The sequence below is a fragment of the Streptomyces sp. NPDC030809 genome (assembly GCF_055572195.1).
The window spans coordinates 58,331-116,001 of record NZ_JBVIDV010000013.1; the positions used below are offsets into that span (position 1 = coordinate 58,331).

Annotated in this window: 38 protein-coding genes (1 of these 38 cut by a window edge); 21 read left to right on the plus strand and 17 right to left on the minus strand. The window is 73.8% G+C overall.

What is annotated here, in order from left to right; translation table 11 throughout:
- Window positions 1-120: 120 nt before the first annotated feature.
- From ACZ407_RS18635 to ACZ407_RS18670, 8 genes are all read right to left on the minus strand, one after another.
- Window positions 121-3,963 carry a non-ribosomal peptide synthetase gene (locus ACZ407_RS18635; protein WP_468129427.1) on the minus strand — a complete coding sequence of 1,281 codons (3,843 nt, stop codon included), beginning with the start codon at window positions 3,961-3,963 and terminating at the stop codon, window positions 121-123.
- Window positions 3,964-3,967: 4 nt separating this feature from the next.
- On the minus strand, window positions 3,968-11,740 hold the full coding sequence (locus tag ACZ407_RS18640) for an amino acid adenylation domain-containing protein (protein WP_468129429.1): 7,773 nt from the start codon (window positions 11,738-11,740) through the stop codon (window positions 3,968-3,970).
- 14 nt (window positions 11,741-11,754) lie between these two features.
- Complete coding sequence (locus ACZ407_RS18645) at window positions 11,755-19,530, minus strand: amino acid adenylation domain-containing protein (RefSeq protein WP_468129431.1); 7,776 nt, start codon at window positions 19,528-19,530, stop codon at window positions 11,755-11,757.
- Window positions 19,531-19,579: 49 nt separating this feature from the next.
- Window positions 19,580-20,767, minus strand: coding sequence for an NAD(P)/FAD-dependent oxidoreductase (locus tag ACZ407_RS18650; RefSeq protein ID WP_468129433.1), 1,188 nt, complete (start codon window positions 20,765-20,767; stop codon window positions 19,580-19,582).
- 249 nt (window positions 20,768-21,016) lie between these two features.
- Window positions 21,017-21,244 carry a phosphopantetheine-binding protein gene (locus ACZ407_RS18655; RefSeq protein ID WP_468129435.1) on the minus strand — a complete coding sequence of 76 codons (228 nt, stop codon included), beginning with the start codon at window positions 21,242-21,244 and terminating at the stop codon, window positions 21,017-21,019.
- Window positions 21,245-21,281: 37 nt separating this feature from the next.
- Window positions 21,282-22,865 (minus strand): amino acid adenylation domain-containing protein, encoded by a 1,584-nt coding sequence (locus ACZ407_RS18660; RefSeq protein ID WP_468129437.1) that lies wholly within the window; start codon window positions 22,863-22,865, stop codon window positions 21,282-21,284.
- Window positions 22,866-22,958: 93 nt separating this feature from the next.
- Window positions 22,959-23,678, minus strand: a complete 720-nt coding sequence (locus ACZ407_RS18665; RefSeq protein WP_468129439.1) for an LmbU family transcriptional regulator — start codon at window positions 23,676-23,678, stop codon at window positions 22,959-22,961.
- A 92-nt stretch (window positions 23,679-23,770) separates the two neighbouring features.
- A complete protein-coding gene (locus tag ACZ407_RS18670; RefSeq protein WP_468129441.1) occupies window positions 23,771-23,983 on the minus strand; it encodes an MbtH family protein in 213 nt (70 codons plus the stop codon).
- A 672-nt stretch (window positions 23,984-24,655) separates the two neighbouring features.
- On the opposite strand from ACZ407_RS18670, the gene ACZ407_RS18675 reads away from it, so the two are divergent.
- Together ACZ407_RS18675 and ACZ407_RS18680 are read left to right on the plus strand one after the other, a co-directional pair.
- Entirely contained in the window at window positions 24,656-25,402 is a 747-nt protein-coding gene (locus ACZ407_RS18675; RefSeq protein ID WP_468129443.1) for a thioesterase II family protein, read from the plus strand.
- A 92-nt stretch (window positions 25,403-25,494) separates the two neighbouring features.
- Window positions 25,495-26,550, plus strand: a complete 1,056-nt coding sequence (locus ACZ407_RS18680; RefSeq protein WP_468129445.1) for an AfsR/SARP family transcriptional regulator — start codon at window positions 25,495-25,497, stop codon at window positions 26,548-26,550.
- A gap of 19 nt (window positions 26,551-26,569) precedes the next feature.
- Here ACZ407_RS18680 and ACZ407_RS18685 read toward each other — a convergent pair whose 3' ends face one another.
- From ACZ407_RS18685 to ACZ407_RS18705, 5 genes are all read right to left on the minus strand, one after another.
- Window positions 26,570-27,790 (minus strand): acetylornithine transaminase, encoded by a 1,221-nt coding sequence (locus ACZ407_RS18685; RefSeq protein WP_468129447.1) that lies wholly within the window; start codon window positions 27,788-27,790, stop codon window positions 26,570-26,572.
- Window positions 27,787-28,764, minus strand: a complete 978-nt coding sequence (gene argB, locus ACZ407_RS18690) for an acetylglutamate kinase (protein ID WP_468129449.1) — start codon at window positions 28,762-28,764, stop codon at window positions 27,787-27,789. The genes ACZ407_RS18685 and argB overlap by 4 nt, the downstream gene beginning before the upstream one ends.
- On the minus strand, window positions 28,761-29,912 hold the full coding sequence (argJ, locus tag ACZ407_RS18695; RefSeq protein ID WP_468129451.1) for a bifunctional glutamate N-acetyltransferase/amino-acid acetyltransferase ArgJ: 1,152 nt from the start codon (window positions 29,910-29,912) through the stop codon (window positions 28,761-28,763). Before argJ ends, argB begins: the two co-directional genes overlap by 4 nt.
- Window positions 29,913-29,997: 85 nt before the next feature.
- Complete coding sequence (gene argC / locus ACZ407_RS18700) at window positions 29,998-31,038, minus strand: N-acetyl-gamma-glutamyl-phosphate reductase (protein WP_468129453.1); 1,041 nt, start codon at window positions 31,036-31,038, stop codon at window positions 29,998-30,000.
- 73 nt (window positions 31,039-31,111) lie between these two features.
- Complete coding sequence (locus ACZ407_RS18705; protein ID WP_468129455.1) at window positions 31,112-32,269, minus strand: serine hydrolase domain-containing protein; 1,158 nt, start codon at window positions 32,267-32,269, stop codon at window positions 31,112-31,114.
- Between the two features lie 551 nt (window positions 32,270-32,820).
- Here ACZ407_RS18705 and ACZ407_RS18710 point away from each other — a divergent pair.
- Window positions 32,821-33,525: an LmbU family transcriptional regulator gene (locus ACZ407_RS18710; protein WP_468129457.1), complete on the plus strand. Its 705-nt coding sequence runs from the start codon at window positions 32,821-32,823 to the stop codon at window positions 33,523-33,525.
- Window positions 33,526-33,578: 53 nt separating this feature from the next.
- On the opposite strand, the gene ACZ407_RS18715 is transcribed toward ACZ407_RS18710, so the two are convergent.
- Entirely contained in the window at window positions 33,579-34,223 is a 645-nt protein-coding gene (locus tag ACZ407_RS18715; protein WP_468129458.1) for an FMN-binding negative transcriptional regulator, read from the minus strand.
- A 347-nt stretch (window positions 34,224-34,570) separates the two neighbouring features.
- Here ACZ407_RS18715 and ACZ407_RS18720 point away from each other — a divergent pair, with 347 nt between their 5' ends.
- The gene (locus ACZ407_RS18720) at window positions 34,571-35,914 is read left to right on the plus strand and encodes a lysine N(6)-hydroxylase/L-ornithine N(5)-oxygenase family protein (RefSeq protein WP_468129460.1); all 1,344 of its coding nucleotides are present in this window, start codon (window positions 34,571-34,573) and stop codon (window positions 35,912-35,914) included.
- Window positions 35,915-35,996: 82 nt separating this feature from the next.
- On the opposite strand, the gene ACZ407_RS18725 is transcribed toward ACZ407_RS18720, so the two are convergent.
- Complete coding sequence (locus ACZ407_RS18725) at window positions 35,997-36,203, minus strand: MbtH family protein (protein WP_468129462.1); 207 nt, start codon at window positions 36,201-36,203, stop codon at window positions 35,997-35,999.
- A gap of 439 nt (window positions 36,204-36,642) precedes the next feature.
- On the opposite strand from ACZ407_RS18725, the gene ACZ407_RS18730 reads away from it, so the two are divergent.
- A complete protein-coding gene (locus ACZ407_RS18730) occupies window positions 36,643-36,972 on the plus strand; it encodes a hypothetical protein (RefSeq protein ID WP_468129464.1) in 330 nt (109 codons plus the stop codon).
- A 73-nt stretch (window positions 36,973-37,045) separates the two neighbouring features.
- Here the strand turns inward: ACZ407_RS18730 and ACZ407_RS18735 are convergent, their stop codons facing one another.
- Entirely contained in the window at window positions 37,046-37,792 is a 747-nt protein-coding gene (locus tag ACZ407_RS18735) for a helix-turn-helix domain-containing protein (RefSeq protein WP_468129466.1), read from the minus strand.
- 244 nt (window positions 37,793-38,036) lie between these two features.
- Here ACZ407_RS18735 and ACZ407_RS18740 point away from each other — a divergent pair, with 244 nt between their 5' ends.
- The 8 genes from ACZ407_RS18740 (at window position 38,037) to ACZ407_RS18775 (ending at window position 45,631) form a co-directional block, all read left to right on the plus strand.
- Complete coding sequence (locus tag ACZ407_RS18740) at window positions 38,037-38,708, plus strand: DUF4097 family beta strand repeat-containing protein (RefSeq protein ID WP_468129468.1); 672 nt, start codon at window positions 38,037-38,039, stop codon at window positions 38,706-38,708.
- A gap of 30 nt (window positions 38,709-38,738) precedes the next feature.
- Window positions 38,739-39,704, plus strand: a complete 966-nt coding sequence (locus tag ACZ407_RS18745) for an ATP-binding cassette domain-containing protein (RefSeq protein ID WP_468129470.1) — start codon at window positions 38,739-38,741, stop codon at window positions 39,702-39,704.
- Window positions 39,701-40,486 carry an ABC transporter permease gene (locus ACZ407_RS18750; protein ID WP_468129471.1) on the plus strand — a complete coding sequence of 262 codons (786 nt, stop codon included), beginning with the start codon at window positions 39,701-39,703 and terminating at the stop codon, window positions 40,484-40,486. Before ACZ407_RS18745 ends, ACZ407_RS18750 begins: the two co-directional genes overlap by 4 nt.
- A 240-nt stretch (window positions 40,487-40,726) precedes the next feature.
- Window positions 40,727-41,497, plus strand: coding sequence for a thioesterase II family protein (locus ACZ407_RS18755; protein WP_468129473.1), 771 nt, complete (start codon window positions 40,727-40,729; stop codon window positions 41,495-41,497).
- Window positions 41,494-42,759 (plus strand): beta-ketoacyl-[acyl-carrier-protein] synthase family protein, encoded by a 1,266-nt coding sequence (locus ACZ407_RS18760; protein WP_468129474.1) that lies wholly within the window; start codon window positions 41,494-41,496, stop codon window positions 42,757-42,759. The genes ACZ407_RS18755 and ACZ407_RS18760 overlap by 4 nt, the downstream gene beginning before the upstream one ends.
- Window positions 42,756-44,018 carry a ketosynthase chain-length factor gene (locus tag ACZ407_RS18765; protein ID WP_468129476.1) on the plus strand — a complete coding sequence of 421 codons (1,263 nt, stop codon included), beginning with the start codon at window positions 42,756-42,758 and terminating at the stop codon, window positions 44,016-44,018. The genes ACZ407_RS18760 and ACZ407_RS18765 overlap by 4 nt, the downstream gene beginning before the upstream one ends.
- Window positions 44,019-44,087: 69 nt before the next feature.
- Window positions 44,088-44,351 carry an acyl carrier protein gene (locus ACZ407_RS18770; protein WP_468129477.1) on the plus strand — a complete coding sequence of 88 codons (264 nt, stop codon included), beginning with the start codon at window positions 44,088-44,090 and terminating at the stop codon, window positions 44,349-44,351.
- A 2-nt stretch (window positions 44,352-44,353) separates the two neighbouring features.
- The gene (locus ACZ407_RS18775) at window positions 44,354-45,631 is read left to right on the plus strand and encodes an FAD-dependent oxidoreductase (protein WP_468129479.1); all 1,278 of its coding nucleotides are present in this window, start codon (window positions 44,354-44,356) and stop codon (window positions 45,629-45,631) included.
- An 87-nt stretch (window positions 45,632-45,718) separates the two neighbouring features.
- On the opposite strand, the gene ACZ407_RS18780 is transcribed toward ACZ407_RS18775, so the two are convergent.
- On the minus strand, window positions 45,719-46,183 hold the full coding sequence (locus ACZ407_RS18780; RefSeq protein ID WP_468129481.1) for a nuclear transport factor 2 family protein: 465 nt from the start codon (window positions 46,181-46,183) through the stop codon (window positions 45,719-45,721).
- Between the two features lie 140 nt (window positions 46,184-46,323).
- Between ACZ407_RS18780 and ACZ407_RS18785 the strand changes: the two genes are divergently transcribed.
- The 8 genes from ACZ407_RS18785 to ACZ407_RS18820 form a co-directional block, all read left to right on the plus strand.
- Entirely contained in the window at window positions 46,324-47,949 is a 1,626-nt protein-coding gene (locus tag ACZ407_RS18785) for a class I adenylate-forming enzyme family protein (protein ID WP_468129483.1), read from the plus strand.
- A gap of 98 nt (window positions 47,950-48,047) precedes the next feature.
- Window positions 48,048-49,850 carry an FAD-dependent oxidoreductase gene (locus ACZ407_RS18790; protein ID WP_468129485.1) on the plus strand — a complete coding sequence of 601 codons (1,803 nt, stop codon included), beginning with the start codon at window positions 48,048-48,050 and terminating at the stop codon, window positions 49,848-49,850.
- Window positions 49,847-50,668: an SDR family NAD(P)-dependent oxidoreductase gene (locus ACZ407_RS18795; protein WP_468129487.1), complete on the plus strand. Its 822-nt coding sequence runs from the start codon at window positions 49,847-49,849 to the stop codon at window positions 50,666-50,668. Before ACZ407_RS18790 ends, ACZ407_RS18795 begins: the two co-directional genes overlap by 4 nt.
- A complete protein-coding gene (locus ACZ407_RS18800; RefSeq protein WP_468129489.1) occupies window positions 50,668-51,621 on the plus strand; it encodes an aromatase/cyclase in 954 nt (317 codons plus the stop codon). The genes ACZ407_RS18795 and ACZ407_RS18800 overlap by 1 nt, the downstream gene beginning before the upstream one ends.
- A 71-nt stretch (window positions 51,622-51,692) precedes the next feature.
- Window positions 51,693-52,646: an aromatase/cyclase gene (locus ACZ407_RS18805; RefSeq protein WP_468129491.1), complete on the plus strand. Its 954-nt coding sequence runs from the start codon at window positions 51,693-51,695 to the stop codon at window positions 52,644-52,646.
- Between the two features lie 211 nt (window positions 52,647-52,857).
- A complete protein-coding gene (locus ACZ407_RS18810) occupies window positions 52,858-55,089 on the plus strand; it encodes a condensation domain-containing protein (RefSeq protein WP_468129493.1) in 2,232 nt (743 codons plus the stop codon).
- A 326-nt stretch (window positions 55,090-55,415) separates the two neighbouring features.
- The gene (locus ACZ407_RS18815; protein WP_468129495.1) at window positions 55,416-57,173 is read left to right on the plus strand and encodes an acyl-CoA dehydrogenase; all 1,758 of its coding nucleotides are present in this window, start codon (window positions 55,416-55,418) and stop codon (window positions 57,171-57,173) included.
- Between the two features lie 187 nt (window positions 57,174-57,360).
- A protein-coding gene (locus tag ACZ407_RS18820; RefSeq protein ID WP_468129497.1) for a 4'-phosphopantetheinyl transferase family protein crosses the window boundary here: on the plus strand, window positions 57,361-57,671 show its 5' end (the start). The gene runs 523 nt beyond the window's last position; 311 of the gene's 834 nt are visible here — the first part of the coding sequence; it begins with the start codon at window positions 57,361-57,363; its stop codon lies beyond the right edge, outside the window.

Consider the following 57,671-nt stretch of genomic DNA (forward strand, 5'->3'; position numbering starts at 1 on the left):
CGGGTGTCTTCCCCCCCCCCACCACCCCCCCCCCCCTTTTGTTTGGGGGGGCAAAAAACGTTGTGCCTCTGGGGGGGGGGGGGGGGGGGGGGGGTTTTCCCCCCCCCCCCCCCCGGGCCGTCAGGCCAGCCGGCGGTTCAGGACCTCGAAGACCTCGGACACCGGGCCCGGCATGTTCATCTCATGGTGCACGGCGCGCACGTCGTGGACCTCGAGCGTGCCTTGAACGTAGGGCTTCCACAGGTGGGAGTACTGCTCCTCCTGCTCGGTGGCGCTGAAGAACACCACGTCGCCGCGGTAGACCGGGGATTCGAAATCCATCATCCGGCCCATGTTGTTGGCGAGCACCCGTGCCATCCGGTCCAGGAACTCCTCCTGGTTGTCGGTGCCGATGTACCGGCCGAAGTAGTCGTCGAGCTCGGCGCGGTACTCCGACAGCTGCTTGCCCTTGTGGATGGCCGTGAAGCCGTGGCCGCCGGGCTGGGAGTCCAGGATCGCCACGAAGGCGATCTCGTGCCCGAGCCGGTCGAGGCGGTCCGCCACGGCCTGGACCACGGTGCCGCCGTAGGACCACCCGATGAGGTGGAAGGGGCCCTCGGGCTGGACCTTCAGCATCTCGGAGACGTAGTCCTCGACCATCTCCTGCACGGAGCCGGCCAGCGGGTCCACGCCGTTGGAGCCGCGGGACTGGAGGGCGTACGCCGCGCGGTCCGTCACGAACGGCACGAAGCTGTAGTACGCCCAGCCCAGGCCGCCGCCGCCGTGGAAGAACCAGACCGGCTCCTTGCCGGTGCCGGGGTCGGCGTTGAGCGGCAGCACGACGGCGAACGGGTCGGCGTGGTCACCGCCGTGGGCGGCGCCGGAGAGCACCGCGGCCAGCTCGGCCACCGAGGGGAACTTGATGATCGTCCGGAGCGGGATGGAGACGCCGAACTCCTTGCGGATCCGGGAGCTGAGCTGGGTGGCCAGCAGGGAGTGGCCGCCGAGGGAGAAGAACCCGTCGTCGATGCCGACCTGCTCGCGGCCGAGCAGCTCCGCGTACAGGGCGCAGAGCTTCTGCTCCTGGAGGTTGCGCGGGCCGCGTCCGACGAGGATGTTCGCGTCCTCCGAGGGCAGGGCCCCGCGGTCCAGCTTCCCGTTCGGGGTCAGCGGGATCTCGGCGAGCGGGACCACCGCGGAGGGCACCATGTACTCCGGCAGGCGGGCCCGCAGGTACACGTTGAGCTCGGTGAGGAGCGGGGCGTCCGGCGCCGCGCCGGCCGCCTCCGCAGCGCCGGCCGCATCGGCCTCGCCGCCGGCCTTCGGCACCACGTAGCCGACGATGCGCTTGTCCCCGTCCTGGCCCTCGCGGACCACGACGGCCGCCTGGGCGACGCCCGGGTGGCCGCTCAGCACGTGCTCGATCTCGCCGAGCTCGATGCGGAACCCGCGGACCTTCACCTGGAAGTCGGTGCGCGCGATGTACTCCAGCGCGCCGCCGCGGTTCCAGCGCACCAGGTCGCCGGTGCGGTACATGCGCGCGCCGGCCGGGCCGAACGGGCAGGGCACGAACCGCTCCGCCGTCAGGTCGGGGCGGCCCTGGTAGCCGCGGGCCACGCCGTCGCCGGCGATGTACAGCTCGCCCTGCACCCCGCGGGGCACCGGGCGCAGCCGCGCGTCGAGCACGTACACCTGGGTGTTGCCGATCGGCGAGCCGACCGACACGCCCTCCCCGGCCCGGATGGGCGCGGTGGTGGACCAGGTGGTGGTCTCGGTCGGGCCGTACCAGTTGCCGACCTCGGCGGCCTGTTCGGCGAGGGTCTCGGCGAGGCGGACCGGCACGGCCTCCGCGCCGGTGATGATGCGCAGGCCCTTCGCGGCCTCCGGCTCGTGGGTGAGCAGCATCTGCCAGAAGCCGGGGGTGGCCTGGACCACGGTGACGCCCTCGCGGGCGATCAGCTCCAGGATGGCCGAGGGCTCGGTGACGGTCTCCTTCTTCGCCAGGACCATGGTGGCGCCGGAGACGAAGGGGAGGTAGAGCTCGGTGTTGGCCATGTCGAAGGACACGGTGGTGCTGAACAGCATCCGGTCGCCCGGGGCCAGCGGGAACCGCTTCTGCACCGAGGCGATGAAGTTGGCGAGCGCGCCGCGCGGGACGGCGACGCCCTTCGGGGTGCCCGTCGAGCCCGAGGTGTAGATCACGTACTGGGTGTTGTCCGGGTGGACCGCCACCTCGGGCGCCGTGTCCGGGTACCCGGACCAGTCGGCGGCGGCCAGGGTGTCGGCGTCGAGCACCAGCACCGGATCGGCCTGCTCCAGCACGAAGTCGATGCGGGAGCGCGGGTGCTCCGGGTCGATCGGGACGTAGGCCCCGCCGGCCTTGAGCACGGCGAACAGCGCCACGATCAGGTCGGGGGTGCGCGGCAGGGCCACGGCGACGAGGGACTCGGGGCCCACGCCCCGGCCGGCGAGCCAGTGGGCGAGGCGGCTGGAGCGCGCGTCCAGCTCCCGGTAGGTGAGGGTCTCCTCCTCGGCGAGCACGGCGACCGCGTCGGGGTCGGCCAGCACCCGGTCCCGGACGGCGGCCAGCAGGCCGTGCTCCAGGGAGGGTTCGGCGGTGTCGTTGACCTCGGTCAGCAGGTGGGCGCGCTCCTGCTCGCCGAGTACGTCCACGTCCCCGACGGACCGCTGCGGGTCCGCGGCGACCTGCTCCAGGATGCGCGCGAACCGGTCGCCCATGTCCTCGACGGTGTCCCGGTCGAACAGCTTGGTCGCGTACTGGATGTCGCCGTAGAGGGTGCCGGAGGCGTCGTCCATGGTCATGCTGAAGAACAGGTCGACCATGGCCTTCTGCGTGAGGGCCTGCACGAACTCCACGTCGAGGCCCGGGAAGTCGAAGGTCGGCTTGGCGAAGTTCTGCCAGCCGCACATGACCTGGAAGAAGGGCCGGTAGGCGGTGGAGCGCTCGGGGTTGAGCTGCTCGACGAGCACGTCGAACGGGACGTCCTGGTTCTCGTAGGCCGCCAGCGCCTTGTTGCGGACCTGGGTGAGCAGGTCGGCGAACGAGGGGGCGCCGGACAGGTCCACGCGCAGGACCAGGTTGTTGACGAAGCATCCGATCAGGTCGCCGAGCGCCTCGTCGGTGCGGCCGGCGATCGGGGAGCCGATCGGGATGTCGTCCCCGCCGCCGAGCTTGGACAGCAGCACGGCCAGCGCGGCCTGCACGACCATCGACATGGTCACCCCGCGGTCGGCGGCGAGCTTCTCCAGCCCGGCCGCCACCTCCGGCTTGACCACGAAGGCGACCGTGTCCCCGCCGGTGCTCACGTCCTCGGACCGCGGGCGGTCCAGGGGCAGGGGCAGCGGCTGGGGCACCCCGGCGAGCTCGCTGCGCCAGTACGCGACCTGCTGGCCGCCGACGCCGGACGGGTCGTCGAAGTCGCCGAGCACCTCCCGCTGCCAGAGGGTGTAGTCCTTGTACTGGACCGGCAGGGGCTCCCAGTCGGGGGCCCGGCCGTCCTTGCGGGCGGCGTAGGCGGCGGCCAGGTCCCGGGCCTGCGGCGCACCCGAGCTGCCGTCGGTGGCGATGTGGTGGATCACCACGACCAGGACGTGCTCCTGCGGTGCGACGCGCAGCAGGGACGCCCGGAACGGGATCTCCGTCGCCAGGTCGAAGGTGTGGGCGACGACGGCGTCGATCGCGGCGTGCACCCCCTCCGGGGTGGCCTCGACCACCGGCAGCGGGACCTGCGCCAGGGCCTCCGCCGTGGGCAGGATCCGCTGGTGGGGCTCACCGGCGTCGTCGGTCACGTAGACGGTGCGCAGGATCTCGTGCCGGTCGACCACGTCGTGGATCGCGGCGGCGAGGGCCTCCTGGTCCAGTGCCCCGGTCAGCCGCAGGGCCGAGGACATGTTCCAGGTCTCCCCGCCTTCCAGCTGGTGCATGAGCCAGTAGCGGCGTTGCGCGAACGAGAGCGGAATCATCAATTCAGTCCTTTACGACCATCTGGCGCAGGCTGGGGCGTCGGGGAGCGGCGGACTCCTGCGACCAGGCGGCCAGCTGGGCCACCGTCGGCAGGTCGAAGATCTTTCGGATGGGGATCTCGATCCCCAGCTCGGCACGCGCCCGGCTGATCAGGCGGGTGGCGAGCAGGGAGTGCCCGCCGAGCTCGAAGAAGCCGTCGTCGATGCCGACCCGGTCCACGCCGAGCACCTCGGCGAACAGCGCGGCCAGGGTCTCCTCGCGGGGGGTGCCCGGCGCCCGGTAGGCGGCACCGGTGAACTCCGGCTCGGGCAGCTCGGCCCGGTTGAGCTTGCCGTTCGGGGTGAGCGGCAGCCGGTCGAGCACCACGAAGGCGGACGGGACCATGAACTCGGGCAGCCGCTCGGAGACGAAGCCGCCCAGCTCCTTCGCCGTCAGGGTCTCCCCGGCGCCGGCCGTGCCCCCGGCGCCGCCGGCGGGCACGAGGTAGGCGACCAGGACCTTGGAGGCGCTGCCCCCGCGGCCCTCGCGGGCGATGACGGCGGCCTGGGCGACGCCGGGGTGCGCGGTGAGCGCCGCCTCGACCTCGCCGGGCTCGACGCGGAAGCCGCGCACCTTGACCTGGGCGTCCCCGCGGCCCGCGTACTCCAGGCGGCCGTCTTCGTTCCAGCGGGCCAGGTCGCCGGTGCGGTACATGCGGGCGCCGGCGGGGCCGAACGGGTCGGCGACGAAGCGCTCGGCGGTCAGGTCGGGGCGGCCGTGGTAGCCGCGGCCGATGCTCCCGCCGACGTACAGCTCGCCGACCGTGCCCTGCGGCACCGGGGACAGGCCCGGGCCCAGGACGTACGTCCGCATGGTGCCGAGCGGGGTGCCGACGGGGGCGCTGCCCACCGGGTCCGGCATGCCGCCCTCGACGGTGTGGGTGGTGGCGTAGAACGACTCGCTCTGGCCGTAGGCGTTGACGACCCGTACGCCCGGGAAGGCCTTGCGGGTCTTCTCGACGAGCGAGGAGGGCAGGGCCTCACCGGCGAAGACCACGGTCTCCACGGTGGTGCGGCCGGCGATCTGGTCCACCAGCTCGGCGAACGCGGACGGGACGGTGGAGATGACGCTGCCGCTCCAGCCCTCCTTCCGCTCGCCGAGGACCAGCACGTCCCGGACCACCTCGACGACACCGCCGTGGGCGAGGGTCGTGAAGATCTCGAACGCCGAGACGTCGAAGTTGACCGAGGTGCCGGCGAGGAGGCGCTTGCCCGGCGCCATGCCGACGCGGTCGGCGAGCTGCCGCACGCCGCCCGCCACGTTGGCGTGGGTGATGGCGACGCCCTTGGGCTTGCCCGTGGAGCCGGAGGTGTAGATCACGTACGCCAGCTGGTCCGGCCGGACCGGCGGGAGCGGGGCGCCGGCCCCGTCCGGCAGGGCGAGCCGGTCGAGGAAGAGGTCCGGGGCGGTGTGCTCCGGCAGCACGCCCGCGGTCGCGGAGTCCGTGAGGACCAGGCGCGGCTGCGCCTCCTCCAGGATGGCCGCGAGGCGGTGGCTGGGGTACTTCGGGTCCACCGGCAGGTACGCGCCGCCGGCCTTGAGCACCGCGAGGAGGGCGACGACCAGGTCCGCCGTGCGCGGCAGGGACACCGCGACGACCGACTCGGCGCCCACGCCGCGTCCGACGAGCTCCCGGGCCAGGCGGCCGGCCCGCTCGTCGAGCTCGCGGTAGGTGAGCGAGGTGCCGTCGGCGACCACGGCGGTCTCGTCCGGGGTGCGCGCCGCCTGGGCCTCGAAGAGGCCGGCGACGGTGGCGTCGTCGGCGGGGACGGCCGTGCCGTTGAAGGCGGTGAGCAGCCGCTCGCGCTCGGCGGGGTCGAGGACGTCCACCTCGGAGACCTTCACGTCCGCCCCGGCCGCCAGGCGGTCCAGGACGCGCAGCAGGCGGGCCGCGAGGACCTCCACGGCGGCCTGGTCGAAGACCCCCTGCGTGTACTGGAGGAAGAGCTGGAGGTGCGGGGCGGCGGCCGCCATCAGGGTCAGCGGGTAGTTCGTGGCGGTGCACGCCCGCAGGCCGGTGAAGGTGATCCCGTCGGCGGCGTCGGAGGCGGCGCTGATGCCCTCCTCGTCGACCGGGTAGGACTCGAAGACGACCAGCGTGTCGAAGAGGGACTTCAGCCCCACGGACTGCTGGATGTCGGTGAGCCCGTGGTAGTGGTGGTCCAGGAGCCCGGCCTGCCGGTTCTGGAGCCGGGTGAGGACCTCGGCGAGGGTGTCCCCGGGCCCGAACTCGACGCGCACCGGCAGGGTGTTGATGAACATGCCGACGATCGAGTCCACGTCCGTCACGGCCGGCGGCCGCCCCGAGACGGTGGCGCCGAACAGCACGTCCTGGCGGCCGGTGAGCTGCCCGAGCAGCAGCGCCCAGGTGCCCTGGACCAGGGTGTTGATGGTGACGCCCAGCTCGGTGGCGCGGCGGCCCAGGGCGCGGGCCCGGTCCTCCGGCAGGGCCACGTCCACCTGGCCGACGCCCTGGCCCTTGCCCTCGGAGCCGGGGGCGAGCAGGGTCGGCTCCTCCACCCCCGCCAGCTCCTCGGACCACACGCGGGCGGTCTCGGCCTGGTCCTGGCGGGCGCGCCAGGCCAGGAACTCGCCGAAGTCGCGGGTGGCGGGCAGGGCGGAGGGGTCGCCGCCGGACGCGTAGAGCAGCAGCAGGTCCTGCATGAGCAGGGGCATGGACCAGCCGTCGATCAGCACGTGGTGGGCGGTCATCACGAGCTCGGCGCGGCCGGGTTCGAGGATGACGAGGGCCAGCCGGATCAGCGGCGGGGCGTCCACGTCGAAGTGGGCGGCCTGGTCCGCGGCGAGGAAGGCCTCGAACCGCTCGGTGCGCTCGGCCTCGCCGAGGGCGGTGAGGTCGAGGTACTGCCAGGGCAGCTCGACCTTCTCCGGCACCACCTGCACCACCTCGCCGTCCTCGCGGTCGACGAAGGCCGCGCGGAGGCTGCCGTGGCGGCTGAGGAGGGCGTCGGCGGCGGTGTGCATCCGCTCCGGGGCGACCACGCCGTCCAGGTGGAAGACCAGCTGCATGTGGTAGGCGTCGAAGGCGGATTCGGCGAGCTGGGTGTGGAAGAGCATGCCGGACTGCACGGGTGTGGCCGGCCACACCCGGGACAGCTTGCCGAATCGTTCCTCCCAGCCGTCGATCTCCTGCTGGCGCACCGTGACCAGGGGGGCGTCGCTGGGGGTCAGGCCGCCGGCCTCGGGGGTGGCGGCGTGCCGGGCCAGGGCCGTCAGGGCCTCGACCCACAGGCCGGCCAGCTCGGTGACCTCCTCGCGGGAGAGCACGCCGGTCGGGAAGCCGAAGTAGGCGGTGAGCTCCTCGCCGCCCTCCCCGGTGGTCGCGACGGCGTTGATCTCCAGTGCCGAGAGCACCTGCATGTCCGCGTCGGGCGCGGCGATGAGGTCCTTGTGGGTGGTGTCGGGGGCCCAGCCCAGGCCGCGCAGCTCCTCGGGGATGTCCGCGCTGGAGGCGCGGCCCAGGTAGTTGAAGCCGATCTGCGGCTCCCGCCGGCCGGCGAGGGCCCCGGCGGTCTCCGGGTTGAGGTGGCGCAGCAGGCCGTAGCCCATGCCGTTGTCGGGGACCGCGCGCAGCTGCTCCTTGACGGCCTTGACCGCCCGGCCGGCGGACCGGCCGCCGGCGAAGGCGTCGGCCAGGTCGATGCCCGCCAGGTCCAGCTTCACCGGGTACATGGCGGTGAACCAGCCGATGGTGCCGGACAGGTCGGCGCCGGGCACCAGGTGGTCCTCGCGGCCGTGGCCCTCCAGGCGGACCAGTGCCGAGTCCCCGGAGATCCCGCGGCTGCGGCGCCACTTGGCGAGGGCCAGCGCCAGACCGGCGAGCAGGCCGTCGTCGGCGCCGCCGCGGAAGACCGCGGGCACCGTGTTCAGGAGGGCCGCGGTGACCTCGGCCGGCACCTGGATGCGGACGGTGTCCACGGTGGCGGTGACGTCGATCGCCGGGTCCACGGGGCGGGCGCCGAGCACGGGCTCGTCCGCGCCGAGGATCTCCTGCCACAGGGGCAGCTCCGCCACCCGCTGCGGGGTGGCCGCCTCGTCGGCCAGGGCGTGCATCCAGCGGCGCAGCGAGGTGCCCTGGGGGGCCGTCTCGGGGGCGAGGCCCTCGCGGACCCGCTTCCAGGCGGCGGCCAGGTCCGGCACCAGGATGCGCCAGGACACGCCGTCCACGACGAGGTGGTGCAGCACGATCAGCAGGCGGTCGGCCTCGGCGTCGGAGGTGAGCCACACGAACTGGGCCATGACGCCCGCGTCCGGGTCGAGCCGGTCCGCGGCCGCGTCCAGCTCGGCCTTCGGGTCGGCGCCTTCGTAGCGGACCTCGCGGACCAGCGCGGCGGCGTCCACGCTGCCGGCGGGCAGCATCTCCAGGCCGCCCTTGTCCCGGTCGAGCCGGGAGCGCAGCACGTCGTGCCGGTCCAGCACGGCCTGGAGGGTGGCGAGCAGGCCGGTGCGGTCGATGTCCGCGGGCAGGGTCAGCAGCGCGGACATGCAGAACCGGCCGATGCCGCCGCCGAGGCCGAGCACGTGGGCGCCGGTCGGGGGCAGCGGGGACCAGCCGGTGCCGCCGCCCGGCAGCTCGGCCAGGACCACCGGAGCCTCCTCCTCGCGGCCCTCGACGAGCTCGGCGAGGCGGGCGACGGTGCGGTGCTCGAAGATCTCGCGGGTGGTGACCACGACCCCGCGGGTCTTGGCGCGGGCCACGACCTGGATGGAGCGGATGCTGTCGCCGCCGCTGGTGAAGAAGTCGTCGTCGATGCCGACGCGCTCGGCGCCGAGCACGTCCGCGTACACCTCGGCGAGGACCTGCTCGGCCTCGTTGCGCGGGGCGCGGTACTCGGTGCTCTCGAACTCCGGCGCGGGCAGCGCGGCCCGGTCCAGCTTCCCGTTCGCGTTCAGGGGCAGCCGGTCGAGCACCACGAGGACGGCGGGCACCATGTAGTCCGGCAGCCGCTTGGCCGCGAACTTCCGGAGCTCGGCGGCCGAGACGGCCGGGGCCGGGGCCCCGCCCTCGGCGGGGGCCGGCGCCACGTAGCCGACGAGGCGCGCGGTGCCGCCCGGGTCCTCGCACACGGTGACCGCGGCCTGGCCGATGCCGGGGTGCTGGGCGAGGACGGTCTCGATCTCGGTGGGCTCGACACGGATGCCGTTGACCTTGACCTGGTTGTCGGCGCGGCCCGCGTACTTCAGCCGGCCGTTCTCGTCCCACTGGGCGAGGTCGCCGGTGCGGTACAGGCGGGAGCCGGCCGGGCCGAAGGGGCTCGCGACGAAGCGCTCGGCGGTGACGGGGCCGTTGCCGTGGTACCCGCGGGCGACCAGGCCGCCGACGTACAGCTCGCCGATCACGCCGGGGGCGACCGGCGTGAGCTCGGGGCCGAGCACGTGGACGCGCATGTTCGCGAGGGGCTGTCCGACCGGGACGGCGCCGGTGCCGGCCTCGTCCTCCGGCACGGTGTAGGTGGTGGCGTAGAAGCTCTCGGTCTGCCCGTACGCGTTGACGACGCGGGTGCCGGGCAGGGCCTTGCGGACCTTGCCGACGAGATCGGCCGAGAGGGCCTCGCCGGCGAAGACGACGGTGTCCACGTCGAGGCGCAGCCCGCCCTCGCCCTCGCCGATCTGGTCGAGCAGGGCGGAGAACACGGCGGGGACGGCGCTGATGGTGGTGCCCGACCAGCTGCCGCGCTCGCCGAGTTCGAGCACGTCGCGGACGATCTCGACGGTCGCGCCGGAGGTCAGCGCGGTGAAGATCTCGAACACGGAGACGTCGAAGTTGACGGAGGTGGCGGCGAGCATCCGGGAGCCCGCCCCGACCTGCACGGTACGGCGCAGGTCGCGCACGCCGTTGACCACGCCGGCGTGGGTGATGGCGACGCCCTTGGGGGTGCCCGTCGAGCCGGACGTGAACATCACGTACGCCAGGTTGTCCGGGGTGATGCGCGGCTCCGGGGCCGCGGCCGGGGCGCCGTCGAGGTCCAGGCCGTCCAGGCGCAGGACAGGCGCCGTGCTGCCGGCCACCGTGCCCGCCGCCTCGCCGTCGGTCAGCACCAGCGCCGGCCGGGCCGTCTCCAGCAGCAGGCCGATGCGCGAGGAGGGGTAGTTGGGGTCGATCGGCAGGTACGCGCCGCCGGCCTTGAGCACGGCCAGCAGGGCGACCGCCAGCTCCGCGGAGCGCGGCAGCGCCACGGCGACCAGCACGTCCGGTCCGACGCCCTGCTCCTGCAGGAGCGCGGCCAGCCGCCCGGCGCGGGCGTCCAGCTCCCGGTACGAGAGCTCGGTGGAGCCGGAGACCACCGCGGTGGCGTCCGGGGTGCGGGCCGCCTGGGCGGACACGAGCTCGGGCACCGTGGCCGCGGGCGCGGGTGCCGAGGTCTCGTTGATCTTGGCGAGCCACTCGTGCTCGGTGCCGGTGAGGACGTCCACCCCGCCGAGGCGGGTGCGGGGCTCGGCGACGACCTGGCGCAGCACGCGCACGTAGCGGTCGACGAGGCCCTCGGCGGTGGCCGGGTCGAACAGCTCGGCCGCGTACTCCAGCCGGCCGATGGCGCCCCCGGCCGGGGACGGGACGATGTTGAAGAAGAGGTCGAACTTGGCGGTGCCGGTGCCCGCCGGGACCGGAGTGATCCGCAGGCCCGGGGTCTCGATCTGCGACCACTCGAACTGCCAGGCCAGCATGACCTGGAACAGCGGCTGGTAGGCGGTGGTGCGGTCCGGGCTGAGCAGCTCCACCAGGCGCTCGAACGGCACGTCCTGGTTGTCGTACGCGGCCAGGGCGCGGTCGCGCACCTGCTCCAGCAGCTCGTGGAAGGTGGGGTTGCCCGAGAGGTCCACGCGCAGCACCCAGGTGTTGGCGAAGAACCCGATCAGGTCGTCGAGCTGCTCGTCGGCGCGCCCCTCGATGGGGCTGCCGATGGTCAGGTCGTTGCCGGCGCCGAGGTGGTGCAGCAGCGCCGCCAGGACGGCCTGGGCGAGCATCGGCGCGGTGGCGCCGTGCGAGGAGGCCAGCTTCTGGATGCCGGTCAGCAGCTCGGCCTCCAGCTCGAAGTCGACGAAGCCGCCCTCGTGGCTGGCGGCCGTGGGCCGCGGCCGGTCCAGCGGGAGCTGGACCGGCTGCGGGACCTCGGCCAGTTCGCGGCGCCAGTAGTCCAGCTGCGCCGCGGCGACGCTCTCGGGGTCCTCCTCGTCGCCGAGGACCTCGCGCTGCCAGAGCGTGTAGTCCTTGTACTGGATCGGGAGCGGCTCCCAGTCCGGCGCGGCGCCGCGGCTGCGGGCCGCGTACGCCGACAGGAAGTCCCGCATGAAGGGCGCCATGGACGCCCCGTCCGAGGCGATGTGGTGGAACACGAACACCAGCACGTGCTCCTGCTCGGAGACCCGGAAGACCGTGGTCCGCAGGGGCAGTTCGGTGTCGAGGTCGAAGCCTTCGCACCCGGCCTCGTGCACGGCGGAGTCCACCGCGTCCGAGGCCACGTCGACCACCCGGAACGGGGCCTTCGCCTCCTGCGCGGGCAGGATGCGCTGCTCCGGGGTGCCGTCCTCGTTCTCGACGACGAGAGTGCGCAGACTCTCGTGCCGGGTGACGACGTCCGTCACTGCTGCGGCCAGGGCCGCCGTGTCCAGCGGCCCGTCCAGACGCAGGACGAACGGGATGTTGTAGGTCGCGGAGGGACCCTCCAGACGGTGGAGGAACCACAGCCGGCGCTGTGCGAAGGACAACGGGATCATCGGGGTACTCCTACCTACACGTTCATCGGGCGCAGCATCGGGCGCAGAGAGGGGCGGCTGGACGTGCCCGTCTTCTCCAGCTGTTCGGCCAGCTGCGCGACCGTCGGGCTGCGGAACACGGTGGTGACCTTGACGTCCACCTTGAGCTCGTTGCGGATGCGGCCGGTCAGCCGGGTCGCGAGCAGCGAGTGCCCGCCGTGGTCGAAGAAGTCGGCGTCGATGCCGACCTCCGGAAGGCCCAGCAGTTCGGCGAAGAGCCGGCAGAGCACTTCCTCGTTGGGGTTGCGCGGTCCCCGTCCGGTCGCGGCCTCCGCCTGGAGGTCGGGGGCGGGCAGGGCCTTGCGGTCGAGCTTCCCGCTCGGGGTCGAGGGGAGCTCGGCGAGCGGCACGATCGCCGAGGGGACCATGTACTCCGGCAGGTTCTCCCGGGCCAGGTCCGTCAGGGCGGTCAGGTCCAGCTGGGCCGGGGCCTTGCCGGCGGCCGGCACCACGTAGCCGACGAGGCGCTGGTCCCCGGGGCGGTCCTCGCGGACCAGGGCCACGGCGGCTTCCACGTCCGGGTGGCCGGCGAGCGCCTGCTCGATGTCGCCGAGCTCGATGCGGAAGCCGCGGAGCTTGACCTGGAAGTCGGACCGGCCGATGTACTCGACCTGGCCCTCCCGGCTCCAGCGCACGACGTCGCCGGTCCGGTACATCCGGGTGCCGGGCTCGCCGAACGGGCAGGCCACGAAGCGGTCGGAGGTCAGGCCGGTCTGGCCGAGGTAGCCGCGGGCGAGCCCGGTGCCGGCCAGGTACAGCTCGCCGGCGACCCCCGGGGCGACCGGGCGCAGCGCGGCGTCGAGCACGTACACCTGGGTGTTCCACACCGGGGCGCCGATCGGCACCCGGTCCGCGCCCGGCACATGCCGGTACGCGGTGACCTCGACGGAGGCCTCGGTGGGGCCGTAGAGGTTGTAGACCCCGAGGTCCGGCAGGAGCTCGGAGACCTTGTTGGCCAGGGCCGGCGGGAAAGCCTCGCCGGCGACCTCGATCCAGCGCAGGCTGCTGCACTCCTTGGCCAGGGGCTCGTTGGCGAACGCCTCCAGCAGGGAGGGCACGAAGTCCGCGCCGGTGACCCCCTCGCGGCGGATCAGGTCGGCGAGGTACGCCGGGTCGCGGCGGCCGTCGGGGCGGGCGATGACCACGGCGGCGCCGACCTGGAGGGCCGCGAAGATCTCCGGCACCGACACGTCGAAGCTGGCGGTGGTGCTGAGCAGCACCCGGTCCTCGGCGCCGACCTCGAAGTGGGACAGGCCCCACTTCAGGCGGTTCATGATGGCCCCGTGCGCCACCTGGACGCCCTTGGGGCGGCCGGTGGAGCCGGAGGTGAAGATGACGTACGCGGCGTGGTCGGGCGTCAGGGCCCGCTCCGGGTCCGTCTCCGGGTAACCGGCGACGTCCGGCAGGTCGGCGTCGAGCACCAGCAGCGGCTTGGCGCCTTCGAGCACCAGGCGGACCCGGTCCTCGGGCAGCTCGGTGTCGATCGGCACGTAGGCCGCGCCGGCCTTGACCACCGCGTAGATCGCCACCATGAGGTCCACGGAGCGCGGGATCTTCACGGCGACCAGGGTCTCCGGTCCGGCGCCCTGCTCGACCAGCCAGTGGGCGAGGCGGTTGGCGCGCCGGTTGAACTCGCCGTAGGTCAGGGTCTCGTGCTCGCCGATCAGCGCGACGCGGTCGGGCTCGCGGGCGGCCTGGGCCTCGAAGGCACCCGGCAGGGTGTCCGGGGCGACCGGCTGCGCGGTGTCGTTGATGCCCTTGAGCAGCCACTCGCGCTCGTCCTCCGCCAGCACCTCCAGGGCGCCGACCGGGGTCTGCGGGTCCTCCAGCACCTGCTCCAGCACCCGCACCAGCCGGGCGGCGATGACCTCGGCCGCGGGGCGGTCGAAGAGGGTGGTCTGGTAGTCGAGGGAGAGCCGCAGGTACGGGTCGGCGGAGTTGAGGGTGAGCGGGTAGTGCGAGCCCGCGAACGGGCGGATGGCGTCGATGGTGAAGCCGGCCGCGTCGTTCGCCTCGACGATGCCCTCGCGGTCGATCGGGTAGTTCTCGAAGACGACGATGGTGTCGAAGAGCGAGGGCAGTCCGACCCCGCGCTGGATGTCGGCCAGGCCGTAGTAGTGGTGGTCGAGCAGGGAGATCTGCCGGTCCTGGAGGTCGGCGATGACCGAGCCCACCGTGTCGCCCGGGCGGCAGCGCACCCGGGTCGGCAGGGTGTTGATGAACAGGCCGACCATCTCGTCGGAGCCCACCAGGTCGGCCGGGCGGCCGTTGACGGCGGCGCCGAACACGACGTCGTGCTGGCCGGTCAGCTTCGCGAGCAGGACCGCCCACGCACCCTGCAGGAGGGTGTTCAGCGTGACGCCGAGCTCCGCGGCGCGGCGGGCGAGTTCGCGGCCCTTGTCGATGGACAGCGGGACCTCGACGCGGCCGAGCGCGGTGGCCTCGCCCTGCTCGGTGAGGTCGGCCGCGATGAGGGTCGGCTGCTCGAACCCGTCGAGCTCTTCCTTCCAGCGGGCGGCCGAGGCCTCGCGGTCCTGCTTGGACAGCCAGCCCAGGTAGTCCCCGTAGCTGCGGACCGGTGCGAGCTCCTCGTCGGCGGCGTACAGGCGGACCAGGTCCTTGATCACCAGCGGCGAGGACCAGCCGTCGAAGAGGGTGTGGTGCGCGGTGAGGATGACCTTGGCCTTGTCCGGCCCGCAGGTGAGCAGCGCCAGGCGGATCAGCGGCGGGCGGGACGGGTCGAGCTGGTCCGCCCGGTCGTCGGCGAGGGCCTGGTCGACCGCGGCGATCTGCTCGGCCTCGGGCAGTCCGGTGAGGTCGATGTGCCGCCACGGGACGGCGACCTCCTCGGCCACGACCTGGACCGGGTCGCCCTCGTGGGTGGAGAGGAACGCGGAGCGCAGGTTCGGGTAGCGCTCGACGAGCGCCTGGCCGGCCGCGCGCAGCCGGTCCGGGTCCACGTGGCCGGTCAGGTGCAGCAGGAACTGCATGTGGTAGACGTCGAACGTGCCGTCGGCGAACGCGGCCTGGAACTGGATGCCGGACTGGCCCGGGCCCTGCGGCCAGACCTCGACCAGCTTGCCGTAGCGCTGCTCCCACTCGTCGATCTCGTCCTGCTTGACCTTCACCAGCGGGGCGTCGGACGGCGTGAGCCCGCCGGCCTGCGGCAGGGCGGCGTACGCGGCCATGCCGTGCAGCACCTGCACCCACAGCTCGGCCAGCTCGGCGGTCCGCTCGCGGGAGAGGGCCCCGGTCGGGAACATGAACACGGCCTGGAGGCGCGGGCCTTCGGGGGTGTCCGTGACGACGGAGTTGACCTCCAGCGCGGACAGCGCGGGCAGGTCCGGGTCGGGCATCGGGATCAGCTCGGAGGACCAGTCGGCGGGGATCCAGCCCTCGGCGCGCAGGTGCTCGGGCACGTCGGTGTCGGAGATCCGGCCGAGGTAGTTGAAGCCGATCTGGGGGGCCGCGTACTCCTCCAGCTGGCCCGCGGTCTCCGGGTTCAGCCAGCGCAGCATGCCGTAGCCGAGGCCCTTGTCCGGGACGCTCCGCAGCTGCTCCTTGACCAGCTTGACCGCCGTGCCGGCGGCCGCACCGCCGGCGAGCACCTCGGCGAGGTCCACGCCGTGCACGTCCACCTTGGCCGGGTACATGCTGGTGAACCAGCCGACCGTGCGGGAGAGGTCGGCGCCGGGGACGACCTCCTCCTCGCGGCCGTGGCCCTCCAGGCGGACCAGGGTGGAGCGCTCGTCGCCGCGCCAGCGGTTGACGGCGAGCGCCAGGGCGGCGAGCAGCACGTCGGTGCCGGTGCCCTTGAACGCGGCGGGGAGCCTGGTCAGCAGCGCCTCGGTGGTCTCGGCGGGCAGCTGGACGCGGACGGTGTCGAGGGTGGACATGACGTCCACGGCGGGGTCGAAGGCCCGCTCGCCCAGCGGCAGGTTGGGGGACTCCAGGACCTCGCGCCAGTAGTCGAGCTCCTCCTCGCGCTCCGGGGAGAGGGCCTCGGAGTCGAGCGCCGCCGCCCAGCGGCGGGCGGAGGTGCCGACCTCGGGCAGCTCGGGGGTCCGGCCGGCGCGGACCGCCTGCCAGGCCTCGGCGAAGTCCGACATGAGGATGCGCCAGGAGACGCCGTCCACGACGAAGTGGTGGAGGACCACGAGCAGCCGGCCGGCGCCCGAGTCCGCGGCGAACCAGACGAAGGACGCCATGGTGCCGGCCTCGGGGTCGAGGCGGTCGGCCGCGGCCTCCAGCTCGGCCTTGGCGGTCTCCAGCGCGGCCGGGTCCTCCCAGCCGCCGGCGACGGGCACGCGGCGGATCAGGTCGGCGGCGCGTACGGAGCCCTGCGGGCGCACGTCGAGCGCGGACTCGGGGCCGCGCACCAGCCGGGAGCGCAGCAGGTCGTGCCGGTCGAGCACGGCGTCGAGGGTCGCGGCGAGACCGGTCTCGTCGATGCCCGCGGGCAGCTCCAGCACCATCGACATGGCGAAACGATTCATCCCGCCGCCGTGCTCGAACACGTGCTGGGCCACCGGCTGCAGCGTCAGCGAGCCGACGCCGCCGCCCTCCAGCTCCTCCAGCGCGGGGACCTGGTCGCGGCGGCCGGCGGCCACCTCGGCCAGCCGGGCCGCGGTGCGGCACTCGAAGATCTCCCGCGTGGTGACGGTCAGGCCCTTGGCGCGGGTGCGCGCCACCACCTGGATCGAGCGCAGGGAGTCGCCGCCCACGGCGAAGAAGTCGTCGTCGATGCCGACGCGGTCCACGCCGAGCACGTCCGCGTACGCCGCGGCGACGATCTTCTCGGCCTCGGTGCGCGGCTCGCGGTAGGCCTCGCCCAGGAACTCCGGCTCGGGCAGCGCCGAGCGGTCCAGCTTGCCGGTCGGTCCGAGCGGCAGCCGGCCCACGGCCACGAAGGCCGAGGGGACCATGTAGTCGGGCAGCCGGGCCGCGACGAACTTGCGCAGCTCGGCGGCCGAGGCACCGGCCTGCACGTCCACGTCGCCGATGCCGCCGGCACCGTTGTCGCCGACCGCGCCCTCGCCCGCGTGCACCACGTAGGCCACCAGGCGCTTGCCGCCCTGGGGCACCTCGCGGCTGATGACCACGGCCTCGTTGATGCCGGGGTGCGCGGTGAGCGCCGCCTCGACCTCGGCCGTCTCGATGCGGAAGCCGCGCACCTTGACCTGGCCGTCGCCGCGGCCCACGCACTCCAGGCGGCCGTCCGCGTTCCAGCGGGCCAGGTCGCCCGTGCGGTACATCCGCTCGCCCTCGGCGAAGGGGCTCGCCACGTAGCGCTCGGCGGTCAGGCCCGGGCGGCCGTGGTAGCCGCGGCCGAGGCAGGTGCCGACCACGTACAGCTCGCCGACCACGCCCTGCGGCACCGGGGCCAGGCCCGGGCCCAGCACGTAGGCGCGCATGTTGCCCAGCGGGGTGCCGATGGGTGCGACGTCGCTCTCGGCCCACTCCTGGCCGGCGGCGAGGGAGAAGGTGGTGGCGTAGAAGCTCTCGCTCTGGCCGTACGAGTTCACGATCTGCGCGTCCGGCAGGGCCTCGCGGATCTGCTTCACCAGGCGGCCCGGGAGCACGTCGCCGGCGAAGACGACGGTGCGCACGCCGGAGGCCTTGTCCAGGTGCGGGACGAGCTCGCCCAGCACCGAGGGGACGCCGCTGACGACCTGGCCGTCCCAGCCCTCGCGCTCGGCGATGGCCAGCGCGTTGGGGACCAGCTCGGCGGTGCCGCCGGTGGACAGGGTGGTCAGCAGCTCGAAGACCGAGACGTCGAAGTTGACGGAGGTGCCGGCGAGCATCTTCCAGCCGGCCGGGGCGTCGAGGACGCGCACCAGCTCCTGCACGCCGTTGACCACGCCGCGGTGGGTGATCGCCGCGCCCTTCGGCTTGCCCGTGGAGCCGGAGGTGTACATCACGTACGCCAGGTTGTCCGGGCCGAGCGGCGCGGTGCGGGAGGCGTTGTCCGGGGCGCCGGCGGGGGTCTGCCACTCGGCGCGCAGGTCGAGGTTGACGGGCTCCATCGCGTGCTGCGGGAGCTCCTGCAGCGTGGCGGTGTCGGTGACCGCGAAGCGCGGGCGGGCCTCGGCGAGCACGGTCTCGGCGCGGCCGGCGAGGTACTGCGGGTCCAGCGGCACGTAGCCGGCGCCGGACTTGAGGATGCCGAGCAGGCCGGCGACCAGGTCCTCGGTGCGCGGCAGCGCGAGGGCCACCAGGTCCTCGGGGCCGGCGCCCCGGCGGACCAGCTCCCACGCGACGGCGTTCGCCCGGTCGTCGAGCTCGCGGTAGGTCAGGGTGCGGCCGTCGTGGACGAGGGCCGGGGCGTCCGGGGTGCGGGCCGCCTGGGCCTCGAACAGCTCGGGGACGGTCAGCGCGGGGGTTGCGGTGGCGGTGTCGTTGAAGGCGTTCAGCAGCAGCTGCTGCTCGGCCCCGTCGAGCACGTTGATCCCGCCGACGTGGCGGCCCGCGTCGGCGGCGAGCTGGTCCAGCACCCGCACGAAGCGGTCGGCGAGGGTCTCGATCGTGCCCTGGTCGAACAGGTCGGTGGCGTACTCCAGGCGGACGCCGGCCCCGCCGGTCTCGTTCGGGATCATGTTGAAGAACAGGTCGAACTTGGCCGTCCCGGTCTCCAGCGTCTCGCTCTCGACGCCGAGTCCCGCGAACTCCAGGACGCCCACGGGCTCCTGCCAGGCCAGCATCACCTGGAAGAACGGGTGGTACGCGATGGACCGGTCCGGGTTGAGCAGCTCCACGAGCCGCTCGAAGGGCATGTCCTGGTTGTCGTACGCGGCGAGCGCGCGGTCGCGCACCCGGTCCAGCAGCTCGCGGAAGGTGGGGTTGCCGGACAGGTCGACGCGCAGCACCCAGGTGTTGACGAAGAAGCCGACGAGGTCGCGCAGCTCCTCGTCGGTGCGGCCCGCGATCGGCGCGCCGAGCGGCACGTCGTCGCCGCAGCCGAGGTGGTGCAGGAGCACCGCCAGCGCCGACTGCATGACCATGGAGACGGTGATGTCCTGCTCGGCGGCCAGCTTCTCCACCTTGGCGAGCAGCTCGGGCGCGATCGGGAACTGGACCAGGCCGCCGTCGGAGCTGGTGCGCTGCGGGCGCGGCCGGTCCGTGGGCAGGGCCAGCGGCTGCGCCATGTCGGCGAGGGCCTCGCGCCAGTAGGCGAGCTGACGGGCCGCCAGGCTGTCCGGGTCGTTCTCGTCGCCGAGCACGTCCTGCTGCCACAGCGTGTAGTCGGCGTACTGGACGGGCAGCGGCTCCCACACGGGGGCCTGTCCGTCGCGGCGGGCCGCGTACGCCTCGGTGAGGTCGCGCAGCAGCGGGCCGAGGGACTCGCCGTCGAGCGCGATGTGGTGCACGACGATGACGAGGGTGTGGTCGAGCGGGCCGGTCCGCACCAGGGTGGCGCGGATCGGCGCGTCGGCGGCCATGTCGAACGTTTCCTTGGCGGCGCGGTCGACGGCGGCGAAGCGGTCCTCCGGCGCGACCTCGAGGATCCGCAGTTCGATGGGCTTCTCGTCCGGCTCCCGCACCTGCTGGTACGGGACGCCGTTCTCGTCCTCGACGATGACCGTGCGGAGGACCTCGTGCCGCTCGGTGACGTCGCGGAACGCGGTCTCCAGCGCCCCCGAGTCCAGCTCACCGGTCAGCCGCAGGGAAAAAGAACCATTGTAGGTCGGCGAAGGGCCTTCGAACCGGTCCACGAACCACAGTCGGCGCTGCGCGAACGACAACGGAATCATTGTGTCTCCAAAATCGGCAAAACCAGTGAGCAGGCAGGGGGGTCGGGTCTCAGCCCTGGTCGAGCAGGGTCAGGAGTTCGTCGTTGTAGAAGTCGTCGATGGAGCACGCGCCCGAGAGGGTCGAGAAGTAGCGGTCGATGTGCTCCTGGTGGCCGACCAGCTTCTTCAGCATGTCGACGCGGCCCGCGGGCTTGAGCTCGGCGACGTTGAGCGCGCCCTGGTAGTGGTGCAGGGCCTCGTTGCCCAGCTCCTCCTCGTAGCGGCGCAGGGCCGTCTGGAGCTTCGCGTCGTCGTGCAGGCCGTCGCCGATGAAGTCGGTGAGGTTCTGGGCCTGGACGAAGGCCTCGGTGATGCCGCGGGCGGTGATCGAGTCCTTGTGGTTGACCGCGTCGCCGACCAGCGCCCAGCCGGGGCCGAACGCCTTGCGGAAGTAGTTGTCCTGGTGGCCGGTGCCGTAGAGCTGCTCCACGCGCTCGCCCTCCTGCATCCGCTCCCACAGCTGGGGCGAGGTGGTGCGGAAGGCGTCGAGGTAGGCGGGCTCCACGGCCTTGCGGACGCTGCCGAAGTCGGCCTGCGGGAAGTAGGCCATGAGCAGCGTGAGGTCGTTGTTGGTCGGGATGACGCCGATCCAGTGGCCCGGCTGCTCGTACAGCTCGAAGTCCGACGGCACGCCGGCCCAGTAGCTGTAGTACGTGCAGGTCAGGCGCGGGTGCTCGATGACGTTCTCGGCACCGGTCTTGCGGGCCACGAGCGAGCGCATGCCGTCGGCGCCGATGACCAGGCGGGCCCGGTCGGTCGCCTCGCCCCCGCCGGGCGTGGTGTAGCGGACGCCGACGACCTTGTCGTCCTCCCACAGCAGGTCGTTGACCGCGCAGCCCTCGCGGAACTCGACGCCGGCCTCGACGGCGCCTTCCGCGAGGATCGGGTCGAGGACGTAGCGCCGCGGGGCGAACGTCTCGGTGATGCCGTCCATCGGGAGGGAGAAGCCCTCGATGCGGACGCCGGGGCCCTCGTACACCTGCTTGGTGATCGGCTTGCAGCCCGCGTCGCGCAGCTTGTCGAGCAGCCCCCAGCGGTTGAGCAGCGACACGCCCTGCATGTGGAGGTAGTGCGAGGACAGGGTGTCCTGCGGGAAGCGCGCCTTCTCCAGGAGGAGGACACGGTATCCCTGCCGCGCGAAGAGCATGGCCGTCGGCGAACCCGCACAACGGGCACCGATGACAATCACGTCGTACATGGCGCCAACGCCTTTCTTGACAGTTGGTTTTTGCCTCAACGCAGCCGCAACCGGATGAGTCATGGAAAAGGAAGGGGGCATTCGACACGGCGTGCGGAAATGCCGCCGTGGAGCGTGAATTCGATGCTATCGACCCTCGCCCGCCGGATGAACAGACCCGGCGCGGGGCCGTGCGGCCGGGGCCGTGCGGTACCCCGCCGTGTCTCGCCGGCGAGACACGGCGGGTCCCTGACCAGGGCGGACGGGCCGTCAGACCGCCGCGCGCAGGGATTCGATGTACGCCGAGATCGACGCGACCGTGGGGTTGAGGAACATCTGGTCCATCGGGACTTCGACGCCCAGCTCGTCCAGGAAGGCGCCCTGGATGTTGACCATGATCAGGGACTGGCCGCCGAGGGCGAAGAAATCGTCGTCAAGCGAAATGTCGTCGACCTTGAGTTCCCGGCGCCAGATGGCGAGCACACTGTCGGAAATCATCACAGCTCTCTCGTTGGTGTTCGAAGAAATGCGCCGGTCAGGCGGCCGCGCCTGCGGCGGCGTACGCGTCCCGGTGGGCGTCGAGCAGCGCGACGCGGTCGACCTTCCCGTGCGGGCTCAGCGGGAGCCGCGGGACGTTCACGAAGCGGGCGGGCACCATGTTGCGGGGCAGGGTCTCCAGGAGGCCGCTGCGCAGGGCGTCCTCGGCGAGGTCGGCACCCGCCGGGACGGTGAAGGCGATCAGCTCGGCCTCGCCGGCCTCGGTGTACGCGATGGCCACGGCGGCCTCGCGGACCCCGGACAGGCGGGCGAGCGCGCGCTCGATGTCGGTGGGGTCGATGCGCATGCCGCGCACCTTCACCTGGGCGTCGATCCGGCCGAGGACGACGAGCTCGCCGGCCTCGTTCACGTGCCCGCGGTCACCGGTGCGGTAGACGCGCAGCGGCTGCCCGTCCACCTCGATCGTCGTGAACTTGGCGTTCTCGGGACCGTTGTTGAGGTAGCCGGCGCCGACGCTGGACCCGGCGATGCAGATCTCGCCCTGCTCCCCCGGCGCGACCTGGTTCAGGTTCTCGTCGAGGAGGTGGATGTCGGTGTTGTACGCCGGGAGGCCGACCGGCGGGACGGGGTGCTCCCCGGCCCGGTACGCGCCGAGGTCGTAGGACGTGGCGACGTCCGTGCACTCGGCGACCCCGTACTGGTGCAGGAGGGTGCAGGTGTTGCCCTCGCGCTGCTGCCATTCGAGGAGCCGCTCGACCTTGAGGGCCTCGCCGCCGAAGAGGACGTAGTCCAGGCGGGTGAGGTTGTCTCCGCCGCGGGCCTTCTCCCAGTCCACGAGCAGGTAGAGGGTGCTGGAGGCGCAGTGCACCACGCGGATGTCGCGGTCGGCCAGCATGCGGTAGGCCATCATCGCGTCGAAGTTGCGGGTGGCCATGAGGTTCTGGGTGGCGCCGCAGAACAGCGGGGTCATCAGGCTGCGCTGGGAGAGGTCGAAGCCGAACGCGCTGACGACGAGGTGGTTGGACCCGCTGTGCAGGCCGTACTCGAGGGTCAGCCAGTTCATCAGGTTGAACCAGCCCTCGTGCCGCACGGCGGTCAGCTTCGGGGTGCCGGTGGAGCCGGAGGTGAAGACCGCGTAGCAGATGTCGTCGCCGGTGACGGTGACCTCGGGGGCGGTGGCGGGCAGTGCGGCCAGCTCCCCGGCCAGCTGCTCCAGGTCGACGACGTCGGCCTCCGCGGTCTCGACCATCGCGGCGGTGGCCGGGGAGGCCACGATCAGCGCGAGGTCGGGCACCTGGCCCAGGAGCAGCTGGAGCCGCGCCGAGGGGTACGCCGGGTCGAAGGGCACGTAGGCCGCGCCGGCCTTCAGCGTGCCGAGGATGGCGACGAGCAGGTCGATCGAGTAGTCGAGGCAGACGCCGACCTTCGCGCCCCGGCCCAGGCCGCGCGCGGCGAGGTACTGCGCGAAGCGGTTCGCCTTCACGTCCAGCTCCGCGTACGTGAGCTCGCGGCCGGCCCAGTGGACGGCGACCGCGTCGGGGGCGGCCGCGACGTTCTCCTCGAACCGCTTGTGGACGACGGGCGCCGCGGGCAGGGCAACCCGCTTTCCCTGAAGGATCATCAACTGACTCCGATGTGAGAGGTGTCCGGTCGGACGAGGCGTCGGCGCACCGCCCGGGCGGGCAGGGCGCCGGCGCGTGCGGGCGGTGCGCCCCTAGGCGGTCTTGCGGTCGGCGCTTTCGAGCACCTGCGCCACCCACTTGTCGACGGGCAGGCCGTGCGCGGCCGCCGTCTTCGAGAGGTGGTCCAGCTGGCCGGCGGACAGCTCGATGGTGAGGGTGGTGACCTGCCGGCCGCGCTGGTCCGCGGCCGCCGGTGCGGTCAGCCGGGGCACCTCCTGCTTCTCGCCGGCGCCGCCCGGGGGCACCTCGGCGGTGTCGTTCTGCACGGCCAGGCTGGCGCGGACCGACCGGCGGAGTTCGTTGCGCGACCACTTCTGCTGCTCCGCCTTGCGCAGCCAGTAGTCCTGCTCCGGCGGCGCCAGGCGGGCCACCTCGGCGTGGTGGGCGAAGCTGAGGGTGTCCCGCCGGCGGTGGTGCTCGAAGCGCCGGGCCACCCACGCGTAGTTGCGCAGGGTCTGGTAGTCGAGCCCGGTGCGCTCGATCGCCTCCTTGTACCGCCGCCACCCGTAGGTGGCCTCGCCGTAGTTGACCCAGTCGGCGAGCCACCACACCGAGGAGTTCGCGAGCTCCCGGAGGTTGGTCCCGATCTGCTCCCAGGAGCGCTCGGGGAGGTTGTCGGGGAGGACCATCCCCGACTTCTGCACCTTGGCCTGTGGCCCCACGAAGGACAGGACCGCAGCGCTCTGCACGGCCTCACCGCCGGCCCCCGCCGGCCTCGCCTTGCTGCTCGCGGTCCTGACAGCGCCGCTCACGACTTCATCCCCCAACTCAGTGTGTGTGCCCGGGCGTACACCGATCGCTCGACCGGGCCCCCCGGCGGCGGTCACTGCCGTGCGTACGGGTTTCAGCCCGCCATGGCCTCGCGCAGGCTCTTGGGACGCAGGTCCGTCCAGTTCTGCTCGACGTACTGGAGGCACTCGGCCTTGGCGGCCTCGCCGAAGGCCACGCGCCAGCCGGCGGGAACCTCGGCGAACGCCGGCCACAGCGAGTGCTGCTCCTCGTCGTTGACCACCACGTAGAAGCGGCCGTTCTCGTCATCGAAGGGGTTCGTGCTCAACGGGCACCGTCCTTAACTGTCATGGCGTGACTCGGTAATGGGATGTCGCCCGGCAGACGTGCCGCCGGCCATCCCGGCGGGACGCTCCGCACCGCACCGGGTTCCCGGGAGACCGGCTGCCTCGCATTCCTGGGATGCGAACGCACGGCAGCCGATCGGCCCGACCGCCGTCCACTCCGGTTCGAGCGGAGGTGCGGGACCCTGGCCTTCTGGGCCGGGCCGGTTGTCGTCCGGGCTTGGCTGACCTCTGCTGGTGGCCGACCCGCCGCCCACTGTAGGCACGCACCTTTTGAGACATGGTCAAGATCCACTCGAAGGGGCGGACGGCGGCTGCGGGCGACCCGTTCCGGACCCGCCCGCTCCGCCCAAAATCCCTCGTCAGAGCGGGTATCGGGGTCTCGGTCGAGAGCCGCTGGAGGACCGCCCGCGCCCCGCCACAGCCGGGGGTGGGATTTCCGGCCACCGCCCCGGCGCGCACGGCCTCCCGGCCCCCCGTCCGGGCCCTGTCCGGGCCCTGTCCGGTGCCGGTCCGGTGCCGGTCCGCTGGTGGGCCGCCGGAGGAGCGCTGGAGGACCGCCACAGCGCCGCCGGAGCCCGGCCGGTGCCCGCTCCCGGGCGGGCTCGCGCCGTTCTATGGTCCGAGGACGGCACGACCGGATCCGAGGGAGAGAGATGGACAGCACACGACCCGACCTGCGCCTGTTCGTCCTGCACCACGCGGGGGGCTCGCACCTTCCCTACCGCGGCTGGCCGGACGGGCTGCCGGAGACCTGGGACGTGCGGCTGCTCGACGCCCCGGGCCACGGGCTCCTCTTCGACCAGCCGCAGATCGCGGAGGCGGGCCGGCTCGCCGAGTTCCTGCTGGGCACCATCGAGCCCGATCTGACCTGCCCGTACGCCTTCTTCGGGCACAGCATGGGCGCCCTGGTGACGTACGAGATCACCCGGCGGATCATCGGCCGGGGCCTGCCGCTGCCGGTGTGGATCGGCGTGTCCGCGCGCACCCCTCCGCAGCTCACCGGGCCGCGGAGCCCCTACCACCAGCTGCCCGAGGCCCAGCTGCGGACGCGGCTGAAGCTGCTCGGCGGCACCCCCGACGAGGTCTTCGACGACCCCGACCTGTGGTCCGTGTTCGAGCCGGTGATCCGGGCCGACCTCAGCCTGGTGGAGAACTGGCGGCCCGACCCCGACGCGGCCCCGCTGCCCGTGGCCCTGTCCGCGTACGCCGGCGCCGAGGACCACGCGGCCTCGCCGCAGCGGATGGCGGGCTGGGCCCCGTACACCGAGCGCTTCATGGGCGTACGGGTCTTCGAGGGCGGCCACTTCTACTTCGCGGAGGACAGCGGGCCGGTGCTGCGGCAGATCGCCCGGGACGCGGCCGCGGCGCTCGACGCGGCGGCCGCGGTGCGCCCCTCCTGAACCTCCGGCGGACCGCCGGGGCACGGCGGGCCGGTGCGCCGCCGCCCGGCGCCTGCAACCGACTGAGATGCCAGCCTGCGTGAGGGGAAGAGATGCAGTTCCGCATTCTCGGACTCGTGGAAGTCCAGGACGAGCAGACCGGGCTGCGGGTGCTGCCCACCGGAGCCAAACAGCGTGCCCTGCTGGGCGCGCTGGTGGTGAAGGCCGGGCACAACGTCTCGGCGCAGCGGCTCATCGACGAGCTGTGGGGCGAGCACCCGCCCGCGCACGCGGACAACGCGCTCCAGGTGCACGTGGCCCGGCTGCGCCGGCTGCTGGCCGGGCTGGAGGGGGACCGCCGCGCGGGGCCCCCGCAGCCCGCCGCCGGGCAGCCGCGGATCGTGACCACCTCCCGCGGCTACACCCTGCAGCTCGCCCCGGTGGAGACCGACGCCGGACGCTTCCAGCACCTGGCCGAGGAGGCCCGGCGGCTGCTGCCCGGGGACCCGGAGCAGGCCGGCGAACTGCTGCGCCGGGCGCTGTCGCTGTGGCGGGGGGCGGCCCTGGAGGGCAGCGTGCTGGGCGACATCTGCGCGGGCAAGGCGGCCCAGCTGGAGGAGCACCGGCTGACCGCGCTGGAGATGCTCTACGACGCGTACCTGCGCACGGGACGGCACTGCGAGATCATCAGCGAGCTGGTCGAGCTGACGACCGACCACCCGATGCGGGAGCGGTTCTACGACCTGCTGATGGTCGCCTTCTACCGGTGCGGGCGGCAGGCGGAGGCGCTCGGCGTGTACGAGCGGGCGCGCACCCGGATGGTGCACGAGTTCGGTGTGGAGCCGGGGCCCGCGCTGCGCGGGCTGATGGAGGCGATCCTGCACCACGACCCGTCCCTCGCCGCGGCGGCGCGGCTGCCGGGGCGGGCGGCGGTGCCGGCGGCGGAACCCGCGCGCGCTCCGGCACCGGAACCCGCCCGCGCCCCCGCTGCGGCCCCGGCCCGGGAGGCCGCGGCCGGCGGGGCGGCGCACCCGCTGGGCGAGGAGATGGCCCGCCTGCACCGCCGCATCGAGCGGCTCCAGCAGGAGCAGGACCGGCTGCTGCGCCGCTTCAACGAACTGACGGCGCGCACCGACCGGCTGGTGCCGGCCGGTGCCGCGCCCGGGTGAGCGGTGCCCCGCGTGCCGGTCAGGCCGGCAGCAGCGCCTCGTTGAGCACCTCGGTCAGGGCGGACCGGAAGCGGTCGAGGAAGAGGTCCACCTCGCGGTCCGACACGATCAGCGGCGGGGCCAGCCGGATCACCTCCGGCATCACCGCGTTGACGAGCAGCCCGCGGTCCTGGGCGGCCTGCTGCACCCGCGCCGAGAACGGGCCGTCGAGCTCGACGCCCAGCAGCAGGCCGGCCCCGCGGACCCCGCGGACCAGCGGGTGGTCCATGCCCTCCACCCCGCGCCGCAGCCGGTCCCCGGCCCGGGCCACCCGGTCGAGGAGGCCGGTCCGCTCGATGGTGTCGAGGACCGCGAGGGCCCCCGCGCACACCACGGGGTTGCCGCTGAAGGTCGAGCCGTGCGCGCCGGGGGTGAGCAGGTCCGCGGCCGCGCCGAAGGCGAGGGTGGCCCCGATGGGCAGTCCGCCGCCGAGCCCCTTGGCGAGGGTGACCACATCGGCCTCGACGCCCTCGGCCTGGGCGGCGAACCAGTGGCCGGTGCGCCCGATGCCGGTCTGGATCTCGTCGAGGACGAGCAGGGTGCCGGTGGCCCGGGTGATCTCGCGGGCGGCCTTGAGGTAGCCCGCGGGCGGGACGACCACGCCGTTCTCGCCCTGTACGGGCTCCAGCACCACCAGCGCGGTCTGCGGGGTGACGGCGGCGCGCAGCGCCTCCGCGTCCCCGTACGGCACGTGGGTGACCCCGCCGGGCAGCGGGTGGAAGGCGCGCTGCTTGGCGGGCTGGCCGGTCAGGGCCAGGGCGCCCATGGTGCGGCCGTGGAAGCCGCCGACGGCCGAGACCATGTGGGGGCGGCCGGTGAGCCGGCCCATCTTGAACGCGGCCTCGTTGGCCTCGGCGCCGGAGTTGGAGAAGTAGACGCGGCCGCGGCGCCCGGCGAGCCGGAGCAGGCGCTCGGCGAGGCGGACGGTGGGTTCGGCGGTGAACAGGTTGGAGACGTGTCCGAGGGAGGCGACCTGCTCGGAGACGGCCCGTACGAAGGCGGGGTGCGCGTGCCCGAGGGAGTTGACCGCGATGCCGCCGACGAAGTCGAGGTACTCGTTGCCCTCGGCGTCCCAGACGCGGGTGCCCTCACCGCGGACCAGCGGCAGCCGGGGGGTGCCGAAGTTGTCCATCATGACGCCCTGCCAGCGGCGGGTGAGCGCCGCGTTGTCCGCCCCGGAGGTGTCCGCCCCGTCGTTCATGCCCTCGCTCCTTCAAAGCTCGCGTCCTCGTCCGGCACGACCACCGTGCCGATGCCGTCCTCGTCGAAGATCTGCAGCAGGACGGAGTGCTTGACCCGGCCGTCGACGACGCGGGCGCTGCGCACCCCGTGGGTCACGGCGTGCAGGCAGCCCTCCATCTTGGGGATCATCCCGGAGGCCAGCCCGGGCAGCAGTTCCGCCAGCTCGCCGGCGGTGATCCGGGAGATCACCTCGTCGCTGTGCGGCCAGTCCGCGTACAGGCCCTCGACGTCGGTGAGGATGACCAGCGCCTCGGCGCCGAGTGCGGCGGCGACGGCGGCGGCCGCGGTGTCCGCGTTGACGTTGAGCACGCCGCCCGCGGCCGCGTCCTTGGCGTCGTCGGGCCGGGCGATGGAGGAGATGACGGGGATCCGCCCGCGGTCGATGAGGTCCCGGACCACCTCGGCGTCGACGTGGGTGACGTCCCCGACCCGGCCGATGTCCACGGGCTCGCCGTCCACCTCGGCGTAGCGCTTGGCCGCGGTCAGCAGGCGGGCGTCCTCGCCCGTCATGCCCACCGCGTGCGGGCCGTGCTGGTTGAGGAGTCCGACCAGCTCGCGCTGGACCTGCCCGGCGAGGACCATGCGCACGACGTCCATGGTCTCGTCGGTGGTGACCCGCAGGCCGCCCTCGAAGCGGGAGGCGAGGCCCATGCGCCGGAGCTGGGCGCTGATCTGCGGGCCGCCGCCGTGGACGACGACGGGGTGGAGGCCGGCGTGCCGCAGGAAGAGCACGTCCTCGGCGAACGCCGCCTTCAGGTCGTCGTCGACCATCGCGTTGCCGCCGAACTTGATGACGACGGTCTTGCCGCGGTGGCGGGCCAGCCACGGCAGGGCGTCGACGAGGGCGTGGGCCTTGGCCAGTGCGGCGTGCCCGCCGGAGCCGGCGGACCCGGCGGGCCGGGAGGTGCGTTGCGGAGAGGGTGAGGCGCTCATGACGCGTACTCGCTGTTCTCGTGTACGTACTCGGCGGTGAGGTCGTTGGCCCAGATGACGGCGGAGTGCGGGCCCGAGGCGAGGTCCACGGTGATCCCGACCTCGCGGCCGGTCATGTCCACCAGGGCGCGGTCCTCGCCGACCGAGCCGTTCTTGCAGACCCAGACCCCGTTGATGGCCACGTGCAGCCCGTCGGGCTCGAAGGCCGCCTTCGTGGTGCCGATGGCGGACAGGACGCGGCCCCAGTTGGGGTCCTCGCCGTGGATGGCGCACTTGAGGAGGTTGTTGCGGGCGATGGACCGCCCGACCTCGACGGCGTCCTCCTCGCTCGCGCCGCCCACCACCTCGATGCGGATCTCCTTGCTGGCTCCCTCGGCGTCGCCGATCAGCTGCCGGGCCAGGTCGGCGCAGACCTCGCGGACGGCCTCGGCGAACTCGGCCGCGTCCGGGGTGACCCCGGAGGCGCCGGAGGAGAGCAGCAGCACGGTGTCGTTGGTGGACATGCAGCCGTCGGAGTCCACCCGGTCGAAGGTGGTGCGGGTGGCGTCCCGCAGCGCCCGGTCGAGGCCGGCCGCGTCCACGTCGGCGTCGGTGGTGAGGACGACGAGCATGGTGGCGAGGGCCGGGGCGAGCATGCCCGCGCCCTTGGCCATGCCGCCGACCGTCCACGGGCCGCGGGTGACGGCGGCCGTCTTGTGCACGGAGTCGGTGGTCTTGATGGCGATGGCCGCGTCCTCGCCGCCCGCCCCGGAGAGCCCGGCGGCCGCGGTCTCGATCCCGGACAGGATCCGGTCCATGGGCAGCAGCACCCCGATGAGCCCGGTGGAGCAGACCGCGACGTCCTCCGGCTCCAGGCCGAGCAGCCCGGCGGTCTTCGCGGCGGTGTCGTACGTGTCGTTGACGCCCTGCGGCCCGGTGCAGGCGTTGGCCCCGCCGGAGTTGAGCACGACGGCGCGGACCGAGCCGTCGGAGAGGACCTGGCGGGACCACTGGACGGGGGCGGCCTGCACGCGGTTGGAGGTGAAGACGCCCGCGGCGGCGTGGCGCGGCCCGTGGTTGACCACGAGGGCCAGGTCCGGGTTGCCGTTCTGCTTGATGCCGGCGGCGATGCCCGCAGCCGTGAATCCCTGTGCGGCCGTGACGCTCACTGTGTCTCCTCGGTGGCTTCTCCGCCCGCGCGGCGCGCCGGTGCGGCAATCGTCGTGGTCGGCGTCCCGGCGGCTGCGCGTGCGCTCATGGGGCGACTCCGATCGTGGAAAGTCCCGTCGCCTCGGGCAGCCCGAGGGCGATGTTCATGCTCTGCACCGCGCCGCCGGCCGTGCCCTTGGCGAGGTTGTCGATGGCGCTGATGGCGATGATCCGGCCCGCGGCCGCGTCGTACGCGACCTGCACCTGAACGGCGTTGGAACCGTGGACGGACGCCGTGGCCGGCCACTGCCCCTCGGGCAGCAGGCGGACGAACGGCTCGTCGGCGTAGGCCTTCTCGTACGCGGCGCGCACCGACTCGGCCGTGGTCCCGGGCCGGGCCTTGGCGGAGCAGGTGGCGAGGATCCCGCGGGACATCGGCGCCAGCGTCGGGGTGAAGGACACCGAGACCCGGGTGCCGGCCGCCGCGGACAGGTTCTGGACCATCTCGGGGGTGTGCCGGTGCCCCCCGCCGACCCCGTACGGGCTCATCGAGCCCATCACCTCGGAACCCAGCAGGTGCGGCTTGAGCGCCTTCCCGGCGCCCGAGGTGCCGGAGGCGGCGACGATCACCGCCTCCGGCTCGGCCAGGCCGTGGGCGTACGCGGGGAACAGCGCGAGGGTGGCGGCCGTCGGGTAGCAGCCGGGGACCGCGATCCGCCGGGTGCCCGCCAGCGCGGCGCGGGCACCGGGCAGTTCGGGCAGGCCGTAGGGCCAGGTGCCGGCGTGGGGGGAGCCGTAGAACGCCTCCCAGTCGGCGGCGTCCGCCAACCGGAAGTCCGCCCCCATGTCGACGACGAGGACCTCCTCGCCCAACTGCTCGGCGACGGCGGCCGACTGCCCGTGCGGCAGCGCCAGGAAGACCACATCGTGCCGCCGGCCCCGGCCGGCCAGCACCTCGGCCGTGGTCGGCTCCAGCACCCGGTCCGCGAGCGGGGCCAGGTGCGGCTGCAGCGCGCCCAGGCGCTGCCCCGCGCTGGAGTGCGCGGTCAGGGCGCCGATCTCCACCTCCGGGTGGGACAGGAGCAGGCGCAGGAGCTCACCTCCCGCGTAACCACTCGCTCCTGCCACGGCTGCTCGCACTGTCATAAACCCTCCCCGTTGACGGACATGTCGATCGCGCGCCGGCCCGGGCCCTGTCCTGCCCGCCCCGGCGGGTGCCTTACGGCGTGGTGCAGAATTCGGCGCTCAGGATGGCGAGGAGGTCGTCCGCCCGCCAGTCGCTGTTGTAGTTGAAGGTGAGCTGGTGGCGGGCGTCGTCGGTGAGGGCGACCAGGGACATCCAGCCCACGGTGCCGCCGTCGCGGTACCAGACGGTGGTGCCGCAGCCCAGGGTCAGCTTCTCCAGGCCCAGGCCGTAGGCCGAGATCGGGAAGTCGGGGTTGACCACGGTGGTCTTCATCTTGGCGAGCTGGGCGGGCGAGAGCAGCTGCCCGCGCAGCAGGGCCGCGAAGAACCGGTTCAGGTCGCTGGTGGACGAGATGATGTCCCCGTTGCCCCAGGTCTGCGAGCCGTTGACCTCGGTGACGTCGTCGATCCGGTCCGGCTGCGTCTGGAAGAAGAGCTTGGAGTAGCCGCGGCTGCTCGGCCCGGGCAGCGTGGTGCCGTTGCCGGCGGTGGAGGTCGCCGAGAGGCCCAGCGGCTCGATGATGCGCTTGCGGACCTCGTCCTCGTAGCGGCGGCCGCCGGCCTTCTCGACGATCAGGGCGGCCAGCACGTCGTTGGTGTTGGAGAACGAGTGGCGGGTGCCGGGCGCGAACACCGGGGCGTGCGAGACGGCCACCTCGACGCGCTTGGTGTGCGGCATGGTCTCGTAGCGGTGCTGGAGGTAGCCGTCGCCCAGGACGTACGTGGAGACGTAGTCGGCGTCCGCGAAGTAGTCGGCCAGGCCGCTGGTGTGGTTGAGGAGCTGGCGTACGGTGATCTTGCTGCCGTCGTTGCCGTTGCCCTGCACCAGGCCGGGCAGGAAGCGCTCCACGGTGTCGTCGAGGCTGAGCTTCTTCTCCGACTCCATCTGGAGGATGATCGTCGCCACGAAGGTGCTGGTGATGGCACCCGTGCGGAAGCGGTCGAACTTGCCGCGCGGGGCGCCGGTCTCCCGGTTGCCCACGCCCGCGGCCGTCCGCCAGGTCCCGTCGGCGTCGCGCGCCTCGGCGGTGATGCCGGGGATGCCGCCGGCGATGGCCGTGTCGATCGCCTTCTGCGTGGCCGTGTGGTCTCCCACCGGAAGGGTGGTCGCGCCCGCGGGGCCCGCCACCACACCGGCCGTGATCGCGAATGCCGCCAGTGCGACGAGGGCCGACCGGGTTCTCTTCCGCATGGTCATTGCTTCGCTCCTGAAATTCGTCCGTGCGTGGGCTGTTGTCGTACTGCTCGTCCCGGCGGTAGGTCCGCCCGCCGGGGAAGAAGAGGTGCCTGCCCGGGCCGTGCGCGCACCCGGGGGGCGGGCGGCACGGGGGACGGGGCTCGCGGTGCTGCGGCGCGCAGGGGCCGGCGCGGCCGGTGCCCGGCATCCCGCTCGGGCTCGTGTCGGAGAAATCGTGCGCCTGCCGTGGCGTCCACGCCCGCAGGAAGGTCCGGAAACCGGCCTGCCACACGCCCGGAGGGACGAGTGTGCAGCCTCGGGGGTTCGTCGGACGCATCGGATCCACCGGAATGCGAGGCCGTCGGGCCCCCATCGCTTCCGGTGAGAAAAACATACCGAATTCCGGACGGGATTCAGCATGCACTCCGTCCGGCCGGAAGTCGTGCGTTGTCCCGTCGGCGGGACAGGAAGAGGCCTTCCGCACGGCGTTCGAACGACGCTCCGCCGCCGCTCCAGCCCGCACCGCGAGAGTTCTGGCCGATTACGTACACCCTTCCCCTGGAGGCATGATGGCGCGTCAGGCCGGTCTCACCCCGGGCCCGCAGGGCAGCCCGGCAGCGGCTCTCCCGCAGCCCCCGACCCGGCAGCCGCGCCCCGCGGCCGCCGCGCCGCGCCGCCACCAGGTGCTCACGACCAAGGTGGGCCTCCAGATGCCCACCGGCATGGCCTACGACGAGTGGGAGCGGGCCGGGCGCCAGCTCGCCGACATCCTCGACTCCTCCGCGTGGTGGCTCGGCGACTGGCTCGTCTACGGCAAGGACCACTACACCGACCGCTACCAGCGCGGGATCCGGGCCGTCGGCCTCTCGTACCAGACGCTGCGCAACTACGCCTGGGTCTCGCGCCGGTTCGGCCTCACCCGGCGCCGGCCGGCCCTGAGCTTCCAGCACCACGCCGAGCTGGCCTCCATGCCCGTCGAGGAGCAGGAGCTCTGGCTGGACCGGGCCGAGCAGCGGCAGTGGACCACCAAGCAGCTGCGCGGCGCGATCCGCGAGGCGCGCCGGGGCAGCGAGCCCCCGCGCACCCCGGCCGGCGGCCCCAGCCGCCTCCTGACCCTGCCCGGCGCGCAGGTCGCGCGGTGGCACGAGGCCGCGGAGCAGCTGGGCCTCGACTTCGAGCAGTGGGTGACGGCCACCCTGGACCGGGCGGCGGCCAGCGCCTTGGAGGACGCCCGCGGCGAGGAGGAGCCACCGGCGGCCCTCAGCGCCTGAGCCCGGTGCACCCCGCCGGGTTGCCGGGGCCTCGCGGGGCCCCGGCAGCCGGGTCACGGCAGCCGGCTCATCAGCCCCGCGGTCTCGCGCTTGTACGTGCACTCGCTCTGCCCGAACGACTCGCGCACCCGCTCGCGCACCTCGCACGGCTGCTCCTGGCTGAGCTTGAACATGCCCTCGGCGCCGGTCACCCGGAACCTGAAAGCGCCCACCGCGGGCACGATCTGGCGGAAGTAGTCCAGGGACTCGGTCATGTCCCAGCCGTTGCCGTGCCGGCCCTCGAAGGCGCGCACGGTGGCCTGCACCACGCCCAGCGTCTCCTCGATGGTCTCGATCTTCTCGATCACACCCCGGACGTGCACCGACGTGAAGTTCCACGTGGGCGCGGCCGGGGTCTTCTCGTACACGGTCGGAGAGACGTACGAGTGCGGGCCGGTGAAGGTCAGCAGCAGGACCCCGCCGTCCCGGAGCGCCTCCCAGTGCGGGTTCGCCCGGTTCATGTGCCCGAGCAGCGTGGCCCCGGGCAGGTCGCCGGACCAGTCGGCGGAGGTCTCGGGGTCGAAGATGACCGGCAGGTGGGTGGCGAACGGGCCGTCCTCGGGGCTGCCGTTGGCCACGGCGAGCGCCAGGGGATTGCCCTGGATCAGGTCCACCATCCACGAGCTGTCGGGCTCGCGGTAAAAGCCGGGCACGAACATCCGGATACACCCTTTCGGCAATGGTCTCAGGGCACGGCCCGGCACGGATCCACAGGGACGGGAACGGCCGGCACTGCCCAGGAAATGACCGCTGGTTTCGCTCCGGACATCGGGACACCGGACAGCCGAGGCGTCGACGGCACCACCCGGAGATTCTGGAAATCAACGCCGACCATACCCCTGCCCCTCCGCCGGGACAATCCTTTCCGATATCGAGCGGATCAAGCTGTCCTCAAACTCCGCTCAGGCACTCCTCAAGTAGGTTTGAGGCACCCTTCGAAAGAACACCGAGAACGGCCTTCTCGGGCCGCCGCCCGAGTTCCACACGAAAGCGGGGAAAAACTTCCATGGGCATTACGGGTAGGCGCAGCCAGGAGATCTACGACGTCGTGGGAATCGGGTTCGGCCCGTCCAACATGTCGCTCGCCATCGCCTTGGAAGAGCACGGGACGAGCACCCCGGGGACCCCGGTCACGTCCCACTTCTTCGAGCGGCAGCCCTCCTTCGGCTGGCACCGGAACATGCTGCTGCCGGAGACGACCATGCAGATCTCGTTCCTCAAGGACCTGGCGACCTTCCGCAATCCTCTGTCCCGGTTCAGCTTCATCTCGTACCTGCACGCCCAGGACCGGCTCGTGCAGTTCGTGAACAACCAGGACTTCTTCCCGACCCGGCAGGAGTTCCACCAGTACCTGGAGTGGGCGGCCGCCGGCCTCGACGACCTGGTCACCTACGGGGCCGAGGTCACCGCGATCCGGCCCGTCACCGAGCCCGGCTCCCGCACCGCCGACCTGCTGGAGGTCGAGGTCCGCGAGGCCGACGGCACCGTCACCACGGTCGCCGCGCGGAACGTGGCCATCTCCACCGGCCTGGTGCCGCGCCTGCCGGAGGGCGTGACGGGCGACGAGCAGATCTGGCACAGCTCGGAGTTCCTGGCCAGGTACAAGGCGCGCGACCCGCAGGAGCTCCGGAACGTGATGGTGGTCGGCGCCGGCCAGAGCGCGGCGGAGATCACCCGGTACTTCCACGACGAGCTGCCGCACGCCCAGGTCTCCGCGGTGGTCCCGTCGTACGGCTACACCGTCGCGGACGACACCCCCTTCGCCAACCAGGTGTTCGACCCGGCCGCGGTGGACGAGTACTACTTCGGCACCGAGCAGGCCCGGGACGCGTTCTGGCGCTACCACCGCAACACCAACTACTCGGTGGTCGACAGCGACGTCATCCGCGACCTCTACAAGCGCTCGTACGGGGAGCAGGTGCGGGGCGCCAAGCGGCTGCACTTCCGCAACCTCACCCGGGTCGAGAAGGTCAGCCGGACCGAGGAGGGCACGCAGGTGGTCCTGCGCTCGCTGCTCAGCAACCGGACCGAGGAGGTCACCGTCGACGCGCTGGTGTTCGCCACCGGCTACGACGGCGTGGACCCGGCCCGCCTGCTCGGCGAGTTCGACCGGAACTTCGTGCGCGACAGCGCGGGCAAGCACCGGGTGGAGCGCGACTACCGGCTGGTCCCCGCCACGGACCTGACCTGCGGGATCTACGTCCAGGGCGGCACCGAGCACACCCACGGCCTGTCCTCGGCCCTGCTGTCGAACATCGCGGTGCGCAGCGGCGAGATCGCCGACTCGATCGTGCTGCGGCGCACCGGCCGGGAGCTGGCCGGCGCCGGGGCGGCGGCCTCGGCCGCCTGAGGCACGGGCGGACACGGGACGGGCCCCGGCGCTGCGCGTGCAGCACCGGGGCCCGTCCCGTGGCGGCTGCGCCGCCGTCGCCTCATGCCGCGTCGCGCAGGCTCCGCGGGGTCAGCTCGGTCCAGTGCTCCTCCACGTACGTGAGGCACTTCTCGCGGCTGTCCTCGCCGTAGACGACCTGCCAGCCGGCGGGCACCTCGGTGAAGGAGGGCCACAGCGAGTGCTGCCGCTCCTCGTTCACCAGGACGTAGAAACGCCCGTCGGCGTCGTCGAACGGGTTGCTGCTCATCAATCCACTCCAATTCAAGCCGTCCACGATCCACATGCGAGTGGAGAGTGAATGATCGTCCCTCGGGGATGGGTTCTGGCGAGACCGCCGGAACGGATCATGGCAGCTTCCGGCAATTCGGTGGAGGGGTGCGGCGATCGCGGGCCGCTAAACGGCATCCGCGGCCCGTCGTCCTGTTGACAGGACGTTTTTCTGCGGCCATGCGCATCGGACGGCAAAAGAAATCCGCCGTGTTCGGCAGGGCGGCCTGAATTCGGATTGCACCGGTCCGCCTCGGGGCAGCATGATTTCACCGCAAGCACAGCTCGGGCCGGCAGGTTATCCACCTTCCCAGGGGCCCGCATCACGGCCAAGTGCCTTCGTGCCGCATTCAAGCGCACGCCCACCGGTCATCGAGGCCCGGCCAGCGGCCGGCGTCCGCCACAGAAGGAGTCGCGCCTTGAGCGCCACCCACCCGGTCCGGCTGGCGGTGGTCCCGCCCCCGGAGCTCCGCCCCGATCCGTCCGCCGGACTCGTCCGCCTGCGCTTCGCCGACGCGGCCGCCCTCGCGCGGGCCGGCGCCGCCTTCGGCGCCGGCCCGTCCGAGCTCCTCGGCGAGGCGCTGAGCGACCCCGCGAGCCTGACCCTCCAGATCCCGGGCGAGGCCCGGGCCGAGACCGTGCGGGCCGTGCTCGCGGTCCTCGACGCGGCGGCCCTCGCCCCGGCCTCGTTCACCGTGCACTCGCGCGAACTCGGCGACGTGTCCGCCGCGTTCGCCGGCCCGCTCTGAGCCCGTGCCGGACCGCCGCCGGGACGGCCGGCCGGAGTCCGCCTCCCGCCGCCCCGCCTCGGCCCGCGCCTCCTCAGTCCGTGCCGCCGCCGGCGTCTTCGGCAGGGGGCTCGGGCTGTGCGTAGAGGACCTCGCGGGCCTGCTCCGCGGTACGGGCGATGCTCTCGGAGACGAAGTCGAGGAAGCGGGCGATGTTCTCCAGCCGGACCCCCGCCGGGGTGCCGGAGCCGAGGACCGCGACCCCCTCGCGCGCCGTCCGGACGAGGTGGGCGGTGCCGCGGGCGCTGGCCATCATCGACTGGTACCAGACGTCGTTGTCGACGACGTAGCGCTCGCGGCGGCTGTCGTCGCGCTCCCGCCGGACCATGCCCTGGCCCTCCAGGAAGGCGATGGCCTTGGAGATGGACGCCGGGCTCACCTGGAGCCGCTGGACGAGTTCGGCCGCCGTGAGGCTGCCGGAGTCGGTGGTGCACAGGCAGGAGAGCACCCGGGCCATCATCGTGGGCACGCCGGTCTGCATGAGGACGGTCGTGAACGTCTCCTCGTACGCGCGCACCGCCTCGGCGTCGCGCCCGTGGGGCTGCGGGGTCGCGTTCGGGTCCCGGGGGGCGGGCTGCCTGCGGCGCTGGGCGCGGTGCCCGGTGGCCCGGTGGGCCACGTCGGCGCGGTAGGCGGTGGGGCCGCCGTTGCGCATGACCTCGCGGGTGACCGTCGAGGTCGGACGGTCGAGGTTCCGGGCGATCTCCGCGTAGGCCAGGCCGTCGGCCAGCCCCAGTGCGATCTGCTGGCGTTCCTGCTGAGTGAGCCTGCCTCCCGGCATCGCGGCCTCCTTCGTGGTGTTCGGACCGCCAGTATAGCGTTCACCCCCAGCCCATTGCAACGAACCCGCAGGGGGTTGTTGCATTAGGCCAGAGACCAGTGCAACGATTTAAAGGCTCTGACCTGCATAAATACAATTCTTTCGCAACGACACTGTTGCCGGATCCATGAACGCAACGTAGCGTTCGTGATGTCAGAAAGCAGCGGGCCACAGGGGCCCGCACCGCGGAGACCAGGAGAAGACCATGCAGAAGTTCGACACCGCCGCCCCGATCGCCGCCGTCCTCGACATCCCCGCCGGGCACGTCCGCTTCATCGCCGCCGACCGCGCCGACACCACCGTCGAGGTCCTCCCGGCCAACCCCGCCAAGGACGCCGACCTCAAGGCGGTCAAGGAGACCTCGGTCGCCTTCGCCGACGGGGTGCTGCGCATCGAGGGCGGCCCGGCGAAGAACAAGCTCTTCGGCAGCTCCGGCGCGGTCGAGGTCACGGTCCAGCTGCCCGCCGGCTCCCGGGTCGAGGCCACGGTCGCCGCCGGCGAGTTCCGCGGGGTCGGCCGCCTGGGCGAGGTCGTCTTCGAAGGCGCCCAGGGCCAGGCCAAGATCGACGAGGCCGCCGCCGCCCGGCTGACCCTCCAGTCCGGCGACGTCCTGATCGGCCGCCTCGGCGGCTCCGCCGAGATCACCACCCAGGCCGGCGCCATCCAGATCTCCGAGGCCGTCCAGGGCACCGTCGTCCTCACCACCCAGAAGGGCGACATCCACATCGGCGCCGCCCGCGGGGTCTCCGCCTCCCTGCACGCCGGCACCACCTACGGCCAGATCGGCAACTCCCTCAACAACACCGACGGCCCGACCGCCGCCCTCAACATCCGCGCCACCACCTCGTACGGCGACATCAACGCCCGCAGCCTCTGACCCGCAACGCCCCCTGAAGGAGCGCTCCTCATGTCCAACCTGGCCATCGCGGCGAACGGGCTGCACAAGTCCTACGGCGACAAGATCGTGCTCGACGGTGTCGACCTGAACGTCCCCGAGGGAACGATCTTCTCCCTGCTCGGCCCGAACGGTGCCGGCAAGACCACCGCCGTCAAGATCCTCTCCACCCTCATCGCCGCCGACGCCGGCCAGGTGCACATCGGGGGGCACGACCTCGCCGCCGACCCGCAGGCCGTCCGCAGGTCCATCGGCGTCACCGGCCAGTTCTCCGCGGTCGACGGCCTGATCACCGGCGAGGAGAACATGCTCCTCATGGCCGACCTGCACCACCTCTCCAAGGCCGAGGGCCGGCGGGTCACCGCCGAACTCCTGGAGCGCTTCGACCTGGTGGAGGCCTCGAAGAAGCCGGCCGCCAGCTACTCCGGCGGCATGAAGCGCCGCCTCGACATCGCCATGACCCTGGTCGGCAGCCCGCGCATCATCTTCCTCGACGAGCCGACCACCGGCCTCGACCCGCGCTCCCGCCACAACATGTGGCAGATCATCCGCGAGCTCGTCACCGGCGGGGTCACCGTCTTCCTCACCACCCAGTACCTGGAGGAGGCCGACGAACTCGCCGACCGCATCGCGGTGCTCAACAACGGGAAGATCGCCGCCGAGGGCACCGCCGAGGAGCTCAAGCGGCTCATCCCCGGCGGTCACGTCCGGCTCCGCTTCTCCGCCCCGGCCGCCTACCAGTCGGCGGCCGCCGCCCTGGCCGGCGCCGCCCGCGACGACGAGGCGCTGTCCCTCCAGATCCCCAGCGACGGCAGCCAGCGCGACCTGCGCGCCATCCTCGACCGGCTGGACGCCGCCGGCATCGAGGCCGACGAGCTCACGGTCCACACCCCCGACCTCGACGACGTCTTCTTCGCCCTCACGGGCGCCACCGTGCCCGCCCAGAACCGCAACGAGGCCGAGGAGGCCGTCCGATGAGCTCGCTGTCCCTCGCCCTGCGCGACTCCTCCACGATGCTCCGCCGCAACCTCCTGCACGCGCGGCGCTACCCGTCCCTGACGCTGAACCTGCTCATGACGCCGATCATGCTGCTGCTGCTCTTCGTCTACATCTTCGGCGACGCGATGAGCGGCGGCATCGGCGGCGGGGACCGCGGCGACTACATCGCCTACATCGTCCCCGGCATCCTGCTCATGACCATCGGCAGCACCGTCGTGGGGGCCGCGGTCTCCGTCTCCACCGACATGTCCGAGGGCATCATCGCCCGCTTCCGCACGATGGCGATCCACCGCAGCTCGGTCCTCATCGGGCACGTCATCGGCAGCGTCCTGCAGTCGATCGCGAGCGTGGTCCTCGTCGGCGCGGTCGGCGTGGCCATCGGCTTCCGCTCCACCGACGCGAACGTCCTGGAGTGGCTGGCGGCCTTCGGCCTCATCGCCCTCTACGCCCTGGCGCTCACCTGGATCGCCGTCGGGATGGGCATGGTCAGCCCCAACGCCGAGGCGGCCAGCAACAGCGCGATGCCGCTGATCCTCCTGCCGCTCATCTCCAGCGCCTTCACCCCGATCGACTCGATGCCGGGCTGGTTCCAGCCGATCGCCGAGTACCAGCCGTTCACCCCGGCCATCGAGACCCTGCGCGGCCTGCTGCTCGGCACCGAGATCGGTCACAACGGCTGGCTCGCGATCGCCTGGTCGGTCGGCCTGGCCGTCCTCGGCTACCGCTGGTCCACCGCCTCGTTCAAGCGCGACCCCAAGTAGCACCCGCACCACCCGCACCACCCGCAGACCGGACGGGCCACATCCCCCCGCCCGTCCCGCCGAGGGGCGGCGCACTCCGACACCGAAGCCGGAGTACGCCGCCCCTCCGGCATGTCCGGCCCTCCGCCCGCTCCCCCGGGACCGCCGGTCCGGACCGTAGGGCGAATCGAGCGCGGCTCCAGCGCGGTCGGTGAAGGTCGAGGCCTACGTGGTGCGGGTGCGGGTTCGTGGGAGGTGGCGATGGGCGACAGGCAGGCCGTACGGCTGCACTGCTTCGCACATGCGGGCGCGGGAGTGTCCTCGTTCTACCGGTGGGACAAGACCGCCGGCAGCGGGGTGAGCACCACCCCGTGGCTGCTGCCCGGGCGCGACGAGCGCCGCCGGGAGATCCGGGTCACCGGACGCGACGAACTCCTGAGCGACCTCAAGCCGCTGTTCGAGCAGATCGCGGAGGAGCCCGGCACCCCGTACGTCCTGTACGGGCACAGCCTCGGGGCGACCATCGCCCTCACCGTCACCCAGACGGCACGGGAGTGGGGGCTGCCGCTGCCCGCGCTGCTCGCCGTCGGGGCCAGCCCGCCACCGGACGCCCCGGCCGTCTTCGCCGACTGCGCCGAGCTCCCGGAGGCCGAACTCCTGGAGGTGCTGGACCGGTTCGACGCCCTGCCGCCCCGGGTGCGCCCCGGGGACGTGTGGTTCCGGTCGGTCTTCCCGGTGCTCCGCTCCGACCTCAGCCTCGCCCGCAACCTGCGCGCCGCCGCCACCGCCCCCGGCGCCCCCGGCCCCGTGCCGGTGCCGGTGCTCGCGGTCGCCGGCCGCGAGGACACCCTCGTCAGCGCCGAGGACGCCGCGGGCTGGGGCCGCTGGACCACCGGCGCCTTCGTCCGGCGGACCGTGCCCGGCGACCACTTCTTCGTCCGGGGCGCCGAACTGCCCCGGCTGCTCGGCCGGGCCGCCCGCATGGTGCTGCGCGGCCACCACGACCAGACGGAACAGGGGGCGAGCCGATGAGGCGAGTCGTCATCACGGGCATCGGTGTCGTCGCCCCGGGCCGCCCGGGCACCAAGGAGTTCTGGTCCCTGCTGACCGACGGCCGCACCGCCACCGGCCCCGTCACCCTCTTCGACGCCACCGGCTTCCGCTCCCGGATCGCCGCCGAGGCCGACTTCGACCCGCTGGAGTCCGGGCTCACCGCCGAGCAGGCCGGACGCCTGGACCGGGCCGCCCAGTTCGCCCTGGTCAGCGCCCGCGAGGCGCTGTCGGACAGCGGCATCACCGGCGCGTACGACCCCGCCCGCACCGGAGTGACCCTCGGCAGCGCCCTGGGCTGCACCACCGGTCTCGACACCGAGTACGGGGCCGTCAGCGAGCAGGGCACCCGCGAGCTCGTCGACCACACCAGGGCCGTGCCGCACCTGTACGACTACTTCGTCCCCAGCTCGATGGCGGCCGAGGTGGCCCGCAGCGTCGGCGCGCAGGGGCCCGTGGCCCTGGTGTCCACCGGCTGCACCTCCGGTCTCGACGCGATCGGGCACGCCGTGGAGCTGGTCCGCGAGGGCAGCGCGGACGTGATGGTCACCGGCGCGGCCGAGGCGCCGATCACGCCGATCACCGTCGCCTCCTTCGACGCCATCCGCGCCACCTCCACGCGCAACGAGGAGCCGGAGACGGCCTCCCGGCCCTTCGACCGCACCCGCAACGGGTTCGTCCTGGGCGAGGGTTCCGCCGTCCTCGTCATCGAGGAGTACGAGCACGCCCGCAGCCGCGGCGCGCACGTCTACGCCGAGATCTCCGGCTTCGCCTCGCGCAGCAACGCGTACCACATGACGGGGCTGCGGCCCGACGGCGCCGAGATGGCCGCCGCCATCACCGCCGCCCTCGACGAGGCGCAGCTGCTGCCCGAGCACATCGACTACGTCAACGCGCACGGCTCGGGCACCAAGCAGAACGACAAGCACGAGACCGAGGCCTTCAAGCGGGCCCTCGGGCAGCGGGCCCACGAGATCCCCGTCAGCTCCATCAAGTCCATGGTGGGGCACTCGCTCGGCGCGATCGGGGCCCTCGAAGTGGCCGCGTGCGCGCTGGCCATCGAGCACGACACGGTCCCGCCGACGGCGAACCTGCACGAGCCCGACCCGGCCTGCGACCTCGACTACACCCCGCTGACCGCCCGCCGGCAGCGCACCGACGCGGTGCTGACCGTCGGCAGCGGCTTCGGCGGGTTCCAGAGCGCCATGATCCTCAACAACCCGAACCTGAAGGCGGACCGATGAACACCGCTGTCGCCGCCGCAGCCGCCCCGGCCGCCGCCACCCGGACCGCGGCCCCCGTGGTCACCGGCATCGGCGTGGCCGCCCCCAACGGGCTGGGCACCGAGACCTGGTGGTCCGCCGTGCTGCGCGGGGAGTCGGGCATCCGGCCCGTCGGCCGCTTCGACGCGAGCGGCTACCCGGCGAAGCTGGCCGGGGAGGTGCCCGGGTTCGTGGACTCCGAGCACGTCGGGAGCCGGCTGCTGCCGCAGACCGACCGGGTCACCCGGCTCTCGCTCGCCGCCGCCAAGGAGGCGCTCGACGACTCCGGGGCCGACCCGGCCCAGCTGCCCGACTACGCCGCGGGCGTGGTCACCGCCAACTCCTTCGGCGGCTTCGAGTTCGGGCAGCGCGAGCTCCAGGCCCTGTGGAGCAAGGGCGGCCAGCACGTCTCGGCCTACCAGTCCTTCGCCTGGTTCTACGCCGTCAACAGCGGGCAGATCGGCATCCGGCACGGCCTGCGCGGCGCCTCCGGAGTGATCGTCTCCGAGCAGGCCGGCGGGCTCGACGCCCTCGCGCACGCCCGCCGCCAGATCCGCAAGGGCGCCCGCCTCGTCATCAGCGGCGGACTCGACTCGGCGCTGTGCCCCTGGGGCTGGTCCGCCTACCTGGCCGGCGGGGGGCTCACCCACCGCGAGGACCCGGCCCGCGCCTACCTGCCCTTCTCCGAGGACGCCGACGGGTACGTGGCGGGGGAGGGCGGCGCACTGCTCGTCCTGGAGGACGCCGACGAGGCCCGCCGGCGCGGCGCCCGCTGCTACGGCAGCATCGCCGGACACGCGGCCACCTTCGACGCCGACGGGACCCCACGGCTCGGCGCCGCCGCCGAACTCGCCCTCGCCGATGCCGGCGTGCACCCCGACGAGGTGGACGTGGTCTTCGCCGACGCGGCCGGGGAGCGGGCGGCCGACCGCGCCGAAGCCGAGGCGATCACCGCCCTGTTCGGCCCGCGCGGGGTGCCGGTCACCGCGCCGAAGTCCATGACCGGGCGGCTCGCCGCCGGCGGCGCGGCCCTCGACGTGGCCGCGGCCCTGCTGACCCTGCGCGACCAGGTGATCCCGCCGACCACCGGCACGTACCTGCCCGCCGGGGACTGCCCGCTGGACCTGGTCACCGGCACGGCCAGCCCCGCCCTCGGGGTACCGCTGCGCACCGCGCTCGTCCTGGCCCGCGGCCGGGGCGGCTTCAACTCCGCCGTCGTCGTCCGCGCCCCGGACGCCTGACCGCCCCGTCCCACCCGCCTGACCCCTTCACCGCTCCACTCCATCGACACACAGAACAGAGGTAGACCAATGAACCGTCTGGAACTCGCCGACCTGAAGCGCATCCTGCGCGAGTGCGCGGGCGAGGACGAGGGCATCGACCTGGACGGCGACGTCCTCGACCTCAACTGGTTCGAACTGGGCTACGACTCGCTCGCGATCCTCCAGACCACGGGGTACATCGAGCGCGACTACGACGTCCTGCTCGACGAGGAGGCCTTCGAGGACGCGGACACCCCCCGCCGCTACCTGGCCCTGGTCAACGAGCTGCTGGCCGCCCGGGCCGCGGTCTGACGGTGGACGAGGCGCTCGGCACCGACGTCTGCATCATCGGTGCCGGACCCGCCGGGCTCGCGCTGGCGCTCATGCTGCTGCGCTCCGGCGTCCGCGTGGTCCTCGTCGAGCGGGCCGCCGGGTTCCCGCCCACCGGCGGCGGGAGCGAGCTCCTGCAGCCCGGCGGCCAGCGCGTCCTGGACGAGCTCGGCGTCCTCACCCCGGCCGCGGCGCGCGGGGCGGCGTGCCTGCGGGGCCTGCGGGTGCTGGAGCGCGGGCGGATGGTGCTCGACCTCGACTACGGGCGGCTGCCCGCCCCGTACGACCACCTGCTCGCCCTCCCGCAGCCGCACCTGCTGGCGGAACTCCTCGCCGCCTGCCGCCGGCTGCCCGGCTTCACCCTGCTGGCGGGACACCGGATCGCCGCCCTCCTGGAGAAGCGTCCGGGCAGCCCCTGCCGGGGGGCCGTGCTGTACGGACCGGGCCGGGTGCGGGTGACCGTGCGGTCCGAGGTGCTCGTCGGCGCCGACGGCCGGCTCTCCAAGACCCGCGCCCTCGCGGGCATCGACCCGGGCCGCACCTCCTGCGCCCAGGAGGTACTGGACTTCTCCCTGCCCGCCCCGGGCCGGGCCACCGGCCTGGCCCGCGTGCACCGCGGCCCTTCGGGCACCGTGCTGGTGCACGACGCGCACCCGGACCGGATCCGGGTGCTCTGGTCCCGTCCGCAGCCCGCCGCCCGCACCCGCGCGGGCACCGGGGCCGCCGGCGCCACCGCCCGTGCCGTCGAGGCCGCCCGCCGCGAACTCCCCCGCGTCCTGCCGGAGTTCGCCGGCCTGCTGCACGCCCGGCTCGCTTCCGCCGCCGACCCGGCCGTGACCGCCGTGACCGCCGCGCACGCCCGGGAATGGGTGCGCGACGGCCTCGTGCTCCTGGGCGACAGCGCCCACACCCACGGCCCGGCCGGCGCCCAGGGCCTCGGCCTGGCCCTCCAGGACGCCGCCGCGCTGCACCCCGTACTCCTCGCCGCGCTGCACGACGGCGCGCCCACCGCCTCGCGGCTCGCCGCCTACCAGGAGCGGCGCGCCCCGGTGGCCGCCGCCGTGCACCGCAGGCAGGCCGCCCGGGGCGGGCCCGAGCCGGGCGGGGTCCCGCCGGCCGCCGCCCTGCTGCGCACCCGCGCCGCGGGGCTCGTCGCCCGCGGCCCGATCGGCGCGCAGCTCACCCGCCGACTCGCGCACGGCCGCGACCCGGCCGGGGTCCGCACCGACCTGTTCACCGTCCTGGACCCGGCCGGCCGCTGACGGCCCCGGGCCGGACCCCCGCCGCGCAGGGCCGTGCGGCGGGCCCCGGCCGTGCCGCCGGGCCGCCCTGCGCTGAGGGCCGGGAGCTCACGCGAGGTCGTCGCGGGTGACCAGGCGGTACGAGACCTGCCAGCCGCCGCCCGCGCGGACCAGCACGTCCTCCATCACGCAGACCCGGTGCACCTTCGACGTGCCGCCGCGCGGGGTCAGGTACACCAGCGCGTAGCTGCGGGTGTGCAGCGAGCCGTCCGGCTGGGGCTGCACGTCGAGCATGCCGAGCCAGTGCCGGTGCTGCTCCCCGGCCGCGGCGTGCAGTTCCGCGTTGCGCCGGACGTTCGCGGCGAGGGCCTCCCGGCCGACCACCGGCGCCGGCAGCGTGGGCACGTCGAAGACGGCCGCCTCGGTGAACGTACGGGCCCACGGCTCGGCCGCGTGCGAGTCGAAGAGCTGCATCTGGCGGGAGTAGAACTGCTGGACCTCCGCGTACAGCAGGCCGAACTCCGGCTCCTGGAGCGGGTGGGGGGACGCCTCGGTGGCGATCGTGGCGGTCATCGCGGGACTCCGTTCCTTCGGTTCCCCACAGCTTCTGCGGTGCAGATCGAGCACCCTTCGAGGACTCCTCAAGCGCCCCTGCCGAGGCTGGTTTCCGCCGCAGCCGCGGCCGCACCTTCGGGAGCCAGGAGGACAGCACGATGCCGAGATTCTCGTACCCCGAACTCCCGCTGGACGGCCTGCTGCGGCAGGCGGCGGTCCGCGACCCGGCGGGCCGGGCGATCCGGACCGTCAACCGGGCCGGCACCAAGACCACCGTGACCTTCGCGGAACTGGACGCCCGGGCCGACCGCTTCGCCTCCTACCTGGAGCACGCCTGCGGCCGCCGGGGCGCCCGGATCGGCGTGGCCAACGTGCTCGACCCGGTCTTCGCCGCCGCCTACTACGGCACCGTGCGCAGCGGGAACACGATCGTGCTGGTCAACCCGCTGATCAAGGAGGCGGGCCTGTTCCACGTCATGCGGACGGCCGCCGTGGAGGTGGCGTTCGTGCCGACGGCCACCGCCGAGCTGCTGATCAAGCTGGGCGACCGGCTGCCGGACCTGCGCTCCGTCGTGGTGACGGACGCGCCGGACGGGATCGTCCCCGGAGACGCGCTCCCGCTGTCCGTGGCCCTGGACTCGGCGCCCGAGCGGACCGTGCTGCCCGGGCCCGTGGACCTCGACGGGGACGCGTGCATCCAGTTCACGACCGGCACCACGGGCGGCCGCCCCAAGGGGGTCCGGCTCACCCACCGGAACCTGGTGGCGAACGCCGCCCAGACCGCCGCCGCGCACGAGCTGGGCACCGACTCGGTCACCGTCAACCACCTGCCGCTCTACCACACCATGCACCTCAACTCGGGGGTGTACGCGGGCGCCTGCCAGGTGCTGTGCACCGACCCCGACCCGGTCGCCTCCCTCGCCGTCGCGGCCCGCGAGCAGGCCACCCACTACTACGGGCTGCCCGCCCGGCTGCACGCGCTGGCCCTCGACGAGCGGCTCACCGCGGACTTCCCGGCCGGGCAGCGGCTCACCGCCGTGCTCTCCGGCGGCACCGCCCTGTCCCCCACGGCGGCCCGCACCCTGCGCGACAGCCTGGGCGTCCCGGTGATCCAGGGCTACGGGCTGGCCGAGCTGTCCCCGCTCTCGCACTGCCAGAGCCGGCACCACCCGCGGGCCGGCTCGGTGGGCCCCGCCGTGCCGGGCACCGAATGCCGCATCGTGCGCATCGGCTCCGGAGCCGGCAACGCGGCCGGGGGCGGGGCCCGTACCCCGCTCGACGTGTACTCCACCGGCGAGGTGCAGGTCCGCGGACCGCAGGTGATGGCCGGCTACCTCGACGGGAGCACCCCGTCGCCGGTGGACGCGGACGGCTGGTTCTCCACCGGGGACGTCGGCTACCTCAACGAGGACGGGGAGCTGTTCCTGGTGGACCGCCTCGGCGACGTCTTCAAGTACGACAACGAACTCGTCTCGCCCACGGCCGTCGAACGGATCGTGGGAGCGGACCCGCGCGTGGCCGAGTGCATCGTGGCGGGCTGGCCCGACCCGGTGCACGGCGAGGTCGTGTGGACCGGGATCGTGCTGCGCGACCCGGCCGGGCCCGGCCTCCTCGACAGCGTGGACTCCGTCGTGGAGCGCGCCAACGCGCACCTGAGCTGGTTCGAGCAGATCCGCCGCGTCGAGGTGATCGACGCCGTGCCGCGCAACCACGTCGGCAAGCCCGAGCGGCGCGCGCTGCGCCAGACCCTGCGCCGGCGCGCCGAGGCGGAGGCGGCGGCCTGACCCGGGCCGCGCGCCTCCTCAGCGCCTTCCCCCTTCCCCTCCCCTTCTCCCCTCACCTCCGCCGCAGCACGTCCCGTACCACCAGAGGAGCAACCGAAGTGGCGACGAACGCCGACACCAACCCCACGGCCGGATCCCCCCGGGTGCTCGTGGTGGGCGCGGGCCCGGTGGGCCTGACCGCCGCCCACGAGCTGGCCCGCCGCGGACTGCGCGTGCGCCTCGTGGACGCCGCCGCGGGCCCGGCCCCGACCAGCCGCGCGGTGGCCGTGCACCCGCGCACCCTGGAGACGTTCGACCAGATGGGCGTCGTGGCCGGGGTGCTCGCCCGGGGCCGCAGGAACCGGGCCTTCACCATGTACGCGCGCGGCAGCCGCCTGGTGCGCCTGGAGGCCGACTACCGCTCGATGCCGACCCGGTTCCCGTTCACCGTGGTCATCGGGCAGACCGAGACGGAGGAGGTGCTCCGCGAGGCCGTGGCCCGGCTCGGCGTGACCGTCGAGTGGGGGGTGCGGCTGACCTCGCTGGAGCAGGACCGGGACACCGTGCGCGCCCGACTCGAACACGCCGACGGCACCGCCGAGGAGTACGAGGTGCCCTGGCTGGTCGGCTGCGACGGCGGCCACAGCACGGTCCGCAAGCAGCTCGGGCTGCCGCTGCTCGGAGAGTCCAGCGAGACCTGGGCGCTGGCCGACGCGGCCGTCTCCCTCGACCTGCCCCCGGACACCATCTACTGGGCGCACACCGGCAGCCAGGCCATGATGATGGTCCCGTACGCGCGCGAGGGCTACTGGCGGCTGCTCGACACCGCCCCCGCCACCGGCCCGGAGACCCCCGCCGAGGCCGCGCAGCGCTTCTCGGAGAAGCTGAGCGCCGGGCTCGGCCGCCCGGTGCGGGTCGGGGAACCCGACTGGACCTCCACCTTCACCTTCCAGCAGCGCATGGTGCCGCGCATGCACGACGGCCGCGTCTTCGTGGCGGGGGACGCCGCCCACGTGCACAGCCCGGCCTCCGGCCAGGGCATGAACACCGGCATCCAGGAGGCGTACAACCTGGGCTGGAAGCTCGCCATGGCCGCCCTCGGGCAGGCCGGCCCGGAGCTGCTCGCCACGTACGGGCAGGAGCGCGTGCCGATCGGCAGGAAGCTGCTGGGGTCGGTCCGCAAGGCCACCTTCCTGGTCCAGTTCAAGGCCGCGCTGGCCGGGGTGGGGCTGCCCGTCGCCTTCACCTTCGTACGCACCATCGGCCCGCTGCGCCGGGCCATCCAGCGCAAGGTGCTCGGCGGCATGTCCGGGCTGCTCCTCGCCTACCCGGAGAGCGCGCTGACCACCGAAGGCCCGCCGACCGCGCTGCCCGCGGGCTCGCGCGCCGCGGCGGCCGCCGCCCGGCACCCGGAGGACCCCGGCGCCGAGGCGCTGCGCGCCGAACTGCGCGACCCGCGCTGGTCCCTGGTGTGGGCGGCGGGCGGGGCGCAGGAGGCCGCCCGGGTCGCGGCGGCCGCCGCGGTCGTGCACGGCACGTGGCTGTCGGTGCGGACGGTCTCCACCGGCACGGACGGCGCGGCGGGTGCGGTCGGAGCGCACGGAGCGGGCGCCGCCGGCGGGCCCGGCCCGCTCGCCGACCCCGAGGGGCTGCTGCGCGAGGCGCTGGGCCTCGTCCCGGGCGGCTGGGTGCTGATCCGGCCCGACGGGTACCTCGCCGCGGGCGGCCCGGCGCTGACCCGCAGCGCGCTCGCGAAGGCCCTGGCCCCGCTGGGTGCCGAGGCCGCCGCCCTGCCCGGGCTGATCCGGGAGGCGGCCGTCGCCGCCGCTCCCGTGCCGGTTCTCGATGCGTCTTCGAGCGGGTCTCCAGAGCTCCGCGACACGGTGGAGGCCTCACCACGGGTTCTGGAGGCACAACGATGACAACACCGTCCGCGCAGCAGCCGCAGCCGCAGGCGCAGGCACCGGAGAAGCCGGTCGCCCTGGTCACCGGCGGCACCAGCGGCATCGGCCTGGCGGTCGTACGGGACCTGGCCGCCCGCGGGTACCGGGTGTTCCTGTGCGCGCGGACCGCGCCGGCCGTCGAGGAGACCGTCGCGCAGCTGCGCGCCGAGGGCCTGGAGGTCGCGGGCACCGCGGCCGACGTCCGCTCCCGCGAGGCGGTCGAGGCGCTGGTGGCGGCCGCCGTCGCCGCGTTCGGCCCGATCTCGGTACTGGTCAACAACGCCGGGCGCAGCGGCGGCGGCCCGACCGCCGACATCAGCGACGAGCTCTGGTACGACGTCATCGACACCAACCTCAACAGCGTCTTCCTGCTGACCCGGGAGGCCCTCAAGCACGGCGGCCTGGCCGGGGCCCCCGGCGGCCGCATCATCAACATCGCCTCCACGGCGGGCAAGCAGGGCGTCCTGCTGGGCGCCCCGTACTCGGCGTCCAAGCACGCCGTCGTCGGCTTCACCAAGGCCCTCGGCAAGGAGCTGGCCCCGACCGGGGTCACCGTCAACGCGGTGTGCCCCGGCTACGTGGAGACGCCGATGGCGCAGCGGGTCCGGGCCGGCTACGCGGCGGCCTGGAACACCACCACCGAGGACGTGCAGGAGCAGTTCGAGGCGAAGATCCCGCTGGGGCGCTACGCGAGCCCGGAGGAGGTGGCGGCCATGGTCGGGTACCTGACCACGGACCTCGCCGCGTCCGTCACGGCGCAGGCGCTCAACGTCTGCGGCGGACTGGGGAACTTCTGATGGCGGCCGAGCGGGTGCACCGCACCGTGCACGAGACCGAGGTGGCCGCCCCCGCGGGCGTGGTCTACGGGATGCTCGCGGACGCCGAGCAGTGGCCGCTGTACTTCCCGCCCAACGTGCACGTGGAACGCCTGTCGTTCGACGGCACCGAGGAGCGGCTGCGGATGTGGGCGACGGCCAACGGCCGGGTCAAGTCCTGGACCTCGCGCCGCGTGCTCGACGCGGCCGCGCGCCGGATCGAGTTCCGGCAGGAGATCCCGGCGGCCCCGCTGTCGGCGATGACCGGCACCTGGATCGTCGAGCCGCTGGGCGCCGAGCTCTCGAAGCTCACCCTGCTGCACGACTTCTCGGTGGCGGGGGACCGGGCGGAGGACGTCGAGTGGGTGGAGCGGGCCACCGACACCAACAGCCGGGCCGAGCTGGGGAACCTGGCGAAGCTGGGCGAGCGGTGGGGGCGGCTGGACGAGCTCGTGATGTCCTTCGTGGACCGGGTCCACGTGGACGCCCCGCCGGAGCTGGTCTACGCGTTCCTGGAGCGGGCCGAGCAGTGGCCCGAGCTGCTGCCGCACGTCTCGCGGCTGGACCTCGCGGAGGAGCTGCCGGGGGTGCAGGTGATGGCCATGGACACGCTCACCGCGGACGGCTCCGCGCACACCACCGAGTCGGTGCGGGTCTGCTTCCCGGCGGCCGGCCGCATCGTCTACAAGCAGACCCGCACCCCGGCGCTGATGTCGGCCCACACCGGCGTGTGGACCGTCACGGGCGGGGCGTACGGGTCGACGGTCTCCTCGCAGCACAGCGTCGTGCTCCGCGAGGAGGCCGTCACCACGGTGCTGGGCCCCGACGCCGATCTCGCGGCGGCCCGCCGGTACGTCCGCGAGGCGCTGGGCCGCAACAGCACCGCGACCATGACGTACGCCAAGCAGCACGCCGAATCGGCGCTCGCGCGCTGAGGTTCCAGGCCGCCTCCAGCGGAACTCGGGCGGCCTCGGACAGACTCTGGATCAAGTGTGAGGGAGGGACGATGTCTGTCCAGCAAGTCCACCGGGCGTCCTACGCCGTGGATGTGAACGCTCCCGCGGGCGTGGTCTACGGCCTGATCGCGGACACGACCCATTGGCCGCTCCTCCTCCCGCCGAGCATCCACGTCGAGCGGCTCGACTTCGACGGCCGCCGGGACCGGTTCCACGCGTGGGACACGGCCGGCGGGCGGGTCGCGTCCACGCTGTCGAGCCGCACCCTGGACGCGCCGGGGCTGCGGATCGACTTCCGCCACGAGGTCCCCGCGGCCCCCCTCGCCGCGATGGGCGGGAGCTGGCTGGTGGAGCCGAGGGGCGGGGGCCGCTCCCGGCTGACCCTGGTCCACGAGTACGCGGTCGCCGGAGGGCGGGCGGAGGCCGGCCGGACCCGGCAGGCGGTGGAGGACGGCGGCCGCGCCGAGGTGGCGCACGTGAAGGAGGCCGCGGAGCGCTGGCCCCGGCTCGACGGGCTGCTGCTGTCCTTCGAGGACTCCGTGCGCATCGACGGACCGGCGGACCTGGTCTACGCGTTCCTCTACGGGGTCGCCGACTGGCCGCAGCGGGTCCCGCACGTCTCGCGCGCGGACGTGGTGGAGAACGAGCCCGGGGTGCAGCTGCTCGCCATGGACACGGTGACCGCCGACGGGGCCGTGCACACCACGGAGTCGGTGCGGATCTGCTTCCCGTACGCGGACCGCATCGTCTACAAGCAGACCGCGACCCCGGCCCTGATGGCCGCGCACACCGGCGAGTGGTCCCTGATCCCCGACGAGCGCGGGGTCACCGCGGTCTCCCAGCACAGCGTCCTGCTGCGCGAGGAGGCCGTCGAACGGGTGCTGGGCCCCGGCGCCGGCCTCGACCGCGCCCGCACCTACGTCCGCGAGGCCCTCGGCCGCAACAGCACCGCCACCCTCAACCTGGCGAAGGAATACGCGGAGAGCGCCGTCCGCAGCCTGTAGCGGAGGCCGGGCGCCGGTGCGGCCGGGCGCACCGTGCGGCCCCGCCCGGGCGGTCCCCGTACGGCCCCCGGCCGGGCCGTGGGCGCGGGCGGTCCGGCGGGACTCCGGCGGTGCGTCAGCCGCTTGTCAGCACTACGTGGGCGCGCGGCGCACACTCGTCCCCTTTGAAGTGTCACACCGCCCGGTGCGGCACCGAGACGAGGAGGAGTGGATGAGCGCAGCCATGACCGTGGTCATCGCGCCCGGCTCCACCCCTGCGCTGGAACTGCGCGGTCCCCTCGACCAGGAGGCCCTGACGGCGGCGCTCGCCGCGCTGCCCGGGGGCACGCCCACACTGCGCCGCCACACGGCGACGCACCACACCCTGCACCTGCCGGCCCAGGCCGCCCCGGTCGCCCCGGCCGGCACGGTGGCCGACCTGCTGACCTCCCCCGCAGCCCCGCCGCGGGCGGCAGCCGCGCGGTCCGGGTCCGGGTCCGGGTCCTCCGGGTCCCGGTCCGGGTCCGCATCCCCGTCTTCCGGCTCCGGGTCCCGGGCGGCGCGGCCCGCGTGGCAGAGCGCCGCCGCGGGCGGATCCGGCGTGCCCGTGCCGGAAACCGGCGGCCCCTCGGGGCAGTCGGCCGGAGTCCCTGCGGCCGGGCTCCCCGCGAGCCCCCGCCAGCGCGAGGTGCTGCTCGACGTCCTGACCGGCCGCCCCGGCGCCGGCCTGCACGTGGAGCAGCTGCACTGGCGGTGGTACGGGCCGCTCGACACCGGCCGGTTCCGGGCCGCCTGGGAGGCCGTGTTCGCCCAGGAGCCCGCCCTGCGGGCCGCGTTCGCCGCCCGCGGGCCCGCCGGCGACGGCTCGGGCACGGCCCCGCAGGTCGCCGTGCACCCGCAGGCCTCGCCCCAGCTGGTCCGGCACCGGCACGGATCCGTGGACTGGCACGCGCTGCTCGTGAGCGAGCGGCTGCGCGCCTTCGACCTGCACCGGCCCGGGCTGCTGCGCATCGCGCTCCTCGACGAGCCGGACGGGCCGGCCGGACAGCAGACCCGCATCCTGCTGACCCACCACCACGCCATGCTCGACGGCTGGAGCGTGCGGCTGCTGCTGCGCGCCTTCTACCGCGCGTACCTCGCCGAGGGCCGCACCACCGGCGGCGAGCGGCGCCCCGACGTGCGCGACCACCTGCGCTGGCTGGCGGGCCAGGACCTGTCCGCCCCGCGGGCGTTCTGGGCCTCCGCCGCGCCCCCGGCCGATTCCCGCACCCTGCCCGGCCCGGCCGCGGACGCCCTCCCCGCCGCGGGCGGGACCCGCTGGGGCCACGGGCTCGCGCGCCTGCGGCTCACCCCGTACGAGGCCGTCCGGCTGCGCCAGTGGGCCGCCGGGTTCGGCGCCACCGAGAGCACCGCACTGCACGCGGCCTGGGCGCTGCTGCTGTACCGGGCGGGCGGACCGGGCCCGGCGCCCGCGCCCGTGGCGTTCGGCATGGCCGTGTCCGGCCGGGGCATCGCCCTGGAGGGCGCGGCCGGGATCCCGGCCGCCCTGCGCGGGGCCCTTCCCGTACACGTCTACGTGAACCCGGCCGCCCCGGTGCAGGACCTGATGTCCGACCTGGCCGACCGCGCCCTGGGGGCGGCGGCGTACGAGTGGGTCTCGGCCGGCCAGGTCCGGCAGTGGAGCGGGCGGCCCGGAACCGGGGAACTCACCGACTCCCTGGTCGCGTTCGAGGCCCCGCAGGGTCCGCTGCCCGGGCCGGGCGGCCGGGACCGGCTGTGGGAGGAGCTCGACGCCGAGGGGGTCCGGGTGGACGCCCCGCAGACGGTCGGCCCGTACACGCCCCTGCCCATCGCCATCAGCGCGCACCACGACGCGGAGGGCGGCCTGCTGCTGACGGCGGTCAACGACCGGAGCCGGATCGCGGACGCGGACGCGGCCGCGGCGCTGGCCGCGACCGCGCGGCTGCTGCGCGAGTTCCCGGTCCTCGTCGACGCCGCGACCAGTGTGGACGAGGCCCTTGCGGCCCTGGCCGGGCTGCCGGAACCCGGGCCCGTGGCGCCCGCCGTCCCGGCGGCGGACGGGACGGGCCTGCGCACCCTGCGCACTGCGGCGCGGCCCGGGGCGGGCACGATCCTGCTGGTGCCGCCGCCGACCGCGTCCGAAGACTGCTACGACGGGCTCCTGCAGGCGTACCGCGGGCCGGAGGCCCTCACCACGGTCGCCGCCCCGGCCGACACGGCGGCCTGCCTCGCCGCGGTCCGCCCTGCGCTCGCGGTCGGCGAACCGCTGCTCCTCGGCTGCTTCTCCGGCGGCGGGAGCGTCGCCTACGCGGTGGCGCAGCGCATCGCCGACCACGGCTGGCTGCCGCCACTGGTGGCCATCGCCGGCACGCCCGACGGCACCCCTGCCTCGGCCCACCACCTGGCCCACACCCTCACCCAGGCCTCCCACCACACCCCCTGACGCCCCCACCCCACCCCACCGGCGGGCCCCCACCTGCCCACCGAACCCCGCTCCTCCAGCCCCTCCGGCGCTTGAGGAGCGGGGTTCGGGGCAGCGCCCCGACACAACGGCCGTCCGCTGCCCACCGGCCGGACCCACCCCAGCCCCTCCGGCGCTTGAGGAGCGGGGTTCGGGGCAGCGCCCCGGGGGTGGGTCCGCTCAGGCCCGGGGCGGCCTACAGCGCGGCTCAAGCAGGCATCAAGCGGTCTTCGTGAATCTCTGTACAGCCCCCGCACGCCGCCGCACCCACCCGCTCCCGCCAGTCCCGCGAAGAAGGAGCTGATTCCGTGACCACGGTCACCACCGAGATCCACGCGGGGTCCGCCACCGGACCCGCCGACACCACGGACGCCCTCCGCCGCGCAGCCCGCCTCGAAGCCCTGCTCGGCGACCCGTACGACCCCGCCAACCCGCACGGCCTGGGCGCCCTCTTCGCCGCCGACGAGCGCCGCGAGCCCCCCGCGGCCACCGAGCAGCTGCTGACGGAGATCGGGCTCGGGGCCGAGTTCGTCCCGGCCGAGTACGGCGGCCGGCTCACCCGCGCCGACCACCTCGCGAAGGTGCTGCGCCCGGTCTTCCGCCGGGACCTCGCCCTCGGCTTCGGCTTCGGCATCACCTCGCTCTTCGCCACCTCCGCCGTCTGGGCGGCCGGCACCCCGGCGCAGCGCAGGTTCACCGCCGACCTGCTGCTCGGCGGCGGCCGCGCCTCGATCGTGCACCACGAGATGGCGCACGCGAACGACATCCTGCGCGACGAGTTCACCGCCGGCGCCGCCCCGGGCGGGGGCTACCTGCTCAACGGCCGCAAGGACGTCATCATCAACGCCGCCCGGGCCGGGGCGTACGTCGTCTACGCGCGCACCGACCAGGCCCGCACCCCGTACAGCCACTCCGTGCTGCTCGTGGACCCGTCCGAGGCGGAGGGCATCGGCCACCTGCCCCGGTTCCACACCACCGGCATGCGCGGCGGGCTGTTCTCCGGGCTGGAGTTCACCGACCGCGCCGTCCCCGGCGAGGCCCTCGTCGGGCGTCCGGGCGAGGGCGTGGCCCTGGCCCTGCGCACGTACCAGGTCAACCGCTGCGTCATCGCCTCGACGGCCGTGGCCGCGGTGGACACCGTCCTGCACTCGGCGGTCCGCGCGGCCACCACCGGCCGCAGCCGCCCGCTGGCCCGCCGCTGGCACCGCCCGCTGGCCGGGGTGTTCGCCGACATGCTGGCCTGCGACAGCATGGCCACGGTCGCCCTGCGCGCGCTCAGCCTGCTGCCGGACCGCACCCACGTGCTGGCCGCCGCCGTCAAGTACGTGGTGCCCGACCTGCTGCGCGAGAACCTCGAAGAGCTCGCCACCGTGCTCGGCTCCCGCGGCTACCAGCGCGGCACCCCCGAGTACGGGGCGCTGGAGAAGCTCTCCCGCGACCTGCCCGTCGCCGGGCTCGGGCACGCGGGCACCGCCTCCTGCCAGGCGGTGATCGTCCCCCAGCTGCGCACCCTCGCCGAACGCGCCTGGTTCCGCGAGCAGGAGCCGCCGGCCGAGCTGTTCCGCACCGGGGCCGCCCTGCCCGTCCTCGACTACCGGCTGCTCGGCATCGCCGACGGCGGGGACTTCCTCGCCGCCTCGCTGGTGGAGTCCGCCGCGCGGCTGGCCGACGTACGCGGGGTCGGCGGCCAGCTGGCCGTCCTCGCGGACCTCGCCGAGGGCTTCGTCACCGAACTGCGCGCCCTGCGCGAGCGCTGCCGGGCCATCCCCGCGCACGGCAGCCCGGCCGCGCTGGCCGACCCGGCCCTGTGCGTGCTCAGCGACCGCTACGCGCTGGTGCTCGCGGCCGCCTCGGTGCTCGGCACCTGGGAGGGGCAGGACGGCAGCGATCCCTTCCTCGCCGCCCCCGCCTGGGCCGTGCTCGCCCTGTCCCGGATCGGCGGCCGGCTGGGCATCCCGGTGCCCGAACTCCCGGACGGCTGCCTGGAGCAGGTCCTCGACGAGCTGATGCGCCGCTACCGCTCGGGCCGCAGCTGCGACCTCGACGCGACGGAACTCGCGCAGTGACCGCGCCCCGCCGGCGCGCCGGCGGGGGCCCGGGCTCCGGCACCGGCACCGGCACCGGCACCGGCACCGGTCCGGCGTACCGCCCGCGGTTCGGCCCGCCGTCCCCCCGCGCCGTCCACCACATCCCCGCCCCCGCACCCTTCTCCACCCCCGTCCCCCGCACCACGTCCCCAGGGAGGTCGACCCGATGACGGACTCCGCACGGCGGATCAGCACGCCGGTCCACGTCACCGGACCGGCCGGTCCCTGGCAGGAGGTGGCGGACGGCATGGCCCTGCGGGGCAACGCCTCGGTGTTCACCACCTGGGGCGAGTGGCTGACCGCGGCCCTCGCGGAGCCCTCGCTGCGGCCGCTGCTGGGCCGGGACTGGGTGCGGTACCGGCAGACCACCGACCCCACGATCCGCTACCGCTTCCTCGCCTCCCGGCTGGCCGTCAAGTACACGGCGGCGGCCGCGCTCGGCACCGACCCCGCCGACCTGGACCTCGCGTACAAGAT

Excerpts from the sequence above, each read along its gene's own strand:
- ACZ407_RS18635 (WP_468129427.1), bottom strand. The coding sequence starts at position 3,963 with ATGATTCCGCTCTCGTTCGCGCAACGCCGCTACTGGCTCATGCACCAG.
- ACZ407_RS18640 (WP_468129429.1), bottom strand. The coding sequence starts at position 11,740 with ATGATCCCGTTGTCCTTCGCACAGCGCCGGCTGTGGTTCCTCCACCGT.
- ACZ407_RS18645 (WP_468129431.1), bottom strand. The coding sequence starts at position 19,530 with ATGATTCCGTTGTCGTTCGCGCAGCGCCGACTGTGGTTCGTGGACCGG.
- ACZ407_RS18650 (WP_468129433.1), bottom strand. The coding sequence starts at position 20,767 with ATGTACGACGTGATTGTCATCGGTGCCCGTTGTGCGGGTTCGCCGACG.
- ACZ407_RS18655 (WP_468129435.1), bottom strand. The coding sequence starts at position 21,244 with ATGATTTCCGACAGTGTGCTCGCCATCTGGCGCCGGGAACTCAAGGTC.
- ACZ407_RS18660 (WP_468129437.1), bottom strand. The coding sequence starts at position 22,865 with ATGATCCTTCAGGGAAAGCGGGTTGCCCTGCCCGCGGCGCCCGTCGTC.
- ACZ407_RS18675 (WP_468129443.1), top strand. The coding sequence starts at position 24,656 with ATGGACAGCACACGACCCGACCTGCGCCTGTTCGTCCTGCACCACGCG.
- ACZ407_RS18680 (WP_468129445.1), top strand. The coding sequence starts at position 25,495 with ATGCAGTTCCGCATTCTCGGACTCGTGGAAGTCCAGGACGAGCAGACC.
- ACZ407_RS18685 (WP_468129447.1), bottom strand. The coding sequence starts at position 27,790 with ATGAACGACGGGGCGGACACCTCCGGGGCGGACAACGCGGCGCTCACC.
- argB (WP_468129449.1), bottom strand. The coding sequence starts at position 28,764 with ATGAGCGCCTCACCCTCTCCGCAACGCACCTCCCGGCCCGCCGGGTCC.
- argC (WP_468129453.1), bottom strand. The coding sequence starts at position 31,038 with ATGACAGTGCGAGCAGCCGTGGCAGGAGCGAGTGGTTACGCGGGAGGT.
- ACZ407_RS18705 (WP_468129455.1), bottom strand. The coding sequence starts at position 32,269 with ATGCGGAAGAGAACCCGGTCGGCCCTCGTCGCACTGGCGGCATTCGCG.
- ACZ407_RS18710 (WP_468129457.1), top strand. The coding sequence starts at position 32,821 with ATGATGGCGCGTCAGGCCGGTCTCACCCCGGGCCCGCAGGGCAGCCCG.
- ACZ407_RS18715 (WP_468129458.1), bottom strand. The coding sequence starts at position 34,223 with ATGTTCGTGCCCGGCTTTTACCGCGAGCCCGACAGCTCGTGGATGGTG.
- ACZ407_RS18720 (WP_468129460.1), top strand. The coding sequence starts at position 34,571 with ATGGGCATTACGGGTAGGCGCAGCCAGGAGATCTACGACGTCGTGGGA.
- ACZ407_RS18725 (WP_468129462.1), bottom strand. The coding sequence starts at position 36,203 with ATGAGCAGCAACCCGTTCGACGACGCCGACGGGCGTTTCTACGTCCTG.
- ACZ407_RS18735 (WP_468129466.1), bottom strand. The coding sequence starts at position 37,792 with ATGCCGGGAGGCAGGCTCACTCAGCAGGAACGCCAGCAGATCGCACTG.
- ACZ407_RS18740 (WP_468129468.1), top strand. The coding sequence starts at position 38,037 with ATGCAGAAGTTCGACACCGCCGCCCCGATCGCCGCCGTCCTCGACATC.
- ACZ407_RS18745 (WP_468129470.1), top strand. The coding sequence starts at position 38,739 with ATGTCCAACCTGGCCATCGCGGCGAACGGGCTGCACAAGTCCTACGGC.
- ACZ407_RS18750 (WP_468129471.1), top strand. The coding sequence starts at position 39,701 with ATGAGCTCGCTGTCCCTCGCCCTGCGCGACTCCTCCACGATGCTCCGC.
- ACZ407_RS18755 (WP_468129473.1), top strand. The coding sequence starts at position 40,727 with ATGGGCGACAGGCAGGCCGTACGGCTGCACTGCTTCGCACATGCGGGC.
- ACZ407_RS18760 (WP_468129474.1), top strand. The coding sequence starts at position 41,494 with ATGAGGCGAGTCGTCATCACGGGCATCGGTGTCGTCGCCCCGGGCCGC.
- ACZ407_RS18765 (WP_468129476.1), top strand. The coding sequence starts at position 42,756 with ATGAACACCGCTGTCGCCGCCGCAGCCGCCCCGGCCGCCGCCACCCGG.
- ACZ407_RS18770 (WP_468129477.1), top strand. The coding sequence starts at position 44,088 with ATGAACCGTCTGGAACTCGCCGACCTGAAGCGCATCCTGCGCGAGTGC.
- ACZ407_RS18780 (WP_468129481.1), bottom strand. The coding sequence starts at position 46,183 with ATGACCGCCACGATCGCCACCGAGGCGTCCCCCCACCCGCTCCAGGAG.
- ACZ407_RS18785 (WP_468129483.1), top strand. The coding sequence starts at position 46,324 with ATGCCGAGATTCTCGTACCCCGAACTCCCGCTGGACGGCCTGCTGCGG.
- ACZ407_RS18795 (WP_468129487.1), top strand. The coding sequence starts at position 49,847 with ATGACAACACCGTCCGCGCAGCAGCCGCAGCCGCAGGCGCAGGCACCG.
- ACZ407_RS18800 (WP_468129489.1), top strand. The coding sequence starts at position 50,668 with ATGGCGGCCGAGCGGGTGCACCGCACCGTGCACGAGACCGAGGTGGCC.
- ACZ407_RS18805 (WP_468129491.1), top strand. The coding sequence starts at position 51,693 with ATGTCTGTCCAGCAAGTCCACCGGGCGTCCTACGCCGTGGATGTGAAC.
- ACZ407_RS18810 (WP_468129493.1), top strand. The coding sequence starts at position 52,858 with ATGAGCGCAGCCATGACCGTGGTCATCGCGCCCGGCTCCACCCCTGCG.